Source organism: Enterococcus sp. 2G9_DIV0600 (genome assembly GCF_002140615.1).
Taxonomy (GTDB): domain Bacteria; phylum Bacillota; class Bacilli; order Lactobacillales; family Enterococcaceae; genus Enterococcus_D; species Enterococcus_D innesii.
This window is the reverse complement of the sequence record NZ_NGLL01000001.1, coordinates 2417021-2473372: the sequence shown is the minus strand read 5'-3', so window position 1 is coordinate 2473372 and position 56352 is coordinate 2417021. Positions and strand designations below refer to the sequence as shown.

At 39.3% G+C, this 56352-nt stretch carries 69 protein-coding genes, 1 tRNA gene, 1 other RNA gene and 1 pseudogene (1 of these 72 running past the window's edge); 54 read left to right on the top strand and 18 right to left on the bottom strand.

The window, feature by feature from the left end; genetic code table 11:
* The 3 genes from A5870_RS11885 to A5870_RS11875 all read right to left on the bottom strand — a co-directional run.
* Window positions 1–362, bottom strand: partial view of a mandelate racemase/muconate lactonizing enzyme family protein gene (locus A5870_RS11885; RefSeq protein ID WP_086293023.1) — the start only. It extends 739 nt beyond the left edge of the window; only the first 362 of its 1101 coding nucleotides appear in the window; it begins with the start codon at window positions 360–362; the stop codon falls past the left edge of the window.
* 511 nt (window positions 363–873) lie between these two features.
* The gene (locus A5870_RS11880) at window positions 874–1242 is read right to left on the bottom strand and encodes an ACT domain-containing protein (RefSeq protein ID WP_086293021.1); all 369 of its coding nucleotides are present in this window, start codon (window positions 1240–1242) and stop codon (window positions 874–876) included.
* Between the two features lie 147 nt (window positions 1243–1389).
* Window positions 1390–1689: a hypothetical protein gene (locus tag A5870_RS11875; RefSeq protein WP_086293019.1), complete on the bottom strand. Its 300-nt coding sequence runs from the start codon at window positions 1687–1689 to the stop codon at window positions 1390–1392.
* A gap of 113 nt (window positions 1690–1802) precedes the next feature.
* On the opposite strand from A5870_RS11875, the gene A5870_RS11870 reads away from it, so the two are divergent.
* Window positions 1803–2018, top strand: coding sequence for a helix-turn-helix domain-containing protein (locus A5870_RS11870; protein ID WP_034872498.1), 216 nt, complete (start codon window positions 1803–1805; stop codon window positions 2016–2018).
* A gap of 321 nt (window positions 2019–2339) precedes the next feature.
* Here the strand turns inward: A5870_RS11870 and ssrA are convergent.
* Window positions 2340–2703, bottom strand: a transfer-messenger RNA (tmRNA) gene (ssrA, locus tag A5870_RS11865).
* 62 nt (window positions 2704–2765) lie between these two features.
* Window positions 2766–3536 carry a Cof-type HAD-IIB family hydrolase gene (locus A5870_RS11860; protein WP_077454217.1) on the bottom strand — a complete coding sequence of 257 codons (771 nt, stop codon included), beginning with the start codon at window positions 3534–3536 and terminating at the stop codon, window positions 2766–2768.
* 145 nt (window positions 3537–3681) lie between these two features.
* Here A5870_RS11860 and A5870_RS11855 point away from each other — a divergent pair, with 145 nt between their 5' ends.
* Genes A5870_RS11855 through A5870_RS11845 form a run of 3 tightly spaced genes read left to right on the top strand, consistent with a single transcriptional unit; the run spans window position 3682 to window position 6186 of the window.
* Entirely contained in the window at window positions 3682–4032 is a 351-nt protein-coding gene (locus A5870_RS11855; RefSeq protein WP_081119493.1) for an SdpI family protein, read from the top strand.
* Window positions 4013–4726 carry a response regulator transcription factor gene (locus A5870_RS11850; protein ID WP_077454215.1) on the top strand — a complete coding sequence of 238 codons (714 nt, stop codon included), beginning with the start codon at window positions 4013–4015 and terminating at the stop codon, window positions 4724–4726. Before A5870_RS11855 ends, A5870_RS11850 begins: the two co-directional genes overlap by 20 nt.
* On the top strand, window positions 4726–6186 hold the full coding sequence (locus A5870_RS11845) for a sensor histidine kinase (RefSeq protein ID WP_086293017.1): 1461 nt from the start codon (window positions 4726–4728) through the stop codon (window positions 6184–6186). Before A5870_RS11850 ends, A5870_RS11845 begins: the two co-directional genes overlap by 1 nt.
* 117 nt (window positions 6187–6303) lie before the next feature.
* On the opposite strand, the gene A5870_RS11840 is transcribed toward A5870_RS11845, so the two are convergent.
* From A5870_RS11840 to A5870_RS11830, 3 genes are all read right to left on the bottom strand, one after another.
* Window positions 6304–6777: a hypothetical protein gene (locus tag A5870_RS11840; RefSeq protein WP_086293015.1), complete on the bottom strand. Its 474-nt coding sequence runs from the start codon at window positions 6775–6777 to the stop codon at window positions 6304–6306.
* A complete protein-coding gene (locus A5870_RS11835) occupies window positions 6756–7493 on the bottom strand; it encodes a hypothetical protein (protein WP_081119496.1) in 738 nt (245 codons plus the stop codon). The genes A5870_RS11840 and A5870_RS11835 overlap by 22 nt, the downstream gene beginning before the upstream one ends.
* Window positions 7494–7673: 180 nt before the next feature.
* Window positions 7674–9758, bottom strand: a complete 2085-nt coding sequence (locus A5870_RS11830) for an LTA synthase family protein (RefSeq protein ID WP_086293430.1) — start codon at window positions 9756–9758, stop codon at window positions 7674–7676.
* Window positions 9759–9995: 237 nt separating this feature from the next.
* Here A5870_RS11830 and A5870_RS11825 point away from each other — a divergent pair, with 237 nt between their 5' ends.
* The 3 genes from A5870_RS11825 to ybaK are packed head-to-tail and all read left to right on the top strand — an operon-like array spanning window position 9996 to window position 12465.
* The gene (locus A5870_RS11825; protein WP_286088807.1) at window positions 9996–11165 is read left to right on the top strand and encodes a class I SAM-dependent rRNA methyltransferase; all 1170 of its coding nucleotides are present in this window, start codon (window positions 9996–9998) and stop codon (window positions 11163–11165) included.
* A gap of 5 nt (window positions 11166–11170) precedes the next feature.
* Entirely contained in the window at window positions 11171–11923 is a 753-nt protein-coding gene (gene aroD, locus A5870_RS11820; protein WP_081119498.1) for a type I 3-dehydroquinate dehydratase, read from the top strand.
* A gap of 50 nt (window positions 11924–11973) precedes the next feature.
* Window positions 11974–12465 (top strand): Cys-tRNA(Pro) deacylase, encoded by a 492-nt coding sequence (gene ybaK, locus A5870_RS11815; protein ID WP_086293011.1) that lies wholly within the window; start codon window positions 11974–11976, stop codon window positions 12463–12465.
* Between the two features lie 87 nt (window positions 12466–12552).
* On the opposite strand, the gene A5870_RS11810 is transcribed toward ybaK, so the two are convergent.
* The 3 genes from A5870_RS11810 to A5870_RS11800 all read right to left on the bottom strand — a co-directional run bounded on the left by A5870_RS11810 (window position 12553) and on the right by A5870_RS11800 (window position 16482).
* Window positions 12553–13848 carry an ISL3 family transposase gene (locus A5870_RS11810; RefSeq protein WP_086292156.1) on the bottom strand — a complete coding sequence of 432 codons (1296 nt, stop codon included), beginning with the start codon at window positions 13846–13848 and terminating at the stop codon, window positions 12553–12555.
* A 194-nt stretch (window positions 13849–14042) separates the two neighbouring features.
* Window positions 14043–15080 carry a tagatose 1,6-diphosphate aldolase gene (locus A5870_RS11805; RefSeq protein WP_081119500.1) on the bottom strand — a complete coding sequence of 346 codons (1038 nt, stop codon included), beginning with the start codon at window positions 15078–15080 and terminating at the stop codon, window positions 14043–14045.
* 139 nt (window positions 15081–15219) lie between these two features.
* A complete protein-coding gene (locus A5870_RS11800; protein WP_086293009.1) occupies window positions 15220–16482 on the bottom strand; it encodes an NAD(P)/FAD-dependent oxidoreductase in 1263 nt (420 codons plus the stop codon).
* 160 nt (window positions 16483–16642) lie between these two features.
* On the opposite strand from A5870_RS11800, the gene gdhA reads away from it, so the two are divergent.
* Together gdhA and A5870_RS11790 are read left to right on the top strand one after the other, a co-directional pair.
* Entirely contained in the window at window positions 16643–17992 is a 1350-nt protein-coding gene (gdhA, locus tag A5870_RS11795; protein ID WP_086293007.1) for an NADP-specific glutamate dehydrogenase, read from the top strand.
* Window positions 17993–18094: 102 nt separating this feature from the next.
* Window positions 18095–19441: a glucose-6-phosphate isomerase gene (locus tag A5870_RS11790; protein WP_005229134.1), complete on the top strand. Its 1347-nt coding sequence runs from the start codon at window positions 18095–18097 to the stop codon at window positions 19439–19441.
* Window positions 19442–19543: 102 nt separating this feature from the next.
* On the opposite strand, the gene A5870_RS11785 is transcribed toward A5870_RS11790, so the two are convergent.
* The 5 genes from A5870_RS11785 to A5870_RS11765 all read right to left on the bottom strand — a co-directional run bounded on the left by A5870_RS11785 (window position 19544) and on the right by A5870_RS11765 (window position 22626).
* Window positions 19544–20767: a tyrosine-type recombinase/integrase gene (locus tag A5870_RS11785; protein ID WP_086293005.1), complete on the bottom strand. Its 1224-nt coding sequence runs from the start codon at window positions 20765–20767 to the stop codon at window positions 19544–19546.
* The gene (locus A5870_RS11780; RefSeq protein ID WP_086293003.1) at window positions 20767–21045 is read right to left on the bottom strand and encodes a hypothetical protein; all 279 of its coding nucleotides are present in this window, start codon (window positions 21043–21045) and stop codon (window positions 20767–20769) included. Before A5870_RS11780 ends, A5870_RS11785 begins: the two co-directional genes overlap by 1 nt.
* A gap of 164 nt (window positions 21046–21209) precedes the next feature.
* On the bottom strand, window positions 21210–21803 hold the full coding sequence (locus A5870_RS11775; RefSeq protein ID WP_086293001.1) for a DUF4352 domain-containing protein: 594 nt from the start codon (window positions 21801–21803) through the stop codon (window positions 21210–21212).
* 11 nt (window positions 21804–21814) lie between these two features.
* Window positions 21815–22288: an ImmA/IrrE family metallo-endopeptidase gene (locus A5870_RS11770; RefSeq protein ID WP_086292999.1), complete on the bottom strand. Its 474-nt coding sequence runs from the start codon at window positions 22286–22288 to the stop codon at window positions 21815–21817.
* 8 nt (window positions 22289–22296) lie between these two features.
* A complete protein-coding gene (locus A5870_RS11765; protein ID WP_086292998.1) occupies window positions 22297–22626 on the bottom strand; it encodes a helix-turn-helix domain-containing protein in 330 nt (109 codons plus the stop codon).
* Window positions 22627–22774: 148 nt separating this feature from the next.
* On the opposite strand from A5870_RS11765, the gene A5870_RS11760 reads away from it, so the two are divergent.
* The 13 genes from A5870_RS11760 (at window position 22775) to A5870_RS11700 (ending at window position 28870) form a co-directional block, all read left to right on the top strand.
* Window positions 22775–23002 carry a helix-turn-helix transcriptional regulator gene (locus A5870_RS11760; protein ID WP_081119415.1) on the top strand — a complete coding sequence of 76 codons (228 nt, stop codon included), beginning with the start codon at window positions 22775–22777 and terminating at the stop codon, window positions 23000–23002.
* Complete coding sequence (locus A5870_RS11755; RefSeq protein WP_086292996.1) at window positions 22999–23253, top strand: hypothetical protein; 255 nt, start codon at window positions 22999–23001, stop codon at window positions 23251–23253. The genes A5870_RS11760 and A5870_RS11755 overlap by 4 nt, the downstream gene beginning before the upstream one ends.
* Before the next feature lie 64 nt (window positions 23254–23317).
* Window positions 23318–23866, top strand: a complete 549-nt coding sequence (locus A5870_RS11750) for a hypothetical protein (RefSeq protein WP_086292994.1) — start codon at window positions 23318–23320, stop codon at window positions 23864–23866.
* Window positions 23867–23871: 5 nt separating this feature from the next.
* Window positions 23872–24120, top strand: coding sequence for a helix-turn-helix domain-containing protein (locus tag A5870_RS11745; protein WP_086292992.1), 249 nt, complete (start codon window positions 23872–23874; stop codon window positions 24118–24120).
* Between the two features lie 2 nt (window positions 24121–24122).
* The gene (locus tag A5870_RS11740) at window positions 24123–24314 is read left to right on the top strand and encodes a hypothetical protein (RefSeq protein WP_081116469.1); all 192 of its coding nucleotides are present in this window, start codon (window positions 24123–24125) and stop codon (window positions 24312–24314) included.
* A 151-nt stretch (window positions 24315–24465) separates the two neighbouring features.
* Window positions 24466–25407 carry a YqaJ viral recombinase family nuclease gene (locus A5870_RS11735; protein ID WP_086293428.1) on the top strand — a complete coding sequence of 314 codons (942 nt, stop codon included), beginning with the start codon at window positions 24466–24468 and terminating at the stop codon, window positions 25405–25407.
* A 1-nt stretch (window position 25408) separates the two neighbouring features.
* A complete protein-coding gene (locus A5870_RS11730) occupies window positions 25409–26311 on the top strand; it encodes a recombinase RecT (protein ID WP_086292990.1) in 903 nt (300 codons plus the stop codon).
* A 35-nt stretch (window positions 26312–26346) separates the two neighbouring features.
* Entirely contained in the window at window positions 26347–27252 is a 906-nt protein-coding gene (locus A5870_RS11725) for a Lin1244/Lin1753 domain-containing protein (RefSeq protein ID WP_086292989.1), read from the top strand.
* A 14-nt stretch (window positions 27253–27266) separates the two neighbouring features.
* Window positions 27267–27674, top strand: coding sequence for a RusA family crossover junction endodeoxyribonuclease (locus tag A5870_RS11720; RefSeq protein WP_086292987.1), 408 nt, complete (start codon window positions 27267–27269; stop codon window positions 27672–27674).
* Window positions 27675–27686: 12 nt separating this feature from the next.
* Entirely contained in the window at window positions 27687–27962 is a 276-nt protein-coding gene (locus A5870_RS11715; protein ID WP_086292985.1) for a hypothetical protein, read from the top strand.
* A gap of 17 nt (window positions 27963–27979) precedes the next feature.
* Entirely contained in the window at window positions 27980–28312 is a 333-nt protein-coding gene (locus A5870_RS11710) for a phage integrase N-terminal SAM-like domain-containing protein (protein WP_369596785.1), read from the top strand.
* A gap of 27 nt (window positions 28313–28339) precedes the next feature.
* On the top strand, window positions 28340–28612 hold the full coding sequence (locus A5870_RS11705) for a hypothetical protein (RefSeq protein ID WP_086292983.1): 273 nt from the start codon (window positions 28340–28342) through the stop codon (window positions 28610–28612).
* Between the two features lie 39 nt (window positions 28613–28651).
* Window positions 28652–28870, top strand: a complete 219-nt coding sequence (locus A5870_RS11700; RefSeq protein ID WP_086292981.1) for a hypothetical protein — start codon at window positions 28652–28654, stop codon at window positions 28868–28870.
* 813 nt (window positions 28871–29683) lie between these two features.
* Here A5870_RS11700 and A5870_RS11690 read toward each other — a convergent pair.
* Window positions 29684–29944: a hypothetical protein gene (locus tag A5870_RS11690; protein WP_041119174.1), complete on the bottom strand. Its 261-nt coding sequence runs from the start codon at window positions 29942–29944 to the stop codon at window positions 29684–29686.
* Window positions 29945–29988: 44 nt separating this feature from the next.
* Between A5870_RS11690 and A5870_RS11685 the strand changes: the two genes are divergently transcribed.
* The 29 genes and pseudogenes from A5870_RS11685 (at window position 29989) to A5870_RS11560 (ending at window position 53080) form a co-directional block, all read left to right on the top strand.
* A complete protein-coding gene (locus A5870_RS11685) occupies window positions 29989–30405 on the top strand; it encodes a YopX family protein (protein WP_086292977.1) in 417 nt (138 codons plus the stop codon).
* The gene (locus A5870_RS11680) at window positions 30395–30586 is read left to right on the top strand and encodes a hypothetical protein (protein ID WP_086292975.1); all 192 of its coding nucleotides are present in this window, start codon (window positions 30395–30397) and stop codon (window positions 30584–30586) included. Before A5870_RS11685 ends, A5870_RS11680 begins: the two co-directional genes overlap by 11 nt.
* 281 nt (window positions 30587–30867) lie before the next feature.
* The gene (locus A5870_RS11675; protein ID WP_016608639.1) at window positions 30868–31284 is read left to right on the top strand and encodes an ArpU family phage packaging/lysis transcriptional regulator; all 417 of its coding nucleotides are present in this window, start codon (window positions 30868–30870) and stop codon (window positions 31282–31284) included.
* 229 nt (window positions 31285–31513) lie between these two features.
* A tRNA-Pro gene (locus tag A5870_RS11670) sits at window positions 31514–31587 on the top strand.
* Window positions 31588–31709: 122 nt separating this feature from the next.
* The gene (gene terS / locus A5870_RS11665; protein WP_242596075.1) at window positions 31710–32465 is read left to right on the top strand and encodes a phage terminase small subunit; all 756 of its coding nucleotides are present in this window, start codon (window positions 31710–31712) and stop codon (window positions 32463–32465) included.
* Window positions 32458–33771 carry a PBSX family phage terminase large subunit gene (locus tag A5870_RS11660; protein ID WP_086292973.1) on the top strand — a complete coding sequence of 438 codons (1314 nt, stop codon included), beginning with the start codon at window positions 32458–32460 and terminating at the stop codon, window positions 33769–33771. Before terS ends, A5870_RS11660 begins: the two co-directional genes overlap by 8 nt.
* A gap of 11 nt (window positions 33772–33782) precedes the next feature.
* On the top strand, window positions 33783–35291 hold the full coding sequence (locus A5870_RS11655) for a phage portal protein (RefSeq protein WP_086292971.1): 1509 nt from the start codon (window positions 33783–33785) through the stop codon (window positions 35289–35291).
* A 4-nt stretch (window positions 35292–35295) separates the two neighbouring features.
* Window positions 35296–36444, top strand: a complete 1149-nt coding sequence (locus A5870_RS11650; RefSeq protein WP_086292969.1) for a phage minor capsid protein — start codon at window positions 35296–35298, stop codon at window positions 36442–36444.
* 280 nt (window positions 36445–36724) lie between these two features.
* On the top strand, window positions 36725–37288 hold the full coding sequence (locus A5870_RS11645; RefSeq protein ID WP_086292967.1) for a phage scaffolding protein: 564 nt from the start codon (window positions 36725–36727) through the stop codon (window positions 37286–37288).
* 14 nt (window positions 37289–37302) lie between these two features.
* Window positions 37303–38187: a capsid protein gene (locus A5870_RS11640; protein ID WP_086292965.1), complete on the top strand. Its 885-nt coding sequence runs from the start codon at window positions 37303–37305 to the stop codon at window positions 38185–38187.
* 9 nt (window positions 38188–38196) lie between these two features.
* Complete coding sequence (locus A5870_RS17385; RefSeq protein ID WP_170924073.1) at window positions 38197–38355, top strand: hypothetical protein; 159 nt, start codon at window positions 38197–38199, stop codon at window positions 38353–38355.
* A gap of 27 nt (window positions 38356–38382) precedes the next feature.
* A complete protein-coding gene (locus A5870_RS11635; RefSeq protein ID WP_086292964.1) occupies window positions 38383–38772 on the top strand; it encodes a hypothetical protein in 390 nt (129 codons plus the stop codon).
* Window positions 38772–39110, top strand: a complete 339-nt coding sequence (locus A5870_RS11630) for a putative minor capsid protein (protein ID WP_170924074.1) — start codon at window positions 38772–38774, stop codon at window positions 39108–39110. The genes A5870_RS11635 and A5870_RS11630 overlap by 1 nt, the downstream gene beginning before the upstream one ends.
* Complete coding sequence (locus A5870_RS11625) at window positions 39110–39442, top strand: minor capsid protein (RefSeq protein ID WP_086292960.1); 333 nt, start codon at window positions 39110–39112, stop codon at window positions 39440–39442. Before A5870_RS11630 ends, A5870_RS11625 begins: the two co-directional genes overlap by 1 nt.
* Window positions 39442–39849: a minor capsid protein gene (locus A5870_RS11620; RefSeq protein ID WP_086292958.1), complete on the top strand. Its 408-nt coding sequence runs from the start codon at window positions 39442–39444 to the stop codon at window positions 39847–39849. Before A5870_RS11625 ends, A5870_RS11620 begins: the two co-directional genes overlap by 1 nt.
* Complete coding sequence (locus tag A5870_RS11615; RefSeq protein WP_086292956.1) at window positions 39849–40313, top strand: phage tail tube protein; 465 nt, start codon at window positions 39849–39851, stop codon at window positions 40311–40313. The genes A5870_RS11620 and A5870_RS11615 overlap by 1 nt, the downstream gene beginning before the upstream one ends.
* Window positions 40314–40358: 45 nt before the next feature.
* Window positions 40359–40802, top strand: coding sequence for a hypothetical protein (locus A5870_RS11610; RefSeq protein WP_086292954.1), 444 nt, complete (start codon window positions 40359–40361; stop codon window positions 40800–40802).
* A 9-nt stretch (window positions 40803–40811) separates the two neighbouring features.
* The gene (locus tag A5870_RS11605; RefSeq protein WP_086292952.1) at window positions 40812–41378 is read left to right on the top strand and encodes a Gp15 family bacteriophage protein; all 567 of its coding nucleotides are present in this window, start codon (window positions 40812–40814) and stop codon (window positions 41376–41378) included.
* Window positions 41371–43839, top strand: coding sequence for a phage tail protein (locus A5870_RS11600; RefSeq protein ID WP_086292950.1), 2469 nt, complete (start codon window positions 41371–41373; stop codon window positions 43837–43839). Before A5870_RS11605 ends, A5870_RS11600 begins: the two co-directional genes overlap by 8 nt.
* Window positions 43829–45322 carry a distal tail protein Dit gene (locus A5870_RS11595; protein ID WP_086292948.1) on the top strand — a complete coding sequence of 498 codons (1494 nt, stop codon included), beginning with the start codon at window positions 43829–43831 and terminating at the stop codon, window positions 45320–45322. The genes A5870_RS11600 and A5870_RS11595 overlap by 11 nt, the downstream gene beginning before the upstream one ends.
* Entirely contained in the window at window positions 45319–47910 is a 2592-nt protein-coding gene (locus tag A5870_RS11590; RefSeq protein WP_086292946.1) for a metallophosphoesterase, read from the top strand. Before A5870_RS11595 ends, A5870_RS11590 begins: the two co-directional genes overlap by 4 nt.
* Window positions 47911–47921: 11 nt before the next feature.
* Window positions 47922–48245: a hypothetical protein gene (locus tag A5870_RS11585; protein ID WP_086292944.1), complete on the top strand. Its 324-nt coding sequence runs from the start codon at window positions 47922–47924 to the stop codon at window positions 48243–48245.
* A gap of 13 nt (window positions 48246–48258) precedes the next feature.
* Window positions 48259–49374, top strand: a complete 1116-nt coding sequence (locus tag A5870_RS11580) for a hypothetical protein (protein WP_086292942.1) — start codon at window positions 48259–48261, stop codon at window positions 49372–49374.
* A complete protein-coding gene (locus A5870_RS17380) occupies window positions 49371–49523 on the top strand; it encodes a hypothetical protein (RefSeq protein ID WP_155642943.1) in 153 nt (50 codons plus the stop codon). The genes A5870_RS11580 and A5870_RS17380 overlap by 4 nt, the downstream gene beginning before the upstream one ends.
* Before the next feature lie 27 nt (window positions 49524–49550).
* Window positions 49551–51944 (top strand): annotated as a pseudogene (locus tag A5870_RS11575) (hypothetical protein); the annotation flags it as partial.
* A 12-nt stretch (window positions 51945–51956) separates the two neighbouring features.
* Window positions 51957–52232, top strand: a complete 276-nt coding sequence (locus A5870_RS11570; protein ID WP_086292939.1) for a hypothetical protein — start codon at window positions 51957–51959, stop codon at window positions 52230–52232.
* Window positions 52233–52255: 23 nt separating this feature from the next.
* Window positions 52256–52399, top strand: coding sequence for a CD1375 family protein (locus A5870_RS17375; RefSeq protein WP_170924037.1), 144 nt, complete (start codon window positions 52256–52258; stop codon window positions 52397–52399).
* Window positions 52400–52466: 67 nt separating this feature from the next.
* On the top strand, window positions 52467–52760 hold the full coding sequence (locus A5870_RS11565) for a hypothetical protein (protein WP_010749285.1): 294 nt from the start codon (window positions 52467–52469) through the stop codon (window positions 52758–52760).
* A 2-nt stretch (window positions 52761–52762) separates the two neighbouring features.
* Window positions 52763–53080: a phage holin family protein gene (locus A5870_RS11560; protein ID WP_086292937.1), complete on the top strand. Its 318-nt coding sequence runs from the start codon at window positions 52763–52765 to the stop codon at window positions 53078–53080.
* A gap of 177 nt (window positions 53081–53257) precedes the next feature.
* Here the strand turns inward: A5870_RS11560 and A5870_RS11555 are convergent, their stop codons facing one another.
* Window positions 53258–53518, bottom strand: a complete 261-nt coding sequence (locus tag A5870_RS11555; RefSeq protein WP_086292935.1) for a hypothetical protein — start codon at window positions 53516–53518, stop codon at window positions 53258–53260.
* Window positions 53519–53607: 89 nt separating this feature from the next.
* Between A5870_RS11555 and A5870_RS11550 the strand changes: the two genes are divergently transcribed.
* The 3 genes from A5870_RS11550 to A5870_RS17370 form a co-directional block, all read left to right on the top strand.
* Window positions 53608–54411 carry a C40 family peptidase gene (locus A5870_RS11550; RefSeq protein WP_086292933.1) on the top strand — a complete coding sequence of 268 codons (804 nt, stop codon included), beginning with the start codon at window positions 53608–53610 and terminating at the stop codon, window positions 54409–54411.
* Window positions 54412–54878: 467 nt separating this feature from the next.
* Window positions 54879–55940 (top strand): nucleoid-associated protein, encoded by a 1062-nt coding sequence (locus tag A5870_RS11545; RefSeq protein ID WP_086292931.1) that lies wholly within the window; start codon window positions 54879–54881, stop codon window positions 55938–55940.
* 21 nt (window positions 55941–55961) lie between these two features.
* Window positions 55962–56352, top strand: a 391-nt coding sequence (locus A5870_RS17370) for a hypothetical protein (protein WP_176277852.1), incomplete at its 3' end; no start/stop codon positions are given.

Sequence of the window (56352 nt, the reverse complement as noted above, 5' to 3'; positions counted from 1 at the left end):
TCTTGTGCTTTTTTCGCACGTAAGTCCCACAAGGCGATATCACAAGCCGCAATGGCGAAACTTGCTAAACCGCCTCTGGCAACATAGTGGATTCCCCAGTTCATCTGATCCCACAAGGCTTCCACACATGCTGGATCTTTCCCTAAAAGGATCGCTTTTAGTTCTTTATCGATCAGTTTGGCGATCGATTCGCCACCGAAGCCACCAGTATACGTATAGCCGACCCCTTCACGTCCATCATCAGTAACGATCTTGACGATAGGCACTTCAAAGTGGGTGTGTAGGCCGTGTTTTGCGTCTTCCATGATTTCCGGAAGCGGAATCCGATAATACGCTGTTTGAACATCTGAAATTTTTGCCATAAGAAATCCTCCTCAACATTAATGTTCACGTGTGCATTCTAGATTGTTAACGTTTGCATAATCATGTTAGCATGAGAACACTCGATTGACAAGACAAAATCACTCAAATTCAATACTTAAGAAACAGAAATGCTTCTTTTTTACGAGTTCATTCAGTTAGGAGAGAAGGTAAAGGGATCGAGAATATAAATAGAAATAGGAAAGATGTTATTAGAAATGAATTGAAATCCCTATAAATTGTCATAAAAAGTCATTTTTTTTATGATTTTTGGACATATTTATTGAATAAAAATCATTTTCGTATTATTATTAAAGTAACAACGAGCAATGAAGAGTACTGGGGCAAATGAAAGCTTGGGGAAGTCTTCCATTTGAACTACCTAGTACTCTTATCTTTCTTAAACGACGAGAAAAATACAAGCGAACGACTGAACTTTTTTGGTTCAGTCGTTCTTTGTGTTTATTGAGGTGCGCAATAGGGATGACTAGATTATGAAGCAAAGGGTTTCTCTTATTTGACGAAGAAATAATCATTTTCGTTTAAAACCGTACGAGCTTGTTCTACTTGATGTTCCTTGATTAAAATGTAATCAGTATTGAAGGTAGAAAGAGCAAAGATACTAATCGATTCTTCGGCTAGAAGGGAAGAGATTCTTGCAATGATACCGATCATACTGAAGTCCAATACACCGATTATTTTAATGGCTTTCCATCCATCCTCTCTGTTTATCGCTTCAGAAGGGACGTTGGTAGTCGGCAATACCAAAGAAAGTTCTTCTGAGGTCTGGGCAAAAAATAGTGGGACGATCTTCAGCATCGAAGGATCGATATTCTTTACTTGGATGACAGAAAACGAGGGTTCTAATAAGGTCAATTTCATCTAATCACGTCCTACGTTTGATGCTTTCATCATATCAAATGGGAAGAACGAAGGGAACAAGCTGTTTAACATTTTCAATTTTAACCCAAAATAGCAAAGGGAACGATAGTCTATAGCTTGATAGGAGCTTAACATATCGTTCTTGTATTAAACTTTTCTTCGCGTTTTTAACTCACCAATCTGATGTTCCATTTTTTCGAGGGAGCTACCAAAGTCTGTGAGAAAAACATTGAATAATATGGAGCAGGCATGATAATCTCGGATGATTTTCTGCTTATTCGTGGGTCTTTTTTTGTCACTGAAAAATTTTTCTAATACACAGAGCGGCTCTTGCCAAGATCTTAATTGCTCCAAAGTATCTCCTAAACGATACATGTCCTGGTAGCTAATTTCTTTTACCGGCTGCTTATTACTCGTCTTAATACCTATCTTTTCTATTTCTTTCAACGTAACGCCTCCATTCTGATTTTATTGATGTTTGTATAGACACCACTTTTAATCCTATTTTACTATATGATGTCTCTAGGAACAACATCTGTTTGCAGAAAAGGTGGGAATACATGAACAGAAGAATAGAAATAGGCTTAAAAGAGCTTGTAAAAAGCAGAGGAATTTCTCTAAGAGAGTTAGCACGCTTATCGGACATTGAACCTTCGATTATTAATAAGCTGGCAAATGGAAAACGAGAGAAAGTTTACCTTCAACATATTGAAAGAATCGCTAATGCATTAGAAATTGACGATATTTCAGAAATTATCAGACTCACGAAAAAATAACTTTTTGAAAAGTAGGCTAAGGCAAAAAAGAGAACACTTAGAATATCGTAATCACACTGTAACGACGCGACTATTCTAAGGTGTTCTTTGTTTTTACATCCTATAGAAATCAGAGAAGGCGACACAGAAGGATTTAGGAAGCACGCCAGCGGACGGCATCACCTCAAGCCCATCACTTTTCGAAGTGGTGGACTTTTTTGCGTGCTTTTGAAAAAACTATTTAGAGTGGTAGTCAAATAGTGTCACATACTGGCACAAGTAAAAAGCCAAAACCCTGTAAAATCAAGGTTTTGGCTCTTAGTGTCACTTACTGACAGTTTAAAATGGAGATGGCGGGAGTCGAACCCGCGTCCAAACATATTGCTACCTAAAAATCTACGCTCATAGTCAACTCATTTGAAGGTTCGCTTTACAGATTGCCGAGTGACAGGCAGTCTGTATCGCTAGTCTGATGAGCTCTTTTTTATCTTACAGACGGAAAGATAAAACGTATCCCACTTAGAATAGGACCCTTACTCGAGCACATGGGCGATGCCGAGAGGATCTACGCTAACTGTTTTTAGGCAGCTAAAGCGTAAGAGTTTTCGTTTTTAGCAGTTATATTTAACTGTAACGTTTTAACGTAGACGTAACCTACGAAGCGCAATTCAGGCTCAACTATGCCTGTCGAATCCGTAACATCCCCTCGATAAAAGGGGTATCGCTACCATTCACTAGTATACCATATTTTTGTTCATGTGCAAAGGATCAGATCAAGTCAAAGTGTTTCAGGGCGTGCACGATTCCGCCTTCGGTATTTTTCAGGGTAACGAAATCTGCCAGCTCTTTCAACTCTTGAATCCCATTTCCCATGGCAATTTTGTGGTCACAGGCTTCTAAAAGGGCGAAATCGTTGCTACCGTCTCCGAATCCGAAGGTAGGTACATCTTCTAGACCCAACAATTCTACCAAGGTTTTTACGCCAGTCCCTTTAGAGGTGCCAGATTTTACGACATCGATCGAAAAAGGCGTATTACGATAGAAAGTTAATTCGGGAAAACGCTCATGATAATAAGCATCGTTGCCGACACCTAAAACCAACAACATGTTGGTCCGGTCCGTTTCATAATGCAGAGGATCGATTTCTGGGAGAGGGCTACGGACGTAGTTGTATGCACCGACCATTTCCTCGGTGTGACCAGTCGCCCAATAGCCTTTCTCATTGTAATAACACAGCTCATCACCATTGTCTTTGACAGCTTGGTACATTCGTGCGCAAAGCTCAGGTTCTAGAGTATCAGAAAAAACTTCTTTGCCGTCAATGCGAATAAAGGCCCCGTTCATGACGATGTTTGAGGTGATCCCAGCTGCTTCACGAATGGCGGTAACTTCAGGTTCGGTTCTTCCCGTTGCAATGATCGGCAGTACTTCGTTTTTTCGCAATATCGCCATCGCTTCAGCAATTTCCGAAGTGATTTGCGAGTGTTCATCTAAAAGCGTACCGTCAAGATCAAAAAATGTTAATGCTTTATAGGTCATGTATCTTACTCCTAAGGTTTATAGTCATAGTCCACTCACAATCTTATCAAAGATTGAAAAAAAGGCAAACCTTTATGAATAATCGGTGAAGTTGTTGGTAGAAGAAAGAAATTCGAGTATACTATAGGAAGAATGGAGTGAAACGATGATTTTTTTAGTAATTGGCAGCATTTTTTTCTTGATTGGTCTCACTTTTTTTCTTTTTCCATCAAAAAAAATGAACCTTATTTATGGCTACCGTTCCTATCTGGCAAAACAAAATGAACGAAATTGGCGACAGGCCCAAAAACTATCTGCCCGATTCTTTCTGCTTTTTGGCGGAATCATGGCGCTCATTGGGTTTGTCTTGAAATGGCAAGAATGGACCAACTTTTTTCTAATTGAAATGATCGCGATCCCTTGGTTCATCGTGCCGATCTTTGGCCTGATCGAAGAGAATCTGCAACGATTTGATAAAGAACATAGAGGTGAAGAAAATGAATATATTAATGATTGAAGACAACGAATCTGTTTCTGAAATGATGCAAATGTTTTTCTTGAATGAAGGATGGGAAGCAGTGTTTAAGTACGATGGCAAAGAAGGACTTGAGGCCTTTGCTGCTGAACCAGAAAAATGGGATATGATCACCCTTGACCTGAATCTTCCTTCCATGGACGGCATGATGGTGGCACGCGAAATTCGTAAAATCTCTAGTACAGTCCCTATTATTATGTTGACGGCCCGTGATTCAGAAAGCGATCAAGTCATTGGATTAGAGATGGGGGCGGATGACTATGTGACGAAACCCTTTAGTCCATTGACCTTGATTGCACGGATCAAGGCACTACACCGCCGCAGTGAATTGGTTGACAAAACAACACCTGAAGCTTCCGATGCCACCTTTGATATTGTCACCGATCATTTCAAAATGAACACAAAAACACGGGAAGCCTATTTAAATGGTCAACCCATCGATGGGTTGACGCCGAAAGAATTTGATTTGCTTTATACGTTAGCGAAAAAACCGCGACAAGTATTTTCGAGAGAACAGCTGTTAGAACTGGTTTGGGATTACCAATACTTTGGCGATGAACGGACCGTCGATGCACATATCAAAAAACTAAGACAAAAAATTGAAAAAGTGGGGCCACAGATCATTCAAACCGTCTGGGGCGTTGGGTACAAATTTGATGATGCGGGTGCTGCTTAATGCGCTATCTGTATCAACAGCTGATTGCATTTTTTGTGGTGATCTTCGTGATCTTGATGACGATTGGTATTGCGTTTACTCAAATGACACGCCAAACGTTACAAGAACGGAATTATGAGCAGTTAATGGGGTATGCTTCGTCGGTCGCGACGATTTCGCAAATCAGTGACTCAGAATATTTACAGCAAAATATGACCCGGGATGGCTATCTACAGTATTCCTTGCGTTTGGCTGAGAATATTTTGAGCAACCAAGATATCTCCTTTGCTTTCTTTAAAAGTCCTGATGATATTATTTATCCACTAGATACCGCTCATGCTGTTGATTTTCCGATCTCTGAAAAAGACTGGCAATCCTTAGAAAATGGGGCGCGTCTACAACTGACCTCCGCCACAAATTTATACGGGGAAAAAGAACTGACTTCCTATGTGTTGATACCTTTTTCTGTCAATCGCACGGATTTTTACGGGGTAATGGTAGTTTCGCAATCGGCAAGCAGTATTTTGAATCTTGTCAGTGCCTTTAATCAAAACTTGTTTAAAGTTTGTTTGATCTCGATCGTTGTCTCATTATTGATCAGTTACCTTTTTGCTACGTTCCAAGTAAGGCGGATCAATCGCATGAAACGGGCAACCAAAGAAATTACTAATGGCAATTTTGATATTTTCTTGCCGGTGCATAATCGGGATGAATTTGATGAATTAGCCGAAGATTTTAATTTAATGACGAAATCCTTAAAAGAATCCCAAGAAGAGATTGAACGGCAAGAAGAACGTCGTCGGCAATTTATGGCGGATGCTTCTCATGAGATGCGTACCCCATTGACGACTATCAATGGCTTATTGGAGGGCTTAGAGTACAACGCAATTCCTGAGAATCAAAAAGACAATGCGATCCGCTTAATGAAAAATGAAACCAATCGCTTGATTCGATTAGTCAACGAAAACCTTGACTACGAAAAAATCAGAACCAATCAAATCTCGATGGTCATCAAAAAATTTGATGCGACGCAAACTATCAAAAATCTACTGACGCAACTGGAGAGCAAGGCAGAAATCGCCAAAGATGTGTTGATTTTAGAAACAACAGAGCCAATTGACGTCTACGCGGATTATGATCGGTTTGTCCAAATTATGGTCAATATTTTACAAAATGCGATCCAGTTTACGGAAGATGGAGAAATTCGGGTTCGAATCGAAAAAGGTTACTTGGAAACGATCATCGAAATCAGTGATACAGGAATCGGCATGTCTGAAAAACAAGTCAAGAATATTTGGGATCGTTACTACAAAGTTGATCCTTCCCGTAAAAACCGTCAATTTGGTGAATCTGGTCTGGGACTATCGATCGTTGAACAGCTCGTACGCCTGCACAAAGGAAAGATCAGTGTAGAAAGTGAACTTGGCAAAGGCACGACCTTTAAAATCTCTTTTCCAGATATCGACTTAAATGAAGAATAAGGAATCGTCCGGCAGCAATTTGCTTAGCCGGTCGATTTTTTTGCGTTTTATTGGCAGCATTTCAAACAAAAAGCCTTGCTTTTGCAAGCAAGGCTTTTTGTTTGAGGACTATGTAAACTATAGATAAGTGGTATAGGGCGTATGGGCAAAGCATTCGTCTTCATGGATCAAATAGATGGCAACAGCAAATTGTTCGGCGATTTCTTGGCACAAAGGCAGCAGGATTTGGACCTCTTCTGTTGTTAATGTGCTCAAGACATTTTCGATTAAAAGGGTTTCTCTTTCTGAAAGTAACGCTAAGAGCAGTTGAATTTTGATTTCCTCAAAGGGGGTTAACTCTGTCCGCTCTTTTTTTAAAGCTGATAAGGGAAGCTGAACATAAGGCAGTACACTCTCTAAATCGTCCCCTTTTTTATTTGCAAGAGATACATTATCCATCACGGATAAAAAGGGAACGGAGGGCCATTGAGCACGAATCAAGATTGCTTTTTTTTGTGAAAGCAGCAAACTTAATTCAGAAGTTTTTGTTTCATTGTCTTTCGAAACATAATAGAAACCAATTGATTTCGTTAGCTGAGTTGGTTTTTCCATTGTTTTTTCCTCCAATACAGACTATGTCCGCTGGCAATCAAACCAGTAAAACCGGTCACAGCGGCAAGCAAGACGACAAGTGTGTGGCGTGTGCTTTCAAATAAAATAGCAAGCCAAGTGGTGCTGTTCAAATCGACATTTTGGACCAGAATTTGACTATTTTGCGGAATCGTAATGGCGAATTCTTGTCCAGGAAGACTTTGGACAGCCTCCCAAAAGTTATCAGAAGCACGCTCTCGATCAAGGGCAATGATATGCCCACTAAGTAATTCCCGCTGGAAATAAGGCTGGAAGAGTAGCAATAACACAAAGGCGATCACAGCGGCTGCTAAGAGCGGTAAGAGCATTTCAATGATCTGCATTGCTACCCATTGTCTGGTGGTAGCGCCACTTGCTAACCAAGCAGTGTATTCCGAGCGTTTATATAGTTGGTAGTAAACTTGAAAGCCGATAAAGACCAGCGTAAAGGCGCTGAAAATCAAATAGAACAGTTGATGATAGATCGTCGTAACCGGTTGGATCTCTTCGGCTACTTTCGTTTGCAGATCTTCTGTCGCTAAGAGATCTCTTGTCTGAGCGATCACTTGATCCATCGAGTAGATCAAGGCAAACGTCACGATCAAGCCAATTACGGCAAAGAAGGATACAAGCGTATAAAGCACCATGGCTTTTTTATGATAAAAAATGCTAGCAATCGCAAAATGTATAGTTTTCATCTAATTCACCTCATCCTAGTACATAGTATAAAAGGGGAGTTTGAATAAAGTATGAAGTTCTTGTAGTAAAATATCGAAGCTAAAAAAGTGGCGAGAAAGTTCGACGTTTTCCTAACAAATAGCGCAAAAAAATCCAGCAAGGCAGGCGCCTTACTGGATTGATCATTGGTTGTTCTTACTTTACTCGCCGCTATCTTGTTCCATCATCTGCTGGTATTCTTGGAAGGTTTTCGTTTGGTACAGATCGACAGTCGATTGATTATCGTTTTGAGAAAAGACACTGGTTGAATCACTGCCTAGATTCTTTTCGATATCCATCATTTGCTGAAGGGCATCTTTGTAATTATAGGTCGAAGGATCAACTTCTTCTAGACCGCTCTTCGCGTAGAAACGTAAGAGATCACCATTGTTGATCTGATCAGAAACCGAAAGCTGTTTGTCGACTTTGGCTTTCCATTCATCGACTTTGGCTTGCAATTCATCGGATGGATCGTTGATCGGCATGCCGGTACGATTGTCATACAATGTACTGCTATAGTAAGTGTAGTCTGGTGTCACAAAGTCGCCATCACGGAAGGCAACCAGTTGTTCATTTTGATCAGAGAATAAATCTTGTCCCAGTTGAATATAGTTCGATGTATCCACACCCAGTAAGTGCAATAGGGTTGGCAATGCATCAACTTGACCGCCATACGTATGATTGATGCCGCCATTTGATTGTCCTGGAATATGAATCATATAAGGGACACGTTGTAACGACGCATTGTCAAAGTTTGTCCACGTAGAACTTGTTTTTCCAAGCAATTCTGCTAAGTTACGGTTACGAGAATTGGAAATTCCGTAATGGTCACCATATAAAACGATGACGGAGTTTTCGTACAAGCCACTTTCTTTCAAGTAATTGAAGAACTCTTCCACGGCTTTATCCAAATAATTCGCGGTTGCGAAATAGCCATTGATCGTTTGATCAGAAGTGTTCGCTAGCGGGAAGCCGCCTTCTTCATTGGTAAATTCAGAATAAGGGTAGTGGTTAGAAACCGCAATGAATTTTGAATAGAACGGTTGTTGCAGACGTTCTAAGTATTGTACCGATTGTTCAAAGAACGGTTTGTCATGCAACCCGTATTGGAATGAATTTTCATCATTGACATCATAATAAGAAGCGTCAAAGAAATAATCATAGCCAAACCGTTTGTAAGTTTCATTTCGGTTCCAGAAGGTACCAGTATTTCCGTGGAAAACGGCACTGGTATAGCCTTGCGTTTGACCTAAAATATCTGGTGCTGCTTCAAAGGTGTTTTTCCCACCCAGTTGAGTGAATAACGCTCCTTGATTCAATCCAAACAGGGAATTTTCGAATAATGTTTCGGCATCACTGGTCTTCCCAGCTTTTACTTGGTGGAAGAAATTATCAAAACTAAAGGTACTATCGCTATGGTATAAACTATTGATAAACGGCATGACTTCATGTTCCACGCCATCTTCATCTTTCAATTTATAATCGATCAAGAATTGTTGAACACTTTCTAAGTGAATATAAATGACATTCTTGCCTTTTGCGATACCAAACAGATCATCATTTGGTTCTGCGTAATGTTCTTTAACATAGCTCTCTACTTCGTTCATGTCGTTGGGACTCGCTTCGGCACGTACTTGCGAAGCTTGATAAGTTTGTACGCCATCATAAACTGTAAAGGCATTGATCCCAAGATATTTGACTAAATAGTCACGAGAAAACGTTCGAGTAAGCAATTCAGGACGATCCGCTTCTGCTAAGAAAAGATTGGCAGAAAAGACCATAACAGCTAAGGTTGAGATCGCAAAAGCCATCCGTGCCCGCACAGGACGAGTGTCCATTTTGATTTTCTTCATTGAAAAGGCTGCAATCAGCACGATAAAGTCAATGAAATACAACACATCGTAGGGACGGAACAAGCGAATCGCGCTTTCTCCTAGACCACTTGCCACTTTTCCAACACCAAGCATAGTGTTGATGGTGATAAAGTCAGTGAATTCTCGATAGTATGAAACATTGGAGAACAAAAGCAAGGTCATCAAGAAATAAATCACAAGCATCGTGATATAAGCTGCTTTGGTTCTTCTTACGTACAATGCGATCGACAGCAGTAATAAGGTCGTTGCGATCGGATTGATGAATAAGATGAAGTACTGAATGCTGCTTTCAATCCCTAGGTGGAAGTCCACCATATAGGCAAAGATATTTTTTAGCCAAAATAATAGGGCTAATAGGAAAAAAAAGCCCATTCTTGTATTCACAAAGGTGGATACTTTATTTTTTTTCAAAGGAATCGTCCTCTCTTTTTCCAGTATAACCAGTACATTACGATTTTACATCACAGTACATTTTACTAGGCTGGGAAAGACGTGTCAAATGAATTCCTTGTCATGACGCGGAATTAAGTATTTCTTTACTTTCAAGAATACAGACAATACAGTCGCTTTTTGCTATACTAAAAAGGAGAATGAATGGAGCAGATGAACATGAAAATAAAACTAACGAAGCAAGGATCAGCGAAGCTTCGTAAAAAGAATCCGTTGATCCAACGAGAAGATCTTCAACAAGCAATCGAGACGAAGGAGTGGGTCACCTTTATTGATCAGGCCAACCATTTCTTAGGTGTCGGCTATCTTGGGGAACAAAATAAAGGGATCGGATGGGTCGTATCCTTTGAAGAAACAGTGATCGACCAAGCATTCTTTGCGCAACGCTTTGCAAAAGCAAAAGGCAAGCGTAGTGCTTACTATCAAGATGACCTGACAGATGCCTTTCGTCTGTTTAATGGCGAGGGGGATCAATTGGGGGGACTTACCGTAGATTTGTATGGCGAGTATGTCGTTTTTTCTTGGTACAATGCCACCCTTTATAAACATAAAAAAGCGATCGTGGCGGCTTTTCGTCAAATCTTTCCCGAGATCAAAGGGGCTTATGAAAAAATCCGCTTTGCGTCTGAACTGCCTGAATCAGCATGGGTCTATGGGGAAACGGCGCCTGAACCCTTACTGGTGAAAGAAAATGGCGTCACGTATGCGACGTATTTGAACGAAGGACTAATGACGGGCATCTTTTTGGATCAAAAAGAAGTTCGTGGCCAACTCGTCGATGGTTTGGCAGCTGGCAAGTCTGTTTTAAATATGTTCAGTTATACGGGGGCGTTTTCTGTCGCTGCTGCTGTCGGTGGGGCTACTCAGACCACGAGTGTTGATTTGGCAAAACGCAGTTTGGAAAAGACCCGCGAACAATTTTCAGTTAATGGCATTGATCCAGATACCCAGCGTATCCATGTCATGGATGTCTTCAATTACTTCAATTATGCCCGCAAAAAAGACTTGCGCTTTGATGTGATCGTCTTAGATCCGCCGAGTTTTGCCCGCAACAAGAAAAAAGTCTTCTCGGTTGCAAAAAACTATGGCGATTTAGTCACAGATAGCTTGGAGATTTTAGCGCCAGATGGTTTATTGATCGCCTCAACGAATGCGGCCAATCTGTCCTCGAAGAAGTTTCAAGAAATGATCGAAGCGTCATTAGAGAAAGCACATGTTCCTTATGAATGTATTCAAAGTTATCGTCTACCAGCTGATTTTGCGGTAGATAAGCACTTTCCAGAAGGTAATTATCTGAAAGTATTCTTTTATCAAATGAAAAAGGAGTGAAGGAGATGAGCCGATCAAAACCAGTAACGTTAGATGGGAAAACACCCCTGATTTGTGTCCCATTGATTGGAAAAACCAATGAGGAAATTTTAAAACAAGCCCTTGCTGCTGAGGAATCAGAAGCACAGATCATTGAATGGCGCGTTGACCATTACAAACATGCAGACGATCAACAAGCGGTCTTAGATGCATTGTCTCATATTCGCACGACTTTAAAATCAAAAGAGCTACTTTTTACTTTTCGAACCATAGAAGAAGGGGGCGAGCGGCCGTTCACGTTGACCCAATACAAAGAATTGTGTTTAGCTGCTGCTGATTCAGGCTTGATCGATTGGATCGATATCGAATTAGAGAAAGCTGAATTTTTAGGTCGCGGCTTTATTCAAGAAATCAAAAAGGCACAGGTAAAGCTGATACTGAGCAATCATGATTTTGAGAAAACGCCAGAAGATGCTGTGTTGATTTTAAAAATCGGCGTAATGAATCAATTTGGTGCCGATGTTGGCAAGTTAGCGATGATGCCCAAGCAAGTCCAAGACGTTTTACGTTTAATGGGGATCATTACTAAAGCTCGTGGCTTCAACCAACTGCCGTTGGCGATCATGTCGATGGGGGAGCTGGGGAAAATCAGCCGTGTTAGTGGGGCATTGACTGGTTCGGTCTTTACTTTTGCTTCGTTGCAAGGGGCATCAGCACCTGGACAAATACCGATCGAACGAATGACCAACTACTTACAAGAATTTTCACTCAATGAGTAAGACCAGCCAAGGCCTTCTCTTAGAAGAAACCAAAACAAAAGAGGGATAAAATGGCGAAGAAGAAACAAAAAACCAATGCGATCCGTCAAGTAGAACAACAGAAAATCGCCTATAACGAATACACCTATGAGTGGTCGGAAGATCATCTCGATGCGCAATCCGTCGCTGCGCAACTAGCACGCCCGCGAGCTATCTACAAAACGCTGGTGGCAGTGGGGAACAAAACAGGACCGCTGGTGGCTGTGATTCCTGGAAATAGAGAAGTGGATCTGAAAAAGTTAGCCAAAGTCAGTGGAAACAAAAAAGTAGAGATGCTGCATCTGAGAGATTTAGAAGAGACGACTGGCTATATTCGCGGCGGCTGTTCGCCGATCGGGATGAAAAAGCTCTTTCCTACTTATATTGATCGTGGGGCGCAGACACTGGAAGAAATCGTGGTTTCTGCAGGAAAGCGCGGGTTGCAGATGGGGCTTGCCCCACAAGCGTTGCAACAATTGACAAGGGCGGTCTTTGCCGATTTGTTGGCAACTGAACACGAATAAAAAATGGCTCTTTGTCAATAAGGACTGATGAGTTGTGCAAAATCAAATCTGGGTCAGAATGAACCACATTCTGGCTCAGATTTTTTGTTATCTCACTTTGATTAATTGATTGATCAAAAAGATTCTAATTCTCATGTTCTCGAATGATTTAAATCCGTAGGATACTCGTTTCATTGTCTTTATGTGGGTATTCTTCGCTTCTATTTTTCCATTGGAATAAGGATAGATCATTGCGTTGGTGATGCCTTCTTCATGGGTAAGAAGGTTTTGAAGCTTTTCCCGAAAGCTGTCATCTAACGTTTCAGGAAGTTCTGTCAATAAGGAGAAAAATAAGTCAGGGTCTTTGTCTCGAAAGGCTTCAACTAATTCATGAAAAAAGGGATACGCCTCCTTCAGGGGCGTAGAAAACTCAAGCAATCGATCAATCATCATTGCTTCAGTAAGAAATGGGTATTTTGGTGCTCGGAAACTTTTCCATGTTTTGTATTCATAATGGTTGATGTTTGCACGATTTTTTAGCAAAAAGCGCCAATTCTTTTTCAGTTTTTCTGCCTGGCTTTTCTGTCCTGCTTTACGAAGTTCATTCATTTCACGGATACGCAACTCATTGAACGCTTGATTCATGTGTTTGACAATATGAAACCGATCAATCACTATTTTCGCTTTTGGCAGAACACGTTTGGTGAGCTGGAAGTAGGCGGCGTTCATGTCTGTCACCAAAAATTCTACTTCTTCTGGATTGGTACACCCTAAGAAATAGCTTGTTAATCGAGGTAATTTACGCGTAGGCAAAACATCGATTAATTTTCCTGTTTCACCATCTGCGCAAATAAAGCTCATTTTATCTTCTATGGAAGCATGCGAACGAAATTCATCAACCATCAATACTCTTGGGAGAATCTTCTTAGATTGTTTTGGTAAATAGCTTTTAAACTCTTTTAATGTACGAATAACGGTGGTCAAAGATACCTGACAGCTTTTCGCAATAAAAGATAAAGATACTTTTTCAGTCAGTAAAGAAGCAATTTTATATCTCACATGATTTGCGATTGAATGTCTGGGTTGGACAAAATAACTTTGAGCAGTCCAATGGGTGCGACAGTTTTTACAGGTATAGCGCTGCTTTTTTAGGCGCATAACCAAAGGCATATGATTGTATTGCTCAAAACGGACAATCGTTTCCTTCTTCCCATTTTTCACTATAATTGATTTCCCGTTTCCATCTACCACAGTAGAACCACAACTTCTACAAGCACGAGGATTAGGCGAGAGAACAGCATCGACGACCAATGTCTTTTTCTTCTGAAGGGTCTCGTAAGAGACCTCTGTAATCATCAAATCTTTCTCTGTTATTCTCAGCATTTTTTTGATAGAATCATTCATATAGCATATCGTCCTCTCAGTTGTTTATTTTGTGGTGATTTAATCATACTAGAGAACGATATGTTTTTTAATACCTAAAATGAAAATGGGGCTGAAGAATCAATTCTGATTCATCAGTCCCATAAATTATAGAGCCTAAAAAATCCCCGTGAACCATCTAGAGATGACGCTCACGGGGATTTTTTTGTGCTGTTTTATTCCATGACCTCAATATCGAAAACCTCGATATTTTCTAAACCACCATAAAAGTCAAACCACGGAGTGGCATATTGTTTTAGAATGGCGTTTAATTCTTCAACATTTTCTTTTCCTTGGGTGTCCAGCCATTCCAATAACGCTTTGGCCCCTTGTTTCCCATAAATTTCGACACTATCGCGCCAAGTTGCTCGACCACCTAAGATTCCTGAGAATTTGGCACCATGTTGACCAGCAAAGGTCAATTCATCGCGAAAGACATTCGCTGGAACTCCCGCACTCAAATAGATGAATGGTCGCGTCGCGGCGTCACTGGCTTCTTTGAAGTAATCGGCGGCTTCTTCTTGCGTATAAACGGCCTCTAAGCCTTCTTTTTGGAAGCCTTCAACTAAGTCGAACTGAACCGGTACTTCGACTTTCAAAATATCGATATGGTAGTGATCTTTCGTCAATTCCTGAATGGTTCGGATGACCTTGCTCGGTTTGATCTTGGCAAAAGCAGGTGATTTGTCATCTGTGATCTCATCATCATAGACGATTGGTTCCACAAATAACGGAATATCGGCCGCCTGCGCCTCCGTACCTAAACGCTCCAAAAACGCATGTTTGGTATCTAAAATCTCTTGCGGTTCATCTGGATTATAATAAACCAAGACTTTCGCAGCATCTGCCCCTTTTTTCACCAAGCGCTGCAACGATTCATTGGGTAAAATCTCAGGCAAACGACCCGGCGTGTTGACATCATAGCCTGTTTTTTCATAGGAAAGGATCAAGCCAGCATTGGGATTCTTTGCTTCGATCCCTAAGAAGCCATATTCCTCATCTAACAAAATACTGCTGACATATTTGGTCAATTCTTGGGAAACCAACTGCTTAAATTCATAAATGTGTTCCATCGTAAAGTCATCCGGTCCAGTTGCTGCCTTCATCATTTTTTTCATGGAACCACGTTGGTCGATTGCTAGTGCGGCAATCACACCATCCTCATTTGAAAGTTTTTGCATTCGTTCAAATTTACCTCTTGAAATTCGTTTCATTAAAAAAACCTCCCTCGATCTTGCTATCTTTAGTCTACGCCTACTTTGAGAAAAACCCAACTAATAAGCAAAAAGAGGGGGAGACCCAGGTGTTGACAGCAACGGGCAAGGATATTGCTGCCAACAACTGGGTCATCGATCAATAACTGAAATAACTCGCTGTTTCTGCTGCATTTTTTCCGGAGACATGTCCAGTACAAAACGCTGCTGTAATGTTGAAACCACCTGTATAGCCATTGATATCCAGCAATTCACCGGCAAAATATAAGCCATTGATTTTCTTGCTTTCCATAGTTTTTGGATTGATTTCTTTCAGATGGACCCCGCCGCCCGTCACGAAGGACTTTTCTAATGGGAACGTGCGAACGATAGTCACTGAAAAGCCTTTGATCAAGGAAGCGAGCGCCGCTAACTGTTCTGGTGAGGCTTTTTCAGCAACCAGCTCATGTAGGACTAGCTGCTGCAAAAAGAAGGTCATCAAGCGCTCAGGCAAAAAGCCAGCTAAAGCATTCGGCAATTGTTTCTTCGAAGCTGCAGACTGAATCAATTCTTGGGTCAAGACTTCATGGGATTTCGCCGGCAGACAATCCAGAACAACCGTCACGGGTTGTTGCTTTTTCAATTCTTGATTTACAAAGGAGGAACAGCGTAAAGCAGCAGGACCAGATAAACCAAAATGGGTAAACAAAAGATCCATCGTATGGGCGACGATAGGCTTTCCTTTTTGATCCAAGACACTTAAGGTGATGTCTGGCAAGGAAATGCCTTGCAACGTCCGCTCTTGAATAAAGGAGTCTTCTGAAACAAGCGGCGATTCGGTTGGATAAAGCGGCGTAATGGTATGGCCGACTTTTTTTGCCATCTTATAGCCGTCCCCCGTTGCGCCCGTGGAAGGATAGGTGCGGCCTCCTGTCGTCAAAATCACACTAGGAGCAGAGAACTCATCGGTTTCGGTTCGCACGCCGCGAATTTGGCTGCCGTCATGGATCAGCTTTGTGACGACCGTGTTCGTCAACAGGGTGACGTGATGATCGTTGATTGCTTGAAGTAACGCTTCGACGATGGTTTTTGATTTGTTCGTCACAGGGAACATCCGTCCGTGGTCTTCTTCTTTTAAGACGACCCCCAAGTCAGCGAAAAATGCCATTACATCATAGTTATTGAATTGGGAAAACGTGCTATACAAAAATTTGCCATTTCCCGGAATATGAGCAACTAAATCATCTACCGGCCGATTATTGGTTACATTGCAGCGTCCGCCGCCAGTCATCAATAATTTCTTGCCGATTTTTTTGTTTTTTTCGATTATTAAGACCCTAGCACCTTGTTTGGCAGCAGTGATCGCAGCCATCATGCCGCTCGTACCTGCACCCACAACAATGACATCATAGGTTTTTTCCATTCTTTTCACCTCTTTGGGATTGTAACACATCGGCTACGACTGCTGAAAGGATTGGTCGATTTTTTTCGAATAATAAAAAATTCTGACAATTCTAAAAAAAAGCGTGCAATTTCAGAAAATTTCTTTAAAATAGAAAATATCTTAAAGGAGGTAATGCACTATGACCAAAGCTTCAGCTTACGTGAAAGAAATTCAAGCGAAGATTCACGAGAAAGACCAACACCAACCGGAATTTCTTCAAGCAATTGACGAATTTTTGCCTACGATCGTTCCCTTTTTAGAGGAGCATCCAGAATATATTGAATCAAATATCCTTGCACTCTTAACTGAACCAGAACGTTTTATCCAATTCAGAGTCCCATGGCAAGACGATCAAGGCAACTGGCAAGTAAACCGTGGCTATCGGATTCAATTCAACTCGGCAATGGGGCCTTACAAAGGCGGCTTGCGTTTTCACCCAAGTGTCAACTTGAGTATCTTGAAGTTTTTGGCGTTTGAGCAAATCTTCAAAAACAGCTTGACAGGTCTGCCGATCGGCGGCGGCAAAGGCGGAAGTGATTTTGATCCAAAAGGCAAATCAGATGCCGAAGTGATGCGTTTTTGCCAAAGCTTTATGACGGAGCTGTCAAAACATATCGGACCTGACTTAGATGTTCCTGCTGGCGACATTGGTGTCGGCGGACGGGAAATCGGCTATTTATTTGGTGCCTACAAACGATTGAAACAATACGATGCCGGTATTTTAACTGGTAAGCCATTAGACTTTTGGGGCAGTAAAAACCGCACAGAAGCAACGGGTTATGGTGCTGTTTATTTCGTTAAGCATTTATTGACAGACCTAGGTGAAACATTTGAAGGCAAAAAAGCGATCGTTTCTGGAAGCGGCAATGTTGCGATTTATGCAATTGAGAAATTGCAAGAATTAGGTGCGATCCCTGTCACCTGTTCTGATTCCTCTGGTTTTATTTATGACAAAGACGGCATTGATCTGGCCTTATTAAAAGAAATCAAAGAAGTGAAGCGCGAACGTCTGACGGCTTATGCGAAAGAACGTCCATCAGCAGAATATCATGAAGGGGCATCTGTCTGGGATTTTGATACACCAGCGGAATTAGCCTTTCCTTGCGCGACCCAAAACGAGATTGATCTCTCACAAGCCAAACGTGCAAAAGCCAATGGTGTTCGGGTCGTTTCTGAAGGCGCGAATATGCCTAGCTCATTAGAAGCAGCAGAATATTTTATTGAAGAAGGAATTTTCTACTGTCCAGGAAAAGCAGCCAATGCTGGCGGCGTAGCCGTTTCTGCGTTAGAAATGAGTCAAAACTCCCAACGACTGCAATGGGAAAAAGCTGAAGTCGATGCCAAATTGGACGATATCATGAAGTCGATCTATGAAGCATGCCGTGATACTGCTGAAACCTTCGATCAAAAAAATAATTTTATGTTAGGTGCGAACGTCGCAGGCTTTGAAAAAGTTGCTAAAGCAATGTTTGCTCAAGGACTTGTCTAAAATCACCCAACAGGCTACCTATCAGGAATTACTTGAAAAAAGTTGGAAAAAAACGTAAAGTAGGTAGTGTATGAAAAACTATTTTTTCAAGGAGGACAAATCATGTCACACATCAAGTTTGACTATTCGAAAGTAGCACCATTCGTAAACGAATACGAATTGAGCTACATGCAAAGTCAAGTTACAGCAGCAGACAAACAATTACGCGAAGGAACAGGTGCTGGTAGCGACTTTCTAGGTTGGATCGACCTTCCTAAAAATTATGACAAAGATGAATTTGCGCGTATCAAAAAAGCGGCTGAAAAAATTCAATCTGATTCTGAAGTACTAGTCGTGATCGGGATCGGCGGATCTTATTTAGGAGCGAAAGCAGCGATTGATTTCTTAAATCATTCTTTCTTTAACTTGTTACCAAATGAAGAACGCAAAGCACCACAAATCTTTTTTGCCGGTAATTCAATTTCTTCAACTTACTTAGCAGATTTGATCGAAATCATTGGTGACCGTGACTTCTCTGTGAATGTGATCTCAAAATCAGGAACTACTACTGAACCAGCGATCGCTTTCCGTGTTTTCAAAGAACGTTTGATTGAAAAATACGGCAAAGAAGAAGCCAACAAACGGATCTACGCAACAACGGATAAAGCGAAAGGTGCAGTAAAAGTTGAAGCAGATGCTGAAAACTGGGAAACTTTTGTGATTCCAGATGACGTCGGCGGCCGTTTCTCTGTATTGACTGCTGTTGGTTTATTGCCAATCGCTGCCAGCGGAGCGGATATCGATGCCTTGATGCAAGGGGCAGCAGATGCTAGCGATGCTTACGCAAGTGACGACCTTGAAAAAAATGAAGCGTATCAATATGCAGCAATGCGTAACATCCTTTATCGCAAAGGCAAAGTAACCGAATTGCTGATCAACTACGAACCAGGCATGCAATACTTCTCAGAATGGTGGAAACAATTATTCGGCGAGTCTGAAGGAAAAGACCAAAAAGGGATCTATCCTTCAAGTGCAAACTTCTCAACAGATTTGCATTCTCTTGGTCAATACATCCAAGAAGGCCGTCGCAATATCTTTGAAACCGTCGTAAAAGTTGAAAAACCACGCAAATCAATCGCGATCCCTACACAAGAAGCCGATCTTGATGGTCTTGGCTACTTAGAAGGAAAAGAAGTTGACTTTGTTAATACGAAAGCCTTTGAAGGAACGTTACTTGCCCATACAGATGGAGATGTACCAAATCTGTTAGTAAAAATCCCTACAATGGATGCTTACACGTTAGGGTACACGATGTACTTCTTTGAGATCGCTGTAGGAATTTCTGGCTACTTAAATGGCGTGAACCCATTTGACCAACCAGGAGTTGAAGCTTACAAGAAAAACATGTTCGCCTTACTTGGCAAACCAGGTTTCGAAGATCTTGCAAAAGAATTGAACGAACGTCTATAAGCCAACGTTTTTAACACTCTTATAAATTAGTGGTGAACGAAACATGTTCGCTTTAGTTTGTAACTGGTGATAGTTTTGGTGATAGTGACAATCAAAAAGCACTCATTGTGAGTGCTTTTTTCTTTCGCTTTCGATGTAGTTTTCGAATTGTTCCATAGACCTCTTTTTAACTTCTGGTGAAATGTGGGCATAGATTTGAGTTGTTGAAATATCTTTGTGACCAAGGAAGTCTTTGATATCTTCTAAGGATAGACCAGCTTGTCGAGATCTGACTGCAAATGTATGCCTGCCATCGTGAACTCTAATTTTCGGCAAATCAGCTTTTTCAGCAATCCGATTAAATGCACCATTCACTGAGCGATCACGAACTATCTTACCTTTGTATCTCTTACTGGTTTGCAAGAAGATAAATTGTTCGCCATCTTCAGTAGAGGGGAAGGTGCCAAAAGTACTCAGGATATGATTTCTAAAGGCAAGCAAGGCTTGTTTGCTTCTTTTGGTCATTGGCATGCTTCTGATGCCGGCAGGTGTTTTTGGGTCGTCAGTTATGATAGCGTTAATATTCAGACCTTTTTCAACTGATCCTAACCGTTCTCTTTCAATACTGATCATATTCCCACCGAAATCAATATCCTGCCACTGTAAACCCATTACTTCTGATTTCCTCAATCCTTGATCAAAGATCAGTAGGAAAAAGGGGTACCACAAAACCTCGGATTCTTTTTTCGCAAATTCTAAAAATCTATCAGCTTGCTGCAAATCATAATATCTGATCGATTCTTTGTTCTCAATCAATCTTGGAAATTCAACGAATTGAGTTGGGTTATCTTTTATATATCCTAATTGAATTGCTTTTTTGAAGGCATTGCTCAACGTCGCATTTACGCTCTTGGCAGTAGTGATAGACAGACCTTGTCCGCTTCTTCCTAAGCCTGTCTTTGTAAGTAGTAGATTAATGAATTTTTGATGATCAGCTCGAGTATATTTGTTCAAAGAATATTTTCCAATATAGGGAATTATATACATCCTTATGTTGGCTCTGTGAACTACTCTTGTACCTTCTTTGACCGCTTGTTTATAATTGGTTACCCAATCTTCAAGAAATTCTTCTATAGTTAAGTTCTGTGGATTTTCTTTGAAATATTCTTCTGATGCTATTTTTCCTTCAATTATTTTGGCGTAACTATTTGCTTCATCAAATGACTTGAATCCTTTTTTGTGTATCTTGTTTTGTTTTCCTGTTCCTGGATTGATTCCATTAGAAATGAAAACTTCATATCTATATTGTTTTGCCTTCTTTAGATAGTATTTCTTAATAGAAGCCATTAATTATCATTCCTTAATATGGACTCTGGTAGTTCAACCATTTTTGGTTTATACCAACCTTTTTCATACAACTTATCAAGACCTAATTGTTTTTCATCGTAAGTGAAGGCAGGTACTTTTCTGACCTTACCCGTATCTAAATCATGTTTTATTTGCAATTGGTCCTTTAGTATCTCTTGATATTCCTCCTCGCTGTAATCAGGATTTGTCAAAATAGGAAATATTCCGACGGTAGGAACATCTTTCTTTAATCTCTTTCTCAAATTGTATGGATCCATAAAAATCAACCTTTCGTATTTTTAGTAATTAAAATTGATATTCGAATGAATCAGGACGATTATTACAAGATGTCAGACACTCATTCGTATTTATTTTCTATTAAAACGAATGTATGTTCGTTTTTTATTTAAAAAGAAAAGCCCGAAGGCTGTTCTTCTAAATTTTAGATAGTCGCTTTGTAGATTGCTGGATCTTCAAATGAAATTAGAGGTGCAAAATGTATTTCAATTTCCCCAGTTCCATTAATTCCAAAGTGCTGAACACAGTCCATTTGTTTTCCTGGAGCTACTGATCCCATCGTATTATCATTTGGATAACTTTCTGCTTTTTTATCATCTGATCCATAAACTTCTACATCAGCTCCAACAGGAAGATCGGAGTCGGAATTGTTTTTTACTGTATAAGAAATTTTCACAACTTGATTTGGATTCGTTTCATCGAATTGGTTTCTCTCGTCTGTTAACTCAACGTTTGTTAAAGTATATTCAGCATCTCCAACTTTAACAGTATCTCCTACATTGTAAAAACTCGTCTCCTCTTTTGTTGAAGCAGAATTTTCTTGAGAAGTATTTGTTTCTGAAGAGGATCCGTCAGCCTCAACTTTTGTACCGCCATTTTTGTTATCATCACTTCCACCAAGAGCTCCGCCAATACCAATAACCAAAACAATTATAATGATCCAAAACCAAATCCTTTTATAAAAAGGTTTTTTCACTTTATAATATTTCCCATCTGCACCCATAACTTTCTTTGCCATTTTACCATCTCCTAAAAATTATTAAATGATTTTAAAACTGCTACAGTCCCATTCGGTTGGAATAGGAGAGTGTAGTTGTTTTCTGTTTTAATGCCTGAAAACCTTCTTGAATAATATTTGACAGCATCTTTGAAAGTATCTTCAGTAATTTGTAGATGTAGTGCACATTCTAAAGTTGAACGACATCCTTCTTCAAAACATTCAATTATATCTTGTGGTGAAACAACTAATATTGATCCAATATCTCTTGCTCGACGTTCTTGTTTTCGTTTTTCGTTTGTATCTTGTAATACGATGTTCCCGTAAGAAGTAAGGTAATGTCCTAATTCTTCTGCTAAGGTACTGTTCAACTCATATTTTTCCTGATTAGGATTTAAATAGATAGTTTCGTTAATCAGTAATCCTTTTTGACCAATCGGCATACCGTGCTCTGTCTTATATGTAAGTTCAGGAAACATTATCATCAACTCTTCTGATAACTGCAACTAATCACCTACTTTTTATGATCTCTATTTTTAACGAATTCTATGAAGTTTAATATTTCATTCATCTGTTCTTCCGACACATCATCATCAATATGTGCAGCAATAGTATCGATTTTATTTGAAGGTTTATTAGGTAGTTTTTCATCATCAATTCCTAACAGATAGTCTACAGAAGTTCCAAAGAGGGTTGCGATTTTAGCCAAAGCATCAGAATTAGGCTCTGCTCGACCAACTTCCCAACTGCCGATTGTTTGCTGAGAAACATTCAGTTTCTTTGCTAAGTCTGATTGTGTCCATTTTCTGCTTGCTCTTAATTCTTTTAATCGACTTTTAAACATATGACCCCTCCTCCAATAAAATTATATACTACATACCGTAGTAGAGAAAGCAAATAAATACTTTTACAAAAAAATGTAGTAAAAACGTTTGACATACTACTTTTTGTAGTATATTATTACTACATAAGATAGTAATGGGGGTGAAATCATGGAAAACAAACTTGCGGAAATAAGATCAAGTCAATATATGTCACAAGGAAAACTTGCTGAATTACTGAAAGTATCGCAAAAAACAATTAGTTCATGGGAAATTGGCAGAACTAGTCCAAAGCCTTCTCAAATGCAACATATTGAGGATATTTTCAATACACCAAAAGAAGAAATTTTTTTTATGGCGTTTAACTACAAAAATGAGTTAGAAGAGGTGGCGAAATGAAAGACAAACCACAAATGATAAAAGCGAATGTCGATTCGGGATTTTTACCACGCTATATCGAAATGATTATTCCTGCAATCAAACGCAAGTTTAACATTTCAATCGGTATTGAAGGCGAACTGTTCATAAACCCTGGCGGAGTTGAAGAAATCATCATTCGTTTTTTAGCTACCGATGAAGTAGCACAGGACATTTATTCCTATATTGACGAAAAATGGCAGTTCGCCTCAACACCAGAACTTGTTGCTTAAGTTCATTTTAGACAATAAATGGCCGTTTGTGCCAAAAACAATAACGAATAAAAGGAGTGAAAGCATGCCGAAAGCAGCAAAAATCGGTCGGACCTTAAAACTATCATTATTTCTTTCGGGAAAGAGACAGAAAGAATTAGCGATCGATGCAAGCACACCAAATGCCACAGTAAGTGATCATTTTAATGGAGCCAACGTCAATATTGATAAGGCAATCGAGTATTTAGAAGCTATGAAAGAAAATGGGTATCAAGCTACTGATGAATTAACAGGAGACATCAGTTACCAATACTTAGGATTTTTCAAATCAATGGATGGCCAGCTGGCAGATGTTAAATCAACGAATGATCTTGAGATATTTCAAGAAATTGAGTCAGATGAAAGAAAAGAACGGAAGAAAGTAGTTCAAAGGATCGTAGCCGAATCACAGGTGAGAATGCTGACCGATGTTGAAAGAACTGAACTTAGGAATTACACAGATGAGTTTCTTGATGAAATCATTGTAGAAATGGCGATCGTTTTTTCTATCTTGAAGATTTTGAACGTCACCATCCAAGAGGCTATTAAAGCAAGAATGCCTCACTGGATCAAAAAAAGATATATGAGGGGGTAACCACTATGAAAATATCTCAAATGAAGAATGTTGTGCCACTTGAGAGAAAAAATGAAGCGATAGAGGTTGAGTGGAAGAAAGCAAAAGAAATCGCTGATTATCTTGGTATTTCAAGACCAACGTTATCTAAATTAACACATCGGGATGTTGATCCGATTCCTTTTTCAAAACTTAGTGGGATTCTTCAATATGATCTTCAAAAGGTTAAGGAATGGGAAGAACGCAATAGAACTTTTAACTATAAGGAGGCGTAATTATGAAACGTTCAATTAAAGACACTTTGACCGTAACTGTACTTTTGTTTTTTGTAGTAGCTTTCACAGCAATCCACATTGCAGCAGGTCTTGTATTAGTCTTCTTATGGGGCTTCGCTAATGTTGTTTATGATTTAGCTGCTAAAGATTACCAAGACAAAGAAAAAAGACTTGCTAGCCGACCAAAGCAATAGCAAGTCAATAAAATATTTGGATAAATATCTTTGTCTCCATTTTAAAACAGAAAAGGAGAAATGACAATGGATACTTTTGAACAAGCGTTAGACGAGTATTTGACAACTCCCGGATGGGGTCAACCAATTTCAATTGAGGAGATGACAGATGATGAGTAAATCAACACTTGAAATGACTCATGACGAATGGTTATTAGATCGTCGAAAGGGTATAGGCGGCTCAGATGTCGCTACTATCCTTGGGTTAAACAAATGGAAGTCACCTTATCAATTATGGCTAGAAAAGACTGGTCAAATCGATTTAGAACACACTGAGAGCGAACCAGCGTATTGGGGAAATGTACTAGAGGAAGTTGTTGCTAAAGAGTTTCAAGAGCGGACAGGGAAAAAAGTGCGTCGGAGAAATCAAGTATTTGAACATCCGCTACATCCGTTCCTGCGAGCAAACATTGATCGTGATGTCGTAGGAGAAAATGCACTGTTAGAATGTAAGACTGCAAATGCGTTCTTGGGTAAAGAGTGGGAAGGCGATGAAGTACCTCTTAGCTACCTTTGTCAAGTACAGCATTATATGAATGTCTTAAACAAGGAATATTGTTACATTGCGGTCCTTGTCGGTGGTCAGAAATTCATTTGGAAACGAGTTGATCGTGACCAGGAACTGATCGATACCATTACTGAACTGTTAGTAGATTTTTGGGAAAACAACGTTGTAAAAGGTAACGAACCATTGATAGATGGCAGCGAAGCCACTCAAGAATTTTTAAAAGATCGTTATTCAGAGTTAGAGGAAGTAGAAACGACCTTACCATCTACGTTTGATGATCTTGTTAGTCAAAAACGTGAATTAAAAAAAGCAAAGAAAGATATCGAAACTTCAATTAGACAGCTTGATAACGAGATTATAAGCGAGTTGGGCAAGCGGAAAGCTAGTATCGGTATCGCACAGAAAAATATTATATCTTGGAAATTGGTATCTACACGACGTATGAACAGCAAAAAACTTGCTGAGAAATACCCTGAAGTAGCCAATGATGAAGAAATTTACAATGTCACTGAATCTCGAAGACTTACAGAAAAGGAGATCAAATAATATGGCAACTAATGATACTTTAAAGAATCAGTTAGCAGAGAAAAACACCCAGTTAGTCGATCCTTCGAAATTAGGATTCAAAGCACTGATGAGCACGCCTCAAATGAAGAAGAAGTTCACAGATATCCTTCACGAAAAATCAGATTCATTCATGGGATCACTCATGACACTTGTTGGTGGTGATAATTATCTCTCTCAAGCGGAACCAATGACAATTATTGCATCAGCGCTAAAGGCAGCTACTATGGACCTGCCGATTGATAAGAACCTTGGTTATGCATATGTAGTTCCGTTTAATCGCTATGAGAAAAAAGGTAAGAATTGGATCACGCACAACGAAGCCCAATTCATTCTTGGATACAAAGGATATATTCAGCTAGCACAAAGAAGTGGGCAATACAAAGCATTGAATGCTTTGGCAATTTATGAAGGTCAACTAATTGACTGGAATCCGCTGACCGAAGAATTTACCTTTGATTATAAAGGTAAGGTATCCGATGAAGTTATAGGTTATGTAGGATTCTTTGAATTACTGAACGGATTTAAAAAGACAGTTTACTGGACCAAGCAAGAAATTGAGAGTCATCGTATTAAGAATTCAAAAAATAAGGACAAAGAGAAATTAAGCGGGGCATGGGTTGATAATTACGATTCAATGGCCATTAAGACTGTACTGCGAAATCTTTTATCAAAATGGGGATTACTTTCAGTTGAAATGCAAACAGCAATCACTTCTGACGAAAAAGTTTTCCGTGTTGATGAAGACAGTGATCTGATTGAAGAAACTGACCTATCAGAAATGGAGCCATTGCCGCAAGAACGAAAAGAAGCTGAACGAGTTGAGGACACTGGAAGCAATGATACTTTGTTCGATACATCTAATCCACCGTTAGAAAAACAATGAGGGAGTTCATCTCCCTCTGATTAGGAGGAATAAGCGTGGCAAGACCAACGAAGAAAGGTCTTGATTATTTTCCTCTAGATGTCGATTTTTTATCAGATTTAAAAGTTCGAAGAATTATTAAAGCATGCGGTAAAGAAGCCGTTCATATACTGGTCGCCCTGCTGGCTAATATTTATCGTGATGAGGGGTATTACGTTTTGTGGGATGACGACCTTGCGTTCTTAGTGGCTGACGAAGTTGGTACGAAGGAGGGCACAGTTGAAGAACTGGTTAGAAAAGCAGTGCAAGTAAAATTCTTTGATAAAGATATTTTTGATAAATATTCCGTATTAACTTCTAAAGGAATTCAAAACAGATACATTCTAGCCACTAAGGAACGTAAGAAAGTTGAGCTTGAATTTAAGTATTTGCTGACAAATGAAGTTAATCGGTCGAATATCTCGATTAATGGGCGGAATAACTCAGTTAATCAGGGGAATAATCAACAAAGTAAAGTAAAGGAAAGTAAAGAAAAGGAAATAAAAGAAGATGCTACTGCGAGCGAGAGTGCGTCCCTAGAAACTTTCCAAAAATTATGGCTCTTTCCAAATGTTGTACAGGTCGAAGATCTGCTTAATCTGGTTGATTTCTATGGCGATGAACTTGTAGAGGCTGCTATTAAACTTGCTGGTAGTAAAGACGTCCCCAAGAATAGAGCTATTAGCTTTTTAACAGCTTCTTTACAGGAATGGGCAGATGCTAACGTTAAAACGATCGATCAAGCAAGGGATTATCAACGAACTAGAGGCGCTAAGAAACAAGGCTATAATCAAAAGCCACTGCGTGAGGAAAAACTACCTGATTGGGCTGTAAACGAACAGGGGGAAGAACAGTTATCACCTGAGCGCCAAGCAGAGCTTGATGCAAAACTAGCAGCATATCTAAACAAAACAAAGCACTGAAAGGAGCAGATGGCTTGAAAATCGTCATACCAATCACACCAAAGCCTCAATCAAGGCCTAGATTCACCAAACATCGTAAGACTCCGTATGAAGAATCAGCGATGAAAGCATATAAAAATGCGGTTAAGTATCATGCTTTGACTACAAAGCCGCTGCTAATTGAGAAAGGCCCTGTGATGATTGATATTTGTTTCTTCGTATATCCACCAGCCTATATCTTGAAAGTGAAGAAAAACAGGACTTTGCTAGAAGAAGAGACTATGTATTGCGATAAGAAACCAGATATCGATAACTATTTCAAAGCAGTGACGGATGCGGTCAACGGCATTTTGTATAAAGACGATGGCCAAATCGCTGTCAATATCTGCCGGAAAGTATATAGCTTAAATCCAAGAACAGAACTCGAAATTAATCCACTTTAGGAGGGACCATCAATGAGAAGCAGAAGCATTAAAGCGCCATTCGAAGATTTTGGAGAATATGAATCAGCAAATGTTCAAGAAAAAGGATCTGTAAAAGTTGGTGAAAGCTACATTTGCACTCCGGGAAGCCCTTTTTCAGGTCAGATAAGAGCGCAAGTAAGTCGAATCTATAAGAATTCAGCACGAGTAAGGATCCTCAGCTGTGTTGAAGAAAAAGATGATGAAATACAACGAAATCTTAACGATGTGACTGTAGTAAGTCTTAAGAAAATCCACGAAGTCTGCTAGAAGCGAGGTAGACTTACTTGCAAGAAAAATTGATCAACAGGACATTACTTGAACTACAGGACCATTTAAGCGCAGATCAACTGAGACGGCTAAAAGATGTTTTAACAATTGAGTGTTCAAAATATCTAATTACTGAACAGAAAAATGAGGTTGCGATATACGATGAAACATCTGATATCGCTGCATATAAGCAATTCTTCGTTTCCAAGAAGCTGCAGGGGCTTTCAAGCGGAACTTTGAATCTTTACATGCAGACAATCAATCCCTTCATGAGAAGCGTTAGAAAGCCATTCAGTGATGTCACTACGAACGACATTCGATTGTTTATTGCCAACAGGGAAATTTGTTAGTTAATAATTGGGAGAAAGAGGTATTTTATGGGAGAAATGGGCGAATATTGGAAAGATGTAAAACCGTATCTGAAGGAACGAAGGACCCAACATGTTAATCGTATGGGTAACTCATCATTAAAAAATGTTGCAGCTTTAGGTTTTGAATTTAAGCATTATCAAAATAATCACCAATTTGCGATCAATACGCCGAAAGGCATGATTGATTATTGGGGAACAAGTGGTACTTGGATTGATCGTAAAACGAAAAGACGTGGTAAAGGACTGCATAGTTTAAGGAAATACGTTAGTAGCAGTTAGTCAGTAATCGGAAGATATACACAACTAGGAGGAAAGAATATGAAAGATGAAGATGTGGTTTGGCTTTATAAAGTTTTTGATACAAGTGAGATGGGAAAAGATGAACTTCAAAAAGAACTAGATAAATTTTCAAATAGCTTAACACCGCATGAAATTGCACACAGTGATGGACATTTATTGGTTGTAAGGTTTCAATCAGCGCTTAATCGAAATGCTTATTTAAAAGCTGCGGCTAATACGATGAGTTTTGGTGCATAGTCAGCTATCCACCAAAATTGTGGAAATAAAAAAACTACCCTAAAAGAGTAGCAACAGAATCATAAATTGTTTTTTTTGGAATCGGAAATTCCGTGTTTAACTGCCAATCTGATGATTCCATAAAGCATAAATCCTATAAAAATATACCAAATAAAAGCTAAAAAAGTTCCCAAAGCAATACCTCCTTTTAGGTATTGTAACATATTTTACATTTTACCAAGTCAGTTATCCGACGAAATGCTTTAATCAGAACAGATAATTAAAAGGATTCAAAATCTCTAGAAATAAGTTTAGAAAAACTGTCTTAAATGTCGAATAAAAGGGTTCTTTTCTAAATACGAATCTAAAAAAACTGAATAAAAGAGAAATGATGAGACACAATAAAGAATATACCAAAAAGAATATCGGTACTATTAAAAGTATTTCTTTAATTTTTTCCATAAATAGGGCTCCTATTAAATTTAATAATCAAAGTATATCACTATAAAGAGTGAGCAAACGTTACAGTATTGCAAGGTGGAAATATTTTTATTTCCGCAATCGTCAGCTATAACGGAATAATCACAACAAAAAACCAGCACCATTGGAGCAGAGGTACTGGAAAGGCTACGTTTAAAATTGATTGGGCCTCAATACTTTGGATTAGGAGTGTGCCTTTTTTTTAATAGTACTTTAATTAATCATTTTCAGCAAATAAAAAACCAACAACTATAAAGTTGCTGGCGATACCTAAAAATTTAAAAGAGTTAGTTAAAAGAATATAAAAGCATTACAAACATTCTAAAGCAAAAGTTGGAGGTAATTCAAGACCCACTATGAGTCTTCTTTGCGAACAATATGAATTCCGTTATCAGCAAGTTGTTCGCTAATACTATGGAATAATCTAAAATTGAATTCCATTTCAAGACAACGAAAGAACTCGTCTTGATATTCACTAGTAATATCGGACGCAGTTTTTAATAAGTCGTTTGGATCGTCTGTCAGTTCAAGCTCGACCGGTAGACACTCCAAATCATTTAAAACGTATTCCGCAGCAGATTTCATAGCAGCACGTGCATTAACAGTAATTTTCATACGATCGCCTCCTGTGGCGATTATATCATGGATGGAGGGATAAAATGGCACCAAAATTTAGATGTTGGTTTAAAGATACTGGAACACAAGCTGCTCACATGGTTGAATGGCATGAATTAAGAGAATTCAAAGCATTGGGGGATTTACTTCAGTACAGCGGAGAAAACAAATCATTTCACCTCATGCAATCCACTGGCTTAAAGGACAAGAACGGCGTGGATATTTTTGAAGGCGACGTTGTAAAAGTATCTGACGGGGGCAACGAAGAAGACAGCTACACCAGTGTGGTTAAGAATTATGCGGACGAGGGTTACCCAGCCTTTGATATTGAAGCTCCCAGCTCGTGGTATTACGAAAGCAACGTTTTGTCTACAATTATGGGGGGAGATTACGAGACAATCGAAGTTATCGGCAATGTTTGGGAGAACCCAAACCTACTGGAGCAAACCTATGAAAACTAGTTATTCTATCATCATAATAATGCTACTGATGATCGCTGGTCTAAGTTGGCTATCCTATACAATTGTGGACCAGCAGAAGCAGATCGTGAAGCTAGAACAGCAGCTGCAGCACGAGCAGATGAAGTACAAGATTATTATCAATGATCCGTTAGTCAGGGATGCTATGGAAGCAGGGGGATGAAGATGACTTTTGCAGTACTAGGTATAACGGCTTTTGTTGTGATTATGTTTCTATGTGTTGTGATAGGGAAGGCTACTGACAAAAAGGAGCAAGATTATGGAGGAAGCTATTTTATGGAACAAGATGGCTTTGATCATCGAAGTGATCGTCACAGAGCAGTTAAAAGAGATCGAAAGTAAAGCAAAATAAAAAGCATTAAGCAATTGCCCAATGCCCCCAAAATAATGATTTTGTCCCCGCCAAGGTAACTTCATTATACCAAATAAAGGGGCGATTGAGCAATGATGCTATTACTAAGAGAAGTTGATTTCTCTCAAACGAGAAAGAATGCACGATATGTTTTGAAGAACTACCGTCGGTTGGAGCGGATTGCAGGTCGTTCAAAGATCGATGTCCGCTCACCGATTATTACTGATATGCCTAGAACACCTAGTAATGGAAACAAGTCCGAGGATGCTTTTATTCAAAGATTGGATGCAGAAACAGAAAGAGATGCAATAATCGTGGCACTTATGGCATTGAAACTAACGAGCAGACAGATACTTCATTATAGCTTCTGCTTACAAGATCAGTATTCTAATCTAAGAATCGCAGATGAGATGGGCTATTCAGTTCGGCAAATTGAGCGAATGAAATCAGATGCATTGGTTGAATTTGCTGAAAGTTATCGTCGTGGCAAGCTTGTCGCTTATCGCTGAAAAATGGCGGTTTTTTGGCGGTATAATGGCGGTTTAGTGCCAATAATCCATAGTAAGATAGTATTATCAATTATTGTAAATAACAGGGCGCACTCCTTTAAGATACGTTGGCAGACCTCCTTTCTGAAAATTATTCCCAGCGCCCTGTATTTAATTAAGACGGCGACAAAAAATCTATTATGAATGGAGTTGAACACACTCCTTATCTTCATTCGCTAGCCGTCTTTTTCAGGAATTGGCTCAGTTTGGTAGAGCGCTACTTTTGGGCAGTAGAGAGCGCAGGTTCAAATCCTGCATTCCTGATTGGGAGTTGTCAATTAGATTACTCACATGATCTTTGGTGCTTCCTACTAAACAGTCCTTCGGGGCTGTTTTTTTACATAGAATTACAAAACAAACACAGATTGCGAGGTGGTGGAGAATGGATGGCTAGACAGAGAAATCCGATGCGAGATGAAGCATATCGTATTTGGATAGAATCGAATAAAAAGAAGCCGCTCAAAGATATTGCCGATGAGCTAGGTGTATCTGCATCTACTGTACGAAAGTGGAAATCAGAGGATAAATGGGATGGTGAAACGAAACGGAGCGCTCCGAATGAAAAAGAGCGTTACGATTCACTGCGTGGGAATCAAAATGCCAAAGGAAATCCCGGAGGTAAGCCTCCGCCTGATAATAAGAATGCTGTAAGTCATGGGCTGTTTGCCAACTGGCTTCCTGACGATACACGCCAAATCATTCAAGAAATCTATACATCTGAACCTAGCGATATCCTTTGGAACAATATTATGATCCAATACACCGCAATCATACGATCGCAGAAAATCATGAACGTTCAAAGTGAATTTGATCATACAGAAGATGTTGTCAGTGCGGAAGTAAATCCGATGTTCGTTGACCAAGAAACAGGCAAATCAGTCCAAACAAAGGTTACACGCCAATTTCAATATGCATGGGATAAACAAGCTAGTTTCCTAAATGCTCAATCAAGGGCAATGGGTACGTTGTCTAATCTAATTAAACAGTTCTTAGCCATTGCTGATGAGCAAGACGAGCGTAGGAAGAAACTTGATCTTATGGACGCGCAAATCGCCAAACTCAAATCAACTACTAATGATGATACTAATACTGGCGGAGGTGACATTGTAATTGTCGATGTTTGGGGTGGTTCCGATGAATAAGATCGATGTTCAAAAGGAGGTCAACCCACATTTCAAGTCAGTATGGATCAGCAAGAAGCCTTATAACATTTTAAGAGGCGGGCGGAACAGCTTCAAGTCGTCTGTCATTGCGCTTAAGCTTGTTTTTATGATGTTGCTATACATTATGACTAAGAGGAAAGCAAACGTTGTAATCATTCGTAAGGTGGCAAACACGATACGTGATTCAGTGTTTCTAAAGATTCAGTGGGCACTAGGAAAATTCTTTATCCTAGATCAATTCTCTTGTACGGTATCTCCTTTTAAAATCACTCATAAGAAAACTGGATCTACGTTCTATTTTTATGGACAAGATGACTTCCAAAAGCTTAAATCAAATGACATTGGGAATATCATCGCAGTGTGGGTTGAAGAAGCTGCAGAGTTTAACAGTGCAGAAGAATTTGACCAAATGAAGGCTACATTTATGCGGCAGAAGCCAGTGGATGCAAAGCAAGTTCAGTTTTTCTACTCATACAATCCACCTAGGAACCCATATCATTGGATTAACGAGTGGACCAATGAATTAGAAGGGCATAAGGACTACTTGATTCATTCATCAAGCTATAAAGATGATGCTTTAGGTTTTGTAACGGAGCAAATGGTTGACGAGATCAACCGGATCAAAGAGAACGATTACGACTACTACTTGTATCTATACGAAGGGTTGCCAGTAGGCTTCCAAGATAATGTTTATAATGTAGAAACATTCCGCAAAATAATTGATTTACCTAGCGATGATTATGTCACCGCTATTTTTTATTCCCTTGATGGTGGTCATGCCCAATCAGCAACAACAGTCCTTTGCTTAGGATTGACGGCAAAACAAAAAGTCGTGCTGCTAGACACCTACTATTATTCACCAGCTGGAAAGAGCGTGAAGCTTGCACCTTCCCAGTTATCAACAGAGGTGCATAAGTTCATTTCTAAGACACTTAAAGACGAGCGGTGGAAGAATGCTCGTGTCGTTAACAGAACGATAGACAGCGCTGAAGCAGCACTTAGAAACCAGTATTATCTTGATCATCAAATCAGATGGCATCCAGTAGCTAAGAAAGACAAACAAACCATGATTGATTTTGCGACCAATTTATTTGCCCAAGGTCGTTTTTATTATCTCGATACAGAGAACAACAAGGTTTTTTATGAAGAACATAAACATTACCGGTACAAGGAAGGTACAGCGGATACAGATAGTCCGGTTGTAATTAAGGAAGATGATCATACCTGTGATGCCTTTGAATACTTCTGTGTAGATAATGCAGCTGTTCTTGGTATTGCAGTTTAGGAGGTGAGGATTTGGGATTAATTCAGTCAATAAAAAATTTATTTAGAAAGGGGGCGGCCAACATAGGAATTGTGCAGCGATTAGATAGTGTGTTAGATCATCCGAAAATAAGTATGGATCCAAACGAATACAATAGAATCAAAGATTCATTAAGGCGTTATGAAGATAAGTACGACAAGGTTAAATTTATGAACAGCAACAAATCAAACCAAGAGCGTGACTTATCATCAATAAACATGATGAAGAAAGTGGCAAATCAGTACGCAACTGTCGTCTTTAACGAGCAATGCGAAATTAACATTGATGGCGAAGCAGCCGAATTTATTTCCGGTGTATTCGAACACAATGACTTTAAAAAGAATTTCAGCAAATACCTTGAACCAATGTTTGCACTCGGAGGATTGGCGTGTCGACCATATCTAGATAAAGGATCAAACCAAATCGAATTCTCCTGGGCTTTAGCTGATGCCTTTTATCCTTTACAGTCTAACACAAACAATATCAGCGAAGGTGCTTTCACGTTTTACTCATCTAGAGTGGAAAACAAGAAACCTATTTTTTATACGCTCATTGAATTCCACGAGTGGGTAGAAGGCAACTTTGTAATTTCTAATGAGTTATATCGTTCAGAACGATCGGACATTGTAGGCACTAAAGTCCCGGTAACAGACTTGTATCCAGATTTAGAAGAGTCAACAACATTTATTAATCTATCCAGACCGCTGTTTGGCTATTTGAAACCAAGTGGATTCAACAATATCAGCCCTTATTCGCCACTAGGATTAGGGGTTTGCGATAATTGTAAACGCACGCTAGATCGTATCAATCGATCATATGATGAGTTTGACCAGGAAATCAGACGGGGAAGACGTAGGATTGCAGCTAGTGAAATGCTGATGAACAGTCGGCTCGATGAAAAAGGACAGGTCAGACAGTTCTTTGACAATCAAGAGGATACTTTCCAAATCATTCCGGGATCAAATATGGATGATTACACGATCAAAGACCTTACAACGAGCATTCGTACAACAGAGTACGTTGCAGCAATCAATCACCATTTAAAAACACTTGAGATGGAAACGGCTTTGTCTAGCGGAACATTCAACTTTGATCGCACTGGATCGTTGTCTACAAAAACGGCGACCGAGGTGGTCAGCGAGAATTCTCAAACATATCAAACCAGATCTATGCAAATCACTGAGGTTGAAAAGTTTATTAAAGAACTTGTTATTTCTGTATGTGAGCTAGGAAAAGCGTTGAAGCTCTATAGTGGCGCAACACCTAAGTTTGATGAAATCGCTATTGATTTCAAAGATGGTGCTTTCACGTCGACTGACGAGAAACTCACCTTCTATCAAAAACTGATTGCTTTAGGATATCCGACTACCAAAGCATTTGAAAAGATTTTGGAGGTACCAGAAGAAACAGCCTTGGAGCTTTACCAGGAAGGATTGCGACTTTCTGCTGATAAATTATCAGGCATGATGAACAATGCCGGTCTACCAGAAGAAATGGAGTGATTAGATGGCGATCACTCAAAGACAATTAGATATTAAGACCGCTGCTATTCAAGATGCTTATGCCGCATTAGAAGAAGAGTTAATGAAACTCGTTGTAGATCGATTAATGATCAAAACTAATACAGAATTGTCACAGGACTCAGTCTTTCAGTGGTACCTTGAGAAGTTGGATCAATTAGGAATGCTAAATTGGGACACGATTAATGAATTGGTTGAGGAAACTAAATCAATCACTAAGAAAGAATTAAAAGAATTAATTGTTAAAGAAGGTTATGAAGACAACCTTAAAGAAAATAAGAAGCTTGCAAACTTAGCCAAAACGCCTATCAAAGAGTGGACTAATCTGGATCAAATATTAAATCAGCTCTTCGACAGTCAATGGCTTGATTTTGAGAACCACATCAATCAAACTCTTTTATCAACTAATTATCAAGTGAATTCAATTGCAAGAATCTATCAACAAGTTCTAAACGACACCGTGGCTAGAACGATAGGAGGGCTATCAACGCCTCAGCAGTCATTTAAGCGAGCAATATATGAAATGGTGCAAAAAGGTATAGATGTCAGTTTAAAGGATAAATCTGGAAAATTTTGGTCTCTTGAATCCTATGTAAGAACAGTTATCAAATCAACTACTGGAACAGTCTTTAACGATTTGCGCTTAGAGCGTGGTATCAACGAATACGGAATAGTTACAGCGCTTATGAGCCATCATGCAGCAGCACGTGATGCTTGTAGTAAGATCCAAGGCAAGTATGTTCTGATGGTTCCTAAAAATCAAGCTCCAGAAGAATTCAAACATTTGCCCAGCGTTTATGACTACGGATGGAAGACCCCGGCAGGATGTAACGGTATTAATTGTAATCATCGATGGTATTCTCAACTACCTATGAATGATACTGGTATGGCCGATTCTGTTTCTCCTGAAGTTGCACAAAAGAACGCCAAAATTGTTGCTAAACAAAGAAGATTAGAACGTTCAATTAGAATGGCTAAAAAGTCGCTTAAAGCCTCACAGTGGTTAGATGAACCTAAGGACATAGATTACTTCAAATCCATGGTAAGGACAAGACAAGCTGTTCTACGTCAATTTATCATTGATAATGATACTTTACTACATCGATCATACGATCGTGAGCAAGTTTATAATTAAGGAGTTGGGAGCATTGAGAACCAAGAAAACCGAAATGTTTTACCACTGACGGAAGTTTTATTAGCCTTTTATCAAATAGGATTAGCATTAAAGTATGAGAAAAAACCGCCAGATTATCCTTTTAGTAAAGTAGCCGACACGGCGGAAAGTGAAGGTGGTCAATATATCTAGCTTAAGACGTGCTTAACGTCTTTTTATTTTGTCTTAGACCTGCTCGAAAGTCTCTAAAAGTCGGCTCACAGTGGGAGTTGCCACTCTAAAAACACTTAGGAGGAAGAAAATGAAAAAAGAAGATTTGATTGCATTAGGAATCGATGAAGAAACAGCAAAATCAGTGATGGCTCTGCATGGAAAGACCGTAACGCAACTCAATGCGCAAGTAGCTACCGTTGAAAGTGAGCGGGATAGTGCACAGAAGGAACTGAAAGACAATCAATCAGAATTAGACGCTCTTAAAGAATCAGCAAAAGGTAATGAAGCACTTGAACAGCAACTTGCTGATTTGCAGGCAAAGTTCGATGAGTCCAAAACCAATTCTGATAAGCAGCTTTTGGAACAACAGAAAGATTTTGCTATCAAATTGGCGCTTAAAGAAGCACAAGCGCTTGATGATGATATCGTCCTTGCTCAGTTGGATAAAGAGACGATCAAAGTCGTTGACGGCAAGCTACAAGGGTTTGATGAACAGCTGAAAGGATTGCAAGAAAGCAAAGCATTCTTGTTTCAGCAAGAAGAAGCCCAAGAACAAAGCACTCCAAACTTCGCGGTTGGGGGCAATGCAAAGGGCGGCAACGGAAATGGTCAGGTTGATGCGTTCCAAGCTGCCGCAAGCAAATACATTTAACAGGAGAGATAAACATGACAATTAAGTATTTTACAAAGAACTACGCAGGAATTTTGCCAGACATTTTTATTAAGAAAACACCGTTCTTACGTGTTTTTGGTGGTGCTTTGCAAGTTAAATCTGACGCAGAGTACAACGAGAACTTTATGGATTTAAAAATCACAGATACAGACGTGACGATCCAAGAATATTCTACTGAAGCGGATGTTGCTTTTGGTGCTGGTACAGGCAATAGTAATCGTTTTGGCCCACGGAAAGAAGTCAAATCTATCGATATGACTGTTCCTTGGGAAGCACCTCTTGCGATCCATGAAGGTATCGACAAATTTACCGTGAATGATATTCCTGATCAAGTCGTTGCTGAGCGTTTGGCTTTGCATGCCGTGGCTTGGGCTGGTCATGTCAACACATGGTTAGGAAAAGCTATTTCTGCCAATGCTAGTGAAACATTGACAGGCGAATTAACAGAAGACGGCGTTACAAAGTTGTTTGCCGACGCACATAAAAAGTTCGTTAACAACAAAGTTTCGACTACAATTCAGCGAGTTGCTTATGTCAATTCTGACATCTACAACTTCTTGATTGACTCTAAATTGGCAACGACTGCGAAAAACTCTGCCGCTAATGTTGATACTCAAACGTTGTACCGCTTCAAAGGCTTCGAGTTGGAAGAACTTCCTGATGATCAATTCGTCGCTGGTGAACATGCTTACTTCACTGCTATCGGAATCGGTGTGGCTGGTGTAGGTATTGAAGTAGCGCGTGCGATGGATTCTGAAGCATTCAACGGTGTTGCGTTACAAGGTGCTGGTAAATACGCAAACTATATCCCTGAGAAAAACAAAAAAGCGATCCTTAAAGCTAAATTGACTGCTCCTGCTGAGACACCTGAAGGGTAGGTATTGATCATGGCGAAATATAAGGTATTGAAGCGATTTCGCGATAAGGTCACGCGTGAAATCTACGAACCAAATAAATTAATTGATATGACTGTGAAACGTGCCGATGAGGTTGCTAAGAACCTTGACGATACGTTTTTAAAACGCGTTGAGGAAGACAAGAAATAGTCTTCCTCTCTATTAAGGAGGGAGATTATGGCTTATCTAACGTATCAAGAATATCAAGGAATGAAGTTCACTAATTTAGACCCAACCGACTTTGATAAGCTTATTGAAAAAGCATGTGCATTGATTGATGTGCAGACAAGGAACTTCTATCAGCTCAACAATCTTGATAGTGACATCATTTTTCGTCAGAAGAAGTTCAAAATGGCGGTTGCAGCACAAGTTGAATACATGTATCAAGCCAATGCTACAACTTCGCTTGAGATCAACAGTCCACAATCTTGGTCAGTAGACGGTATGAGTATCACGGAAGCTAGCCGGTATAACAATACAGGCGCAAATGAGTCACCAACGATACTTTCAGATGACGCAGTTTTGTTTCTATCTGGAACAGGATTACTTTATAGGGGGCTTGGATGATGGGATATTATCGTTTGCCGCCAAAAAAAGCTTTCTGCCATACGATTAACTTTAAAGAAGTGATCGGTGAGGATGATTGGCAAAATCCTATTACTAAAGACTGGAAAATTGAAAATTGTTGGTTTAATTATGCTTCTAAATTCACGCGATCAGGAATTAATGCTAGTGACAAAGCACCAAATGCATCAGTAACTATGACTGATCGATATTGTGGACCATTACCAAATTTCAAAGTAGACTCGAAAATTTCGTTTAAGGGTGAGGATTATACTATTGTAACTTCTAAGCCGTTGATTCTGAATGGTCAATCAATCGGTTGGCGTTTGGAGGTGGTCTGATGCCGGGGATTAAGGTGGATCTTACAGGTGTTAGAAAAAAGCTATCTGCTGAAAACTTTGAACGTGGCCAGTTCAATATGGCATCGAGGATGCACTCAACTATGAACGAAAATTTTGTTCCGGAAAGAGATGGAGATTTGCGTGCTATGAGTCATGTAGCACCAGACGGTAGCACTATTAATTGGGTTTCTGTATACGCAAGAAGACACTATTATGCTCCCGGGAATTGGAACTACACTACACCAGGGACTGGTCCTAGATGGGATCAAAAGGCCAAATCAATTTTTATGAGTGACTGGGTAGAAGCATTCAAGAAAGGAGCGGGATTTTAATGGACTTTATTGAAAGACTAAATGAGTCAGTTAATACAGTATCCGATTTACCTCTCAAATGCTTTCTTGGTTATTTACCGCCGAAAGACGAAGCTTTTGTCCTTTTCCCGTTAGCTGGTGGACGAGTAGTAGAGGAATTCTTTGACGGAACAAAAGATCAAGAACTTAACTTTGAATTTGCAATGAAATCAAAAGATCAGCAGAAAATAAGCAATACTCTATGGCTGGTACAAAATTATCTAGAAGAGCTATCCGAACTTGCAAGTTCAGATGGCTCTTTTGATTTTGATTCAATCAGCATTACAAACAAGCCTTTTATCAATCAGTTAGACGAAACAGGAATTTATGTCTTTTTGGTAGATATTAAGGCTAAATTAACTACTTATCCTAAGGGGGAAATAAACTAATGGCTAGAAAAAAGAACGCCTTACGACAACATTTCGTTGCAGAATTTGATCCTACTAAACCAGATACTAAGCCAATTGAAGGTGCTTATAAAAAATTTGGTCGTTACGTGACATCGATCGAAGATGATGGTGATGTTCAAACTGAAGATTACTCAGACTATGATGGCGATGGATCAATTTCAACTGATGTTACTGGAGTAACAGAAAAATGGAACTTCTCGGGGTATTGGGATCCAGATCAAGAAGCGCAACAATTGGTCAAATCCAAAAAGCGTGCCAAAGGCGATGATCGAAAAGTATGGCATAAAGTAATTGAGACTGACGGTACAACAATTGAGGGCGTAGGAACTTTGAGCGAAAAAATCGTAGCAGGTTCCGGCGAAGCTTCTGATTATGAAGAGTTTAGCTGCGCGATCACATTCGATACAACTCCGTCTGTAACTGATCCAGTTGCGGAAGGGTAGTAGGGGAGCTAAGGCTCTCCTTTTTTTATTAGGAGGAAAATTCACATGAAATTTGAAATCAAACGTTCCGGGTTTCCGATTAATATTGGAAAATTAGAGTTCTTTTTTGGTACATCTGTTGAAGAATTAACAAGATTTTTTGAGGTTCAGGACGAGATTGAAGAAAAGATTCAACCTCTAATGGATGCACGTGAAAAATTAACAAAAAATAAAGGGAATGCTACTTCGGATGATGTAAAAGAATTGATCTACGTTTCTAATCAATTGAATACCATCCAATATGATGCGCTTTTAGGAGACGGATCATATGAAAAGATTTATTCAGAACATCCTGATGCGATCCAATTATTCGATTTATTTGATCTCATAGCTGAAAACGTTTCTGAAGCACTTGAGAACGATGCGAAAGATCGAGAAGACAAATTATCCGAACGAAGAGCGAATCTGATCAAGAAAAAAGCTTTAAAAAATAAAAAGAACAAAAAGTAGGTGATTCAAATGCGGTTAAATGACCCATTGACCACTGAAATTGAATTTGAGGGGACTATTTATCCACTGGATTTGGCTTTCGACAATGTGCTAGATGTTTTGGATACAATATCGGACAAATCACTTATGGTATTGGAAAAGGTTGATCTGGCATTAAGTCTCTTAGTAGGAGAAACGGAATTAAGCTTTGATAAACAGATGGAACTTTGGACAGTCATTCTTTTAAAACATATCCAGCTGGGAGAAAGATCCAGTCCGGTTTACGATCTTGAGGGCAATCCTATGCCAACACCTAAATCAAACGAAAAAAAAAGTATGGACTTGGTCCAAGACGCTAAGTACATATACGCATCATTTCGCCAGATTGGTATCAATTTATTTGAAGAACAAGGAAAAATGCATTGGGAAGAATTTCAAGCCATTTTAGAAAGCCTTCCAGATGATACTATTCTTCCAAAAATTGTTCAGATACGTAATTGGACTCCTAAAAAAGGAGAGAGTTCAAAAGAAAGAGAACGTATGAGAGAACTTCAAGCTAAATACGCATTAGATAAAGAGGTGATTTCAGATGGCTGACGGAAAAATCGTTATCGCAGTGGATGTCAACGGTAATGAAGTATCAGTATTAAATAAGGATTTAGATCAACTAGAAGGCAAATCCTCAAAAGCTGGTACTTCTATCAAAAGTATGGTAACAGCATTGGGACTTGCCAAAGTAGCCGGCGCCGCCATAAATGTTTTGAAAGGCTCTCTTGATAGTGCTATTAGTAGATTTGATACCATGCAAAAATTCCCTAAAGTTATGGACGCCTTAGGATTTAGTGCCTCAGATTCAAAGAAATCTATTGATAGTTTGTCAGAAGGTATTGATGGACTACCAACTAAACTTGATGATGTGGTTGCTAGCACGCAACAAATGACAGCTATAACTGGTGATTTAAAAAGATCAACAAAAACGGTTTTGGCACTAAACAATGCTTTTCTTGCATCAGGCGCGAGTGCTGACGATGCCAGTCGGGGAACTCAACAATATAACCAGATGCTCTCAACTGGAACAGTTGATTTAGAAAGCTGGAAGACACTACAAGAAACTATGCCATTAGCATTGCAAAAAACAGCTGAAGCAATGGGATTTACTGGTAAATCTGCACAACGGGATCTTTACGCTGCTTTAAAAGAGGGTAATGTCACCTTCGATCAATTTACTGGAAAGTTGATTGAACTTGGCACAGGAACAGGAATGTTAGCAGACCTTGCTAAAGAAAACAGTCTTGGAATTGCAACATCATTTGGAAATCTTAGAAATGCCGTTGCCAAGAATGTGGCAAATATGATCACAAAATTTGATGAGATAGTTCAAAAACTGACTGGAAAATCTATCGCACAAAATATTGATGGTCTCAAAGCGTTAATAAATAGTGCTTTTTCATCAATAATTAATTCCATGGATTTGATTATACCAACCATTCAGTCAGTTCTATCATGGTTTGAGGAACTTTCGCAAAGGTTTACTGGCAATTCATTAGCGGAAAACTTCGAGCTGATAAAACAAGTTGCAGTTGATGCTTTCGAATCATTAAAAGATTCTGTTATAGACTTAATTTCTAGTTTGAGCAATGTTTCATCATGGATTCAAGAGAATCAATCAGTCTTTCAAAATCTGGCAACTGTGGTATTCGCTGTTGGTGGAGCTATCTTGGCTTTCAAAGGATACATGGCCGGATTGTCTATTCTCTCAACAATTACAACAATCTTAGGCGCCTTGAATACTGCGTTTATGGTTTTATCAACTGTTGGATTGAAAACAACTATAAGCATGATTCTCGGTTTCATGGGGCCTGTTGGATGGATAATAACTGCAGTCGGCGCTCTTGTAGCAGCAGTAGTTTACTTATGGAATACTAATGAAGGATTTAGAAATGCTATCATTGCTGCTTGGACTGCGATTATTGCATTCTTACAGCCTGCAATTACATCTATTGCAGCCTTTATTCAAGAAATTTGGGGGTCTGTCGTAGCGTGGTGGAACGAAAATCAGCAAACGATTCTTACGACTGTCCAAATGGTATGGGGAGCAATTCAAGTTGCCTTCCAAATTGCATTAGGGGCTATACAATTATCTGTAACAGTTGTACTTACCGCAATTCAAATTTTCTGGAATACTTGGGGATCAGCAATTATGGCTTTAGTCCAAGTCGTATGGGCAGCGATTCAAGCAATTTTTCAATCTACGCTTAGTACGATTATGGCAGTAGTAAATGGAGTAATGAATCAAATTCAAACCATAATTAGTACTGTTATGGGTGTGATTCAAGGGGTAATAAAAGTAATCACTGGCGCTATTAGTGGTGATTGGTCTCAAGTTTGGGAAGGAATTAAACAAATAACTTCATCTATTATAAACGGCATCAAGGACACAATAGCTAATGTTTTAGAAACAATGAGTGGCATCGTTTCTGGAAAAATAGAGGCAATCAAAGGATTTTTTACAAGTATTGGAGATATTGATTTATATACTATCGGGCAAAATGTTATCCAAGGATTAATAAATGGTATCGGTTCTATGGTTAATGCCGTTAAGGATAAAATTGCCGAAGTTGCAAGTGGAATTCAAGAGAAAATTACTGGTGCTTTAGGCATTCACTCGCCTTCCAGATGGATGCGTGATCAAGTGGGTAAGTTCATCCCCCAAGGTATAGCGGTCGGTATCGAAGCCGATGCCAAGTCAGCATATGGTGCCATGTCCAAGCTATCAAGTGGCTTGATGAACACTATCACCCCAGAAATAGCACTGGGAACTGGAAACATAGGAGCTACTAGCGCTGCTAGTCAGATCATTAATAATTATTCCCAATCGAGTAATACTTCAGGAATCGCTGGACTAGTTGCACAGATTGCAAATAGACCTGTTCAAGCTACGTTTAAAATCGGCGAAAGAGAAATTGTCAAAGCAATCGCAAAACCCTTACAAAATGAACTAAACGAAATGGAAGAATTAGAAACACTATTCAAAGGAGGTCGATTGAATGAACGCTAATTTTAATGGACACGATTTAGATGATTATTTGAGAATCACCTCCAAACTTCAACGAAATATCGGTCGAAGCAGAAACAATGAATTAGTTACCATGGGCATAGGGCAAAGAAGGTTAGTCGAATCGTTAACAGATGAAGGCTATATCACGATGCCCTTTGTACTTAGATATGACTTGATCACAAAAAAAAGAGCACTGGCTGACATTCTGAACGTGAGTGAGCCGGTGCCTTTGTGGTTTGAAGATGAACCAGATAAGTATTATCTAGCCATACCAGATGGGGATATTCCAGTTGATGAAATTGTCTTTCTAGGAAAGGGATCCATCAAATTCCTTATTCCGGATGGTGTGGCACATTCATTTGATCAACGACATTTTCCTTTCCAATCAACCAGCGAAGGTATTGTGTCTAATATTGAAAACAATGGGACTGAAAAAACGCCGATCGACATAAGTATTCTTTTTGAAAGCGATTCTCAGTCAATCGGTATCGTTGGTAACGAATCGATCGTTCAGTTTGGAACTTCGCTTCCTAATGAGGATGAAGATGTTGAATTGTCAAATAAAATCATGAACGATGACATGGGATCGGCAACTAAAAATCTATGGAGTACAAATGTGGGAAGACCTCGATGGCGCTATCAAGACGGAGAGAATTCTTCTAAAGTTGAAGGGTCTTGGACGTGGAGTAGCACAGATGTTACTGCGACAAGTTTTGGATCATTTGATACATCAAAGAAAGGGTATTGGCATGGCCCAACATTAACTAGAGAATTGACTATTGCCCTTCAGGATATAGAGGTCTATCATCGCATTGAGTTTAAGCCTACGGGGAATGCTAAACAGCGCCCTTCCTGCCAAGGACTTTTTGAAATAAACTATTCGGATGCAGACAATAATTTTGTCTTGGGATTTGAGATGAAAGACAACACAAATGTTGCTGACAAAGTCACTTTTTCCTTCTTTGTAGGTGATTACAGATTTCACGAAGAATCACTGCCGAAAAGCGTACTAACATACAATGGTGGCTTCTTTGGCTATATACAAATGAGAAAGTTCAAAAATAAATTTAGTTTTAAACTAGTACGAGTAGAATTGATTAATAACGTATGGAAAGAAGTTTGGTCATCCAAAACAAGAGAATGGACAAACAATGCTGTCGCAATGCTTTCAGTTAAGCAAATCAATGTTTTTGCTTCTCAGTGGCGAGATTTTAGAACTATGAGTATGAAGTTAACTCATACAAGAATAACTGAATTAATTTCTGAAGGGAACGATATTGTTCCTCGTGTATTTTATGAAGGAGATCAACTATTTGTAGATGGGGAGACCAATGATGTTTTTCTAAATGGCATTCCAGCAGAAGAGTATCGAGTGGCAGGAAGCGATGATGCTTTTTGGGCTGAAAAAGGTCTTTCAGAATTCGTAGCTATTTCTGACGGAAGCTTTACTGGTGAATTGACTATAAGGGAGCGATATGTATGATTTATTATTTTCTAACGAGACAATTTCAACTTGTTGCAAAAATTGATACTAAAGCCGACAAAGGAATTGTTATTAAGGATGACATTCATACCGTGGGTTTAAAAAATGGGACAAGGCTCAACTCATTATCTATGGATATTTACACTAAAACCGGTCCCAAGACAAATACCTTCGATCCCAACGCCCCTTATAAGTCTTCAAACATAGATCTAGCCAATTTCGTTATCTTTCGGGATGCAAGGGGGAAAGACGTCTGTCTGTATATCAGAAAAAATGTAGATATTGACGGTAAGAGCCGTGCCATTTCAGCAGTAGACTTAGGTCTAGAACTGCAAAACGGTTCAGCTACAATATTCACGAGTAATAGTGAACAGTTTGTTGACTATTATGTGAACCGCGAACTATATGATACTGGATGGGAGATTGGAGTAAATGAACTAGGAACAGACATTAAACGCTTAGTTGATACTAGCACTGATGAGACGCCTTTGGCTAGATTGCAAAAAATATGCCAATCTTTTAATTGTGAAATGACATTTGATATAGAACTACAGAATTTACAAGTAGTGAGAAAGAAAGTCAATATTTATTTTAAAATAGGATCGGCTAATACCGGGTTAGTGTTTTATTCATCTAAAGATATTATTAGCTGGCAAAGATCGACTGATATTGATAATTTAATCACCTCAATACAAGATACTAATCACGGATTCGATGATCTTGGATTTGGAGACGGAAGGTTCTTTACTCGAAAAGGTGAGTCGATTATTTATGATAGAGAATCGAATGCTATCTATGGCTTGGGAAATACTTCCGAAGAAAGATTTAGTGGGTTTAAAAGAGGATATGCGACAAGCACAGGTACTGCACAAATAGATAATTATAATGAATTACGATCTATTCTTGAAGAAAGAAGTCAACCAAGTTTTTCAGCAGAAGTAGATTTTCTTTTCAGAGATGACGAATTTGAAATTGGTGATTATGTAACGTTTGTTGATGAAGAATCTAATCCGCCTCTCCGGATGAAAGCCAGAGTGTTGGAAGTTTCTCAAAACGGTAGTAATAAGAGAGACAGGAAAGCGACAATCGGAAATTACGAATTACTAAAAAGCCTTATCAGCAGCGATCTCAAGGCAAGGCAGCAGCAAATGAACAAACCAAACAGTATGTATTTAATCAAGTTGATTCCGGATAATGGGGTTAGCTTTGTTGAGGGGGAAGAAAAAACAACAAATATCACTGCAACGATCTATAAAGATGGCATGGATATTACATCCAGTGTTTCAGCGGAGGATATCTTATGGTTCAAAGTTGATAGATCTGGCAACCACGATACCGCATGGGAGGAACTAAATAGTCAATCTGGAGCGACGGTACAAGTTACATCTAATGATTTCACGGAGGTGTCCAGTATTCGTTGTGTTTTGACAATATTTGATAACCACTTTGTTCAAGCTATTTACTTTTTAAACGGTTTGCGAGACGTGGCCCGCAAGGTTTTGCGTTTGCAAACCAAAGACACGATCACTAGCGTCCATATATCAGATACACATTATGCGACTGATTCCATAGGGCGTGGCGATCTAGAAAACTATGGACGTAGTAATAGCCATATTAAAAACGTTGCTGAATTTACCAATTTTGTAGATGTCGATTATGTCGTTCTAAACGGCGATACACATGATGGATCAACAGCTAATAAAAATATCGCACTGTCTAATTATCGAGAAGCAGTCAGCACGTTGGGGATGTCAAACGCACCATACTTTGTGACTTGGGGAAACCATTGCAACAATTCATGGGGAGACAATGTTACGAATTCGATCACGAAAACCGTGAAGAATTACCAGCCTAAAACTGCAATGACCTCACTGCACGGCAAACTTCGCCAAGTGATCACACATGAAGAGATGTACCAAATTGCTACAAGACCAAGCACGATCTTCGATATAGTAGAAAACCCTCTCGATAAGAAGGGGTATTATTACTACGATGTGCCTGATAAGAAAAATAGAGTGATTATACTAAATGCACAGGATGTACCTATTAGTTTAGATGACGATGGCTTTGCAAAATATATTGATATCAACGTATCTGGCTATCGTCAAGCCCAAATAAAATGGCTATATGATGTGTTGAAAGACACCCCAACTGATACGACTGTATCCATATATCAACATTATCCGTTTGGCAAACGTTATAAAACAGATATGGATTATTACGCATATAACTACGAAATGATTGATGGAATCATTGATAGCTTTGTTACTGGTGGTACGTACAGTCGGAAATACAATGCAAATACAGACTTCACAGCAAGTATTTCTTGTGACTTTGAGGGTCATAAAGGAACGCTTGCTTTTTTAGCGCATGGACACATGCACAACGATCGAATCAGTAAAGATACTAACGGAACAGTGAACTACTCTATCGGCTGTTCTGTGAGCCGTCCGAAGAAAGACCAAGGGGACAGACCGCTAGGGGTTTTAGAAGAAGATTTATGGGATGTGATCGTATTGAACACAAAAACAAGGCATGTCGATTTGATTCGCTTTGGCAAAGGCACCGATCGGTCATTTGATTATTAGGAGGTGGGGTAATGCCCGTAGTACAAGACGAAATAAGTTTAGTCAAGGTTGTAAATGGCGAAAGTCCATACAACGTCGAACTCCTATCCTCCAATGGTCTGCTTTTTAAGAATGGAGTGATATCAACTATCATTCACGCCGTTGTTTTTAGGGGCGATGAGAACGTTACTGATTTATTAGATGCAAATCAATTTAGATGGACCAAAACAAATGCTGACGGAACACCGGACGATACGTGGAATGCAATGCATGCTAGTGGAGTAAAAAGCGTAACGATTGGGATAGATGATGTCAATAAACGCGCAACTTTCGGCTGCGATATCGTCGAAATATAAAGGAGATGGAATAATGGCAACAATTTCAAGCGGTCAAATTACAATTATTGACTTATATGATGCGCCCGCACTAAATGCGTGGATCTCAGCAAGTCAAACAACAACTCAGACATACAATAATACGACTAACGCATATTCACCCAATTTTGGATCATCTGGACAAGTTTTAACGCTTAACTTAACAAAAGCAGGGAGCACAGGAAGCTTGATTGGTTCTGCTGTATCAGGTGTTAAATGGAAAAAGACAGTAGGAGCAACAACTACCGAAATAACTTCTACAACAAATACTGATAGTGAGTATAAGAGCGGCACATCAAACAGTGTGTTAACAACAAAAGTAAACGTTCCGACAACAAATAATGCCGTACGTTGGACAGTCGAAGGAACATACACAGACCCAGATACTTCGCTGCCAATTACTTTCCAAGCGACGATCGACATCACTCTTATTCAGTTAGCTAAAGCTGCAGTGGTAGCAGTTTTGAGTGCACCCAATGGGGATTACTTCCGGAACAATACACCTGCGAGTTTGAAGCTAACGGCTGATGTTTATAAAGATGGTGATTTAAGTAGTGGATCTCGAAAATATAAATGGTTCGCGGCAGATTCAAGCGTTACAACATCTCAAGATTCTGATGCTGGAGTTGGTTGGCGAAAAATTACAGCGACAACCGGAACATCGGGTGCAGTAGCAAGTTCGGGATTTGATGTTGCAGTCACAACTCAAGGGGTACTGACGGTCTATCCAGATGCGGTAACAAATGGCCAAACATTCTTGTGTGTCGTCACAGATAACGCTGGTGGAACTTCTGGAACTAAGATGAAGCAGTATGCAACTTTGATGGATATGGATGACCCGATCATGGTGATTATCGAGTCCACGGGTGGGAATATCCTAAAGAATGGCGTAGGGTCTACCACTTTGAATGCGCGATTGTATCAAAATGGTGATGAAATCGATTCGGGCGGTACAGGCTATGCCTATAAATGGTCTAAATGGCAGAACAATGCAATGGTGCCAAACTTCGGCGGCACGAGCAATCCATATAAAACTGGAAAATCGTTGTCAGTTGGAAGTGCTGATGTAGACAATACAACAACGTTTAAAGTGGAGGTAGAAAACAAATGACGAACTACACTGCTTATATCATTTTAAATACCGAACGGACAAAGGTTGAATTTAGCACAGATGGAAATCCTATTGAATATTTGTGGACTAAGTATGGCATGGATACGTATATCGAATCCTTTGAGGAAATTAAAGAAGAGGGTGATTAGATGGCTACAGTTTCACGTGGCGAGATCACTATAACGAACGTAGACGATGGTAAGCCATCATATACACACACTGCTTATGCTTGGAGTGCTGACGGTACGGATCGCTTTACAACCTCGTACCCTGGCGAAAACTTGCTTGCCAATTCAAAAAGCCCTAAAGTATTAAGCTATTTAGGTTCGACGGTTGACATAGTCGAAAATACCGCCGTACCAGAATGGGGCGCCACTGACGCCGTTAAGCATACGATATCCGGCGGGACTGGTGGCGGTGTAGCTGGTGTTTTACGGGCTAACCGTCTAGTAGACGCCGGCGTAAAGTACGTCCACAGTATTTACATTAAGAATACTGGTACGACGCTGGTTAGACTTAATAACAACCTAGGCCAAGCGATCGACGTGCCAGCTGGAACCACTACACGAGTTATTTTTAACCCTATGGGAACCGCAGGAACGGCAGCTATGCAGTTCGTAGTTCAGCGACTTAATGCAGCCGACGTCCAAGAGTTTATCGCGTGGCATGCTAAAATTGAAGCAAGTAGCGACACAGCCACCATTTGGACGCCGAAACCAAGCGAAGACTTTGCCAACGCCTACCCTACGTATGTCGGAACCTATACCGATTACGAACCTACGGACAGCGAAGATCCCAGCAAATACACATGGCAAAGAATTTTAGGTGAGTCAGGTCAAGATGGTAAGGATGGAGAAGACGGAGCAAACGGACAAGATGCAAAAGAAGTCATCAGTGGGTATCTTTCAAATGATTCTATTATCGTGCCTGCAACTGCAGCAGGATCCGTAACAGATTTCTCAAAAGCAGTAGGAGACTTTGTTGTTTATGAAGGTCAGACAAAACTCTCATCTGGCGTAACGTATTCGAAAGTTTCCGAAACGGGAATGACCAGCACCATTAACTCGGCTGGTCGTTATACAGTTACTGCTTTGTCGGCCGATGTTGGAACGGCAACATACCAAGCAGTGTACAAAGCTGTGACAATTCAAAAGATAATGATTGTCGTGAAGAACAAGCAAGGGGCTACAGGGCCGGCCGGAACAAACGGAACTGATGGAAAAGGGATCGTGTCCAGCACTACTACCTATCAGGCTGGTACATCTGGCACAACACCGCCTACAGGAACATGGAGTACTTCAATACCTAGCGTTTCTGAGAATCAGTACCTTTGGACAAAAATTGTTATTACTTACTCTGACAATACAAATTCAACTGCATATTCTGTGGGTAAGATGGGAGCAAAGGGGGAAACAGGTTCTACTGGATCGACAGGAGCAACAGGCAATGGGATTAAAAGTACAACTATTAATTTTGCTAGTTCTACTAGTGGTACAACAGCGCCTAGTAGTGGGTGGAGTACATCAATCCCTGCGGTTGCTGCTGGAAGCTTTTTATGGACAAGGACAGTATTAACTTTCACAGATAATACAACAAACACTTCATATACTGTGGCTAAGCAAGGTGAAAAAGGTGATCCGACTGGCATCATCAGTCAAGCAACAGTACCTACAAATCCTTATGTTGGGATGCTTTGGCAAAATACCGGAGCGAGTGGCTATATTATCGGTGCCACCTATCGCTGGACTGGTTCAGCTTGGAGTTTGTACGTTTTTACTGCTGAGAATATATCAGCAACGAACTTAGCTGCATTATCAGCTGTATTAGGAACTGTTTCGGGTGGGACTATCACAGGTAGCGTCTTTAAAACAACTTTTGACCGCACAGATGCTGATTACAGTGGCGGTGTACAAACAAGAAAAATTGGTACGGGGATATTACAAGAAGGTATGTTGCAATTTGATGCTGAAATACGTAGTACAGATGGTGTTAAGCAATCACGTAAACTATCAACGTATGACGAACAAGGGTTTAATCAAAACAGATGGGATTATAATTCTTCTGGTACGATGACACGTCAACGCTGGGCTAGTTTTGGTGAGTATGGATTGCAATTGGTAGATACACTATATGGTTCGGCTACTGACCGTGTAGCATTGGCCTATCAAGACTTAATGAAAAAGCCTGAAACGGCTATAACAGAAAGTAATGCTAGCCAATTTAAGCATTATTCAGCTAGTGATGAACATAAACCCCAAGCTTCTCGAAATGGTCGTATCGTCCAACTTCGCGGTGCATTTAGAAATGTAAACTTAATAGCAAGCGGGGAAGAAGGCCTAGTAATGGGAACCGTTCCAGTATGGGCTAGGCCTGTAAATCCAATCAATACAATTGTTCAAGGTACAGGTGCGAATATTTATTTATTAACAGTACAACCTAACGGTCAGTTGCTATTTGGCCGTTATCGTGGTGATACAGGATCTGCTAATAACTATAGATATGATTATAAAGACTGTGGTGCTGGTTCCTGGTTAAATATTGCTTGTACCTATACTGCAGGAGACTTGTAAGGAGGTGTTTTTTTGTTAGATGAATTCAAACGTCAATACATTGATAAATGTATTGATGGTAACGGAATGGATGAAGAACTTGAACAATTATTTCTGAGTGTTTTAGCAGATGAATTTGAAGATAATCCTGAAAAAATGGGGGATTTTATTCAAACGATTATTGACGAAAATACCCCACGTACACCGACGGAAATCGAATTGTTGCAACAAGAAAATGCAGAGTTGAAACAGCGTCAAGAAATGGCAGAAGAAGCCTTGTTAATGTTGTCGGATACGATGTTAGGGTAATAAATTAAAAGGAGGGGTGACCGATGGAATTTTCAGCGTTAAAAATGTTATATGCAACTCACGTGATTGAAGGAAAACGCACAATCGAGAGCGTTCCGGAGATTTTGCGTGAAGATGTTGCAAAAATTGTTGGCGAAGCAAAAAAGCCAGAAGGAACAAAAGAATAGGATACGTAGTAGCAGGAGCAATCGGCTTAATGGTCGGTTGCTTTTATTTTAGGAAAGTAGGTGGCATATGTTAAACGTAGGGGAGTTAGCAACTTGGGCGGGTTGGATCATGACGATTGTCGGGATGCTGGCATTTGTAATCAAACCAGTTATGTCCAATTTTACAAAAATTGCAGATAATCTAACCAAACTAGCTCATAATCTTGATTTATTAACTAGAGATTTAGAAGCCAGTAAGTCTGATCGTGTTGCAATTCATGATGAGTTGAAGCGACATGATGAGCGCTTGGATAAACACAATGATCGATTGATTGAGCATGGGGAACAATTAAAGTCTTTATGGAAAGAAAGAGGGAAGTAAAAATGGATTTGAATTTCTTGCAAGAATATTTAGTACCGGTGATCGTAGTAGCGTGTTTGGTAGTGGGGTATTTGATCAAGTCAACGCCAGTGTTTGCGGCAGTGGCCAATGGCTATATTCCATTGATTGTTATTGTCTTAGGAGCGATTCTAGGGGCAATCATCAATGGATTAACTGTTGAAGCAGTTGTTTACGGTGCTGTAAGTGGTATTGCCTCGACGGGGATGCATCAATTGTTTGTACAACTTTTAAATTTAAGTAGTGGTGATCAGAAACCAGATTATGGTGATGGACAGGAGTTTACCGACAAGAAGGAGTAGCCGTTTGGCTGCTCTTTTTTTACACAGAAAGGAAGATGAACATGGAAAGCAAACAAAATAAGATAACCATTCCCATGAAAACAGGAGTATGGGAATGGTCAGCAAAAGGTTTTGGCTTTAATAAATATCAAAAGCAAAACGATCAAGTTGTCGAAAACAACAAGGGGCGATTAGAGCTTAGTCTTCAGATTTATGGAATTGAGTTTGGTCGAACAATGCTTCAGTTATAAGTAATTTCTTTTGAGTTTCAAAATATTCTTTTAGATTTTCTTTGAATTGAATCATAAACTCATTTGAAACATCTTCAAGTAGCGGCTCGACATCATCTGAACGATAAGCTATTGAAGATGTATCGAAATTGCTTAGTGTTTTGAAGCTTGCTAAGGCCATAAGATCCTTTAATTCAATTGGCTCAGTAGTTATTTTTCTAGAATCCATATATTTCTACCTCCTTATCAGTTATTTCAGTGGACCACTCACTGATAAGGAGAGTATATCAAAAATTAGCAATAAAAGGAGAAAATGAAATGAGTATCGAAAACATGATTTCATGGATGACAAGCAAGGAAGGGCGAGTCACCTATGACATGGGAAATCGTCTTGGACCAACAAGCTACGATTGTTCTAGCGCTGTGTTCTTCTCGTTGATCGCAGGAGGTTACCTGCCAAAAGGATCAATGGGCAACACAGAAACATTATTTGCCATGAATGGAACAGTGCTCAAAAAAATTAGTCGTGCAGAAGTGAGAAGAGGGGATATCTTTATCGCTGGTACTCCTGGCAGTTCCCATGGCTCAGAAGGTCATACCGGTATCTTTTTGAGCAACAAGAGTTTTATTCATTGCAGCTATTACTGGAACGGCATTCACACAGACAGCCACGATTCTTACATGAGCACACGGTTAACGCATCATTTCTATCGAATTGTTGCAAGTGGTAATGCTGATGTAAACACTGATAACAGTGCACAAATGATTAAATTGGCAATCGATGGCCAATGGGGACCACTAGTTACTCTACGTTTGCAAGAATACTACAATACAACTAGAGATAAAGTGATTAGTCATCAATACAAGCAAAAATACAATAAAAATATCTATTCCGCAGAATTTGATACTACTTTGATTGGATCCGACGTGATTCGTGCAATCCAGATGGGCCTTAAAGCTAAAGGATATTATTCTGGTGCAATTGATGGTCTATGTGGTGAAGCAACAATCAAAGCGATGCAAAAAGCATTAGGAACGACGGTGGACGGTGTTATCAGTCCAAAATCCGATATGGTTCGAGCATTGCAGCGAGCACTGAACAATAATAAGTTGCCGTGGTAAAAAAATAGCCCGCTTCGACGGGCTTGTACATAGAGCATTCTCTTTCCTTGCTTTAAAGATGCTTCTAATGTAGAATTTTTGTGGCGACATTAAATCGTCAATGAAGAGTATTAGGCGGTGGAAGCTTGGGGAAGTGTGCCTAATACTCTTCTTCTTTATTTTAGCATCATTTTTATTTAATAGATATTATTGATTAGAAAATCGTCTGAAATATTTTATTTGAATTAAATTAAGATAAATTATAGAATAGTGACAGCCTTTTCAAAGGCTATCTTTTTTTCATTTCTGCGCCCACTCTACCCGAGAGTGGGTTGTTTGTTGTTGAAATAAGAACTGACGTTTGGTATAATTTCTATATAATCCTCATACGATTATATCTGCTATAGGAAGTCTTAGAAAACGCTTGTTTTTGAGACTTCCTTTTGGTTTAATTTAATTAGCAGATAAAAATCGAAAGTAGGGATCTTATGCCAATTGAAATTTCAAAAATGATAGCGCACAAGTTAAATATTAATGACGGATTGCCGATTTTAAGTGAAACATGTATCAATATAGAAACTCTAGAAAATAAAGAAGAAGCTTTAGATTTTTTTATTACCCATATTGAAAGATCAAGGGGAAATGGTTTTGTTAAGAAATGTCAATTCTCAAATCTAGATGATCAGGCAAGGACAATAAAAAATAGGATTGTGAATATTATTTCTAATATGGAAGATCCTATAAACTTTGATGATGTTTTTATTAATGAGTCAAAAGAGATTACTAGAAAATTAGCAAGAATAATGAAAAATTCATCATCAAAAAGTGATGGTTCGTTATTTGTAATTTTATATTCTATAGATGGACAAAATTTCATTGGGCTTATCAAGATGGATCCAGATTCAGGCATAGAAGTATTGGATGATCTTACTATCCAAGTAAGAGAAGATATGCTACCTTCTAAAAGAGAAAGGCTGCATAAGGCTGCATTTATTATATGCAAAGATGATTATGTCGAAAATGATACTCACTTATTTGTATTGGACCGCCAAAAAAGCAATGATGAAGGCGCAAAGTTTTTCCTAGATACTTTTTTAGACTCAAAAATATTGCCCACAGATGATAATCTTACTGTGGCTTATCAAAAAGAATTAGTTCGCATACTAAAAGAGGAATTACCTCCAGAAAGTTTTATGGAGTTTAATAAAAGATTCAAGAGAAGGTTATCTACTGGCGCTCATTTCACTCTCGAAGAGGATTTTCCTCCTTTGTTGAGAGATTTGTTGCCTGAAAATAATCAGGATCAAGATTTAGATAATCTATGTTTAAATATACAAAATTCTTTATTGAAAAAATATCCTGGAGAAGTAACAGGATTTACTCCTGTCGTCGAAAAAATTAATAATTCCGTCTATCAATCAAATGATAGATCTATCAAAGTAGAGATTGCAGCAGATGCAGAAGCAGATTTATATCAAAAAAGATTTTTAGATGATGGAACATTTATTTTAACAGTATACCCGGATGCAGGTATGGATGAAATAAAATAAAGCGAAATGGGAGGGACTGAGATGGGAACTTATAGTCAAAACCAAGTTATCAAGTTTATTACTGAATATAAAACAGCATATGAAGAAATTTCTCATATAAAATTAACGGTCTCAGAAACCCACTCTAATTTCAGATTTGTGGAGAGCTTAAAACTCTGTAATATTGATGATAGTTTCCTAAACAAAATTCCTGAATCAACCCATCTAAAATCAAAATTTGTTATTAATGGAGATATAGACGATGATATAAAATCACTAAGTGATTTAAAATATTTAAATGGAAAAACTTATAAAACAAAAAATGATGAGGTATTAGTTACTACAACAATTAAAAAAGATGTGTTTATTGAAGAATATAAGTTAGTAAACAAGTACCTATTTACTACATTGGAAGATTTCTTATATTCACTAG

Bases quoted from the DNA above. Each gene is read 5' to 3' on its own strand.
- A5870_RS11880 (WP_086293021.1), bottom strand. From the start codon at position 1,242: ATGAAATTGACCTTATTAGAACCCTCGTTTTCTGTCATCCAAGTAAAG.
- A5870_RS11870 (WP_034872498.1), top strand. From the start codon at position 1,803: ATGAACAGAAGAATAGAAATAGGCTTAAAAGAGCTTGTAAAAAGCAGA.
- A5870_RS11860 (WP_077454217.1), bottom strand. From the start codon at position 3,536: ATGACCTATAAAGCATTAACATTTTTTGATCTTGACGGTACGCTTTTA.
- A5870_RS11855 (WP_081119493.1), top strand. From the start codon at position 3,682: ATGATTTTTTTAGTAATTGGCAGCATTTTTTTCTTGATTGGTCTCACT.
- A5870_RS11850 (WP_077454215.1), top strand. From the start codon at position 4,013: ATGAATATATTAATGATTGAAGACAACGAATCTGTTTCTGAAATGATG.
- A5870_RS11845 (WP_086293017.1), top strand. From the start codon at position 4,726: ATGCGCTATCTGTATCAACAGCTGATTGCATTTTTTGTGGTGATCTTC.
- A5870_RS11840 (WP_086293015.1), bottom strand. From the start codon at position 6,777: ATGGAAAAACCAACTCAGCTAACGAAATCAATTGGTTTCTATTATGTT.
- A5870_RS11835 (WP_081119496.1), bottom strand. From the start codon at position 7,493: ATGAAAACTATACATTTTGCGATTGCTAGCATTTTTTATCATAAAAAA.
- A5870_RS11830 (WP_086293430.1), bottom strand. From the start codon at position 9,758: ATGGGCTTTTTTTTCCTATTAGCCCTATTATTTTGGCTAAAAAATATC.
- A5870_RS11825 (WP_286088807.1), top strand. From the start codon at position 9,996: ATGAAAATAAAACTAACGAAGCAAGGATCAGCGAAGCTTCGTAAAAAG.
- aroD (WP_081119498.1), top strand. From the start codon at position 11,171: ATGAGCCGATCAAAACCAGTAACGTTAGATGGGAAAACACCCCTGATT.
- ybaK (WP_086293011.1), top strand. From the start codon at position 11,974: ATGGCGAAGAAGAAACAAAAAACCAATGCGATCCGTCAAGTAGAACAA.
- A5870_RS11810 (WP_086292156.1), bottom strand. From the start codon at position 13,848: ATGAATGATTCTATCAAAAAAATGCTGAGAATAACAGAGAAAGATTTG.
- A5870_RS11805 (WP_081119500.1), bottom strand. From the start codon at position 15,080: ATGAAACGAATTTCAAGAGGTAAATTTGAACGAATGCAAAAACTTTCA.
- A5870_RS11800 (WP_086293009.1), bottom strand. From the start codon at position 16,482: ATGGAAAAAACCTATGATGTCATTGTTGTGGGTGCAGGTACGAGCGGC.
- gdhA (WP_086293007.1), top strand. From the start codon at position 16,643: ATGACCAAAGCTTCAGCTTACGTGAAAGAAATTCAAGCGAAGATTCAC.
- A5870_RS11790 (WP_005229134.1), top strand. From the start codon at position 18,095: ATGTCACACATCAAGTTTGACTATTCGAAAGTAGCACCATTCGTAAAC.
- A5870_RS11785 (WP_086293005.1), bottom strand. From the start codon at position 20,767: ATGGCTTCTATTAAGAAATACTATCTAAAGAAGGCAAAACAATATAGA.
- A5870_RS11780 (WP_086293003.1), bottom strand. From the start codon at position 21,045: ATGGATCCATACAATTTGAGAAAGAGATTAAAGAAAGATGTTCCTACC.
- A5870_RS11775 (WP_086293001.1), bottom strand. From the start codon at position 21,803: ATGGCAAAGAAAGTTATGGGTGCAGATGGGAAATATTATAAAGTGAAA.
- A5870_RS11765 (WP_086292998.1), bottom strand. From the start codon at position 22,626: ATGTTTAAAAGTCGATTAAAAGAATTAAGAGCAAGCAGAAAATGGACA.
- A5870_RS11760 (WP_081119415.1), top strand. From the start codon at position 22,775: ATGGAAAACAAACTTGCGGAAATAAGATCAAGTCAATATATGTCACAA.
- A5870_RS11755 (WP_086292996.1), top strand. From the start codon at position 22,999: ATGAAAGACAAACCACAAATGATAAAAGCGAATGTCGATTCGGGATTT.
- A5870_RS11750 (WP_086292994.1), top strand. From the start codon at position 23,318: ATGCCGAAAGCAGCAAAAATCGGTCGGACCTTAAAACTATCATTATTT.
- A5870_RS11745 (WP_086292992.1), top strand. From the start codon at position 23,872: ATGAAAATATCTCAAATGAAGAATGTTGTGCCACTTGAGAGAAAAAAT.
- A5870_RS11740 (WP_081116469.1), top strand. From the start codon at position 24,123: ATGAAACGTTCAATTAAAGACACTTTGACCGTAACTGTACTTTTGTTT.
- A5870_RS11735 (WP_086293428.1), top strand. From the start codon at position 24,466: ATGAGTAAATCAACACTTGAAATGACTCATGACGAATGGTTATTAGAT.
- A5870_RS11730 (WP_086292990.1), top strand. From the start codon at position 25,409: ATGGCAACTAATGATACTTTAAAGAATCAGTTAGCAGAGAAAAACACC.
- A5870_RS11715 (WP_086292985.1), top strand. From the start codon at position 27,687: ATGAGAAGCAGAAGCATTAAAGCGCCATTCGAAGATTTTGGAGAATAT.
- A5870_RS11705 (WP_086292983.1), top strand. From the start codon at position 28,340: ATGGGAGAAATGGGCGAATATTGGAAAGATGTAAAACCGTATCTGAAG.
- A5870_RS11700 (WP_086292981.1), top strand. From the start codon at position 28,652: ATGAAAGATGAAGATGTGGTTTGGCTTTATAAAGTTTTTGATACAAGT.
- A5870_RS11690 (WP_041119174.1), bottom strand. From the start codon at position 29,944: ATGAAAATTACTGTTAATGCACGTGCTGCTATGAAATCTGCTGCGGAA.
- A5870_RS11685 (WP_086292977.1), top strand. From the start codon at position 29,989: ATGGCACCAAAATTTAGATGTTGGTTTAAAGATACTGGAACACAAGCT.
- A5870_RS11680 (WP_086292975.1), top strand. From the start codon at position 30,395: ATGAAAACTAGTTATTCTATCATCATAATAATGCTACTGATGATCGCT.
- A5870_RS11675 (WP_016608639.1), top strand. From the start codon at position 30,868: ATGATGCTATTACTAAGAGAAGTTGATTTCTCTCAAACGAGAAAGAAT.
- terS (WP_242596075.1), top strand. From the start codon at position 31,710: ATGGCTAGACAGAGAAATCCGATGCGAGATGAAGCATATCGTATTTGG.
- A5870_RS11660 (WP_086292973.1), top strand. From the start codon at position 32,458: ATGAATAAGATCGATGTTCAAAAGGAGGTCAACCCACATTTCAAGTCA.
- A5870_RS11650 (WP_086292969.1), top strand. From the start codon at position 35,296: ATGGCGATCACTCAAAGACAATTAGATATTAAGACCGCTGCTATTCAA.
- A5870_RS11645 (WP_086292967.1), top strand. From the start codon at position 36,725: ATGAAAAAAGAAGATTTGATTGCATTAGGAATCGATGAAGAAACAGCA.
- A5870_RS11640 (WP_086292965.1), top strand. From the start codon at position 37,303: ATGACAATTAAGTATTTTACAAAGAACTACGCAGGAATTTTGCCAGAC.
- A5870_RS17385 (WP_170924073.1), top strand. From the start codon at position 38,197: ATGGCGAAATATAAGGTATTGAAGCGATTTCGCGATAAGGTCACGCGT.
- A5870_RS11635 (WP_086292964.1), top strand. From the start codon at position 38,383: ATGGCTTATCTAACGTATCAAGAATATCAAGGAATGAAGTTCACTAAT.
- A5870_RS11630 (WP_170924074.1), top strand. From the start codon at position 38,772: ATGGGATATTATCGTTTGCCGCCAAAAAAAGCTTTCTGCCATACGATT.
- A5870_RS11625 (WP_086292960.1), top strand. From the start codon at position 39,110: ATGCCGGGGATTAAGGTGGATCTTACAGGTGTTAGAAAAAAGCTATCT.
- A5870_RS11620 (WP_086292958.1), top strand. From the start codon at position 39,442: ATGGACTTTATTGAAAGACTAAATGAGTCAGTTAATACAGTATCCGAT.
- A5870_RS11615 (WP_086292956.1), top strand. From the start codon at position 39,849: ATGGCTAGAAAAAAGAACGCCTTACGACAACATTTCGTTGCAGAATTT.
- A5870_RS11610 (WP_086292954.1), top strand. From the start codon at position 40,359: ATGAAATTTGAAATCAAACGTTCCGGGTTTCCGATTAATATTGGAAAA.
- A5870_RS11605 (WP_086292952.1), top strand. From the start codon at position 40,812: ATGCGGTTAAATGACCCATTGACCACTGAAATTGAATTTGAGGGGACT.
- A5870_RS11600 (WP_086292950.1), top strand. From the start codon at position 41,371: ATGGCTGACGGAAAAATCGTTATCGCAGTGGATGTCAACGGTAATGAA.
- A5870_RS11595 (WP_086292948.1), top strand. From the start codon at position 43,829: ATGAACGCTAATTTTAATGGACACGATTTAGATGATTATTTGAGAATC.
- A5870_RS11590 (WP_086292946.1), top strand. From the start codon at position 45,319: ATGATTTATTATTTTCTAACGAGACAATTTCAACTTGTTGCAAAAATT.
- A5870_RS11585 (WP_086292944.1), top strand. From the start codon at position 47,922: ATGCCCGTAGTACAAGACGAAATAAGTTTAGTCAAGGTTGTAAATGGC.
- A5870_RS11580 (WP_086292942.1), top strand. From the start codon at position 48,259: ATGGCAACAATTTCAAGCGGTCAAATTACAATTATTGACTTATATGAT.
- A5870_RS17380 (WP_155642943.1), top strand. From the start codon at position 49,371: ATGACGAACTACACTGCTTATATCATTTTAAATACCGAACGGACAAAG.
- A5870_RS17375 (WP_170924037.1), top strand. From the start codon at position 52,256: ATGGAATTTTCAGCGTTAAAAATGTTATATGCAACTCACGTGATTGAA.
- A5870_RS11565 (WP_010749285.1), top strand. From the start codon at position 52,467: ATGTTAAACGTAGGGGAGTTAGCAACTTGGGCGGGTTGGATCATGACG.
- A5870_RS11560 (WP_086292937.1), top strand. From the start codon at position 52,763: ATGGATTTGAATTTCTTGCAAGAATATTTAGTACCGGTGATCGTAGTA.
- A5870_RS11555 (WP_086292935.1), bottom strand. From the start codon at position 53,518: ATGGATTCTAGAAAAATAACTACTGAGCCAATTGAATTAAAGGATCTT.
- A5870_RS11550 (WP_086292933.1), top strand. From the start codon at position 53,608: ATGAGTATCGAAAACATGATTTCATGGATGACAAGCAAGGAAGGGCGA.
- A5870_RS11545 (WP_086292931.1), top strand. From the start codon at position 54,879: ATGCCAATTGAAATTTCAAAAATGATAGCGCACAAGTTAAATATTAAT.